The sequence below is a fragment of the Promicromonospora thailandica genome (assembly GCF_024171955.1).
Taxonomy (GTDB): Bacteria; Actinomycetota; Actinomycetes; order Actinomycetales; family Cellulomonadaceae; genus Promicromonospora; species Promicromonospora thailandica.
This window is the reverse complement of record NZ_JAMTCS010000002.1, coordinates 288643-346313: the sequence shown is the minus strand read 5'-3', so window position 1 is coordinate 346313 and position 57671 is coordinate 288643. Positions and strand designations below refer to the sequence as shown.

The following is a 57671-nucleotide window of genomic DNA, read 5'->3' as shown; positions in this document are numbered from 1 at the left end:
GCGACCTCGGCGGCGCCGGACATCCGCGCCCACAGGGTCGGGTACAGGTGCAGGGCCCAGCCCGCGTAGTGGTCGAAGCTGCGCTCGGGCCCGTCGGCGAACCAGCCGTCCGGGCGCCGGAACCGGTCGTGGGCCGCGAGGTCCCGGGCGACGTCGTCCGCGGAGAAGGGTCCGCCGACCGACCGCAGGAACGTCTCGACGACGATCCGGAACCAGACCCAGTTGTTGTCGGGGTAGTCGTCGTCGCCGACGACCGTGCCGAGGTAGTCGACCGTCTGCTGCTGCGCCGTGGGCGAGAGCCGGTCCCAGATCCAGGGCCGCGTGAGGTCGAGGATCAGGGCGAGCGAGGCGGCCTCGACCTTGGCCTGCCCGTGCTCGTCGGGCCGCGTCCAGCGCTCCGGGTGGGCGGGGTCGACGCCCGCGGCCAGTCCGGCGGCGTAGCGCTCGGCCAGGCCCGTCGGATCGGCGCCGCCCTCCCCGGCGAGCCGAAAGCCAGCCAGCAGGAGCGTGCGGGCGTACCCCTCCAGGCCGTCCACCGCGGTGCCGTACCCACCCGGGGTGCCGGGGAGCGTGACGAGCGAGCCGCTCGGCGAGGCGTAGGGCCGCACGGCGGACAGGAGCCGGTCGGCGTAGCCGGCGAGCCAAACGCGGTCGGCGGTCATGCGACGAACTCCATGTCCGCGCGGGTGACGAGGCTGCGGAGCGTCTCGCCCCGCGCGTACCGCTCGAGCTCGTCGAGCGCGGCCACCGTCATGCGGCGCGCCTCCGTGCCCAGCGAGCCCGCGACGTGCGGCGTGATCATGACGTTCGGCAGGTCGTACAGCACCGACGACGCCGGCAGCGGCTCGGGGTCGGTGACGTCGAGCATCGCGTAGAGGCGGCCCGCGGCGCACTCGCGCTCCAGCGCCGCGGTGTCCACGACGGCGCCGCGCGCGGTGTTGATCAGCGTGGCCCCGTCCGGCATGAGCGCCAGCTCGCGGGCGCCGATCAGCTTACGGGTCGAGGGCAGCTCCGGGGCGTGCAGCGTCACGATGCCCGACGCGGTCAGCAGCTCGTCGAGCGACACCAGCCGCGCGCCGGCCGCGGCGACGTCGGACGGGTCGGCGTAGGGGTCCGCGACGAGGATCTCGCGCGTCTCGGGGCCCGTGCCCGGCGTCGTGAGCCGGGCGACGACCTGCCGCCCGGTCCGCGAGAAGCCCACGACGCCGACCGTCCGGTCCCGGTTGGACAGCACGCCGTGCTCGTCGACGAAGGACCAGTCGGCACGCCGCGTGCGGGCGACGTTCGCGAGGAACGGGGCCTTCTTGCCCGCCATGAAGATGGCGGCCACCGTGAACTCGGCCACCGGCACCGCGTTCTCGGCCACCGCGTTCGTCACGACCAGCCCACGGTCCCAGACGGCGTCCGACACCAGGGGCCGGACCGTGCCCGCGCAGTGCAGCACCGCCCGCAGCCGAGGCGCCAGGTCCAGCACCTCGGAGGTGATCCGGGGCGCGCCCCAGGAGGTGACGAGCACCTCGACGTCCGCCAGGCGCTCCTTGGCCTCCGGCGTGTCGTAGGCCGTCACGCGCACGGGATCACCCAGGGTCGCGAGCGCGCGCAGCCGGGCGTCCTCGTCGGGACCGAACTGCATGCTCCGCGCCCGGTCGTCCATGACGAGCAGGGCCTCAGGTCGGCGCACCACCGCGCTCCTCTCCGTCGAGTCGTGTTCCGCCCGATCGTCCAGACGAACAATTCCGATCAACTACGATCCGCTGGTCGCCCATTGAAGCCCAGCGCCGCCGCCTTGGCAACCCCCTGGCAGTGTTCGAAGAGTTGCTCTACGATCATTTTCAAACATCGAGGCACTCACCATGGAGGTGCGCATGACGACGACGTCCCTGCCCGCCCCCGACGTCACCGACCGGGACTTCTGGACCTCCGGCGGTGTGACCGGGGCCCTGGCACCCGCGCTCGCCAGGGCGGACGCCGAGCGGGGCACGCCGTGGCCGCAGGCCCTCACCTCGCAGTACGCCCGGTTCTTCCGGGACGGCGACCGGACCGCCTACGAGTCGCAGGTCGCCGCCCGCCACGCCCGCCTGACCCGGGCCACCCTGGCGGCGCTGGCCGACCCCACCACCGACCACGTCGACGAGGTCGTCGACGGGGTGGTGCTCCTGTGCGAGCAGTCCACCTGGTGCTGGGCCGCGCACGACGACGCGCACGAACGGCGCGGTGACGTCACGCCCGTCGTCACCGAGCCGTACCTCGACCTCGGGGCCGGCGAGGTCGCGGCCCAGCTCGCGTGGGTCGACCACCTGCTCGGTCCGGTGCTCGACCAGCGGGCCCCGGGCGTCCGAAGGCGTGTGCGGCACGAGGCGCGGGTCCGGGTGCTGCGGCCGTTCACCGACCGCCGGGACTGGTGGTGGCTGGGCGTGGACCACCCGATCATGAACTGGAGCCCGTGGATCCAGGGCAACGTGCTCGCCGCGAACCTCGCGCTGGAGGATGACCCGGTGCGCCGGTGGGCGACCACGGCGCTCGTCGCCGAGGGCATCGCGGCGTACTGGGCCGCCCTGCCGGACGACGGCGGGGTCGACGAGGGCTACCACTACTGGTGGCAGGGCGCGGCCCGGGCGCTGGAGGCCCAGGACCTCCTCGCGTTCGCGGGCATCGCGCCGGCTGCCGAGGCACTGGACCGGATCCGGGCGACCGTCGCCTTCCCGCACTCCATGCACCTGGGCGGCGACTGGTACGTCAACGTCGCCGACGGGGCCGCGCGCCCGCTGTCGACCTGGCCCTGGAACGTGGTGCACGCGTGGGCGCTGCGGGTGGGTGACGACGCCGCGGCCCGGCACGCGGCGTCGTACCGCGGGCAGCCCGGCAGCCTGTTCGACGAACGCTCCTCGCTGCCCCGGGCCGTGGGCCTGCTCACCGCGCCCTGGGGCGACGAGCCCCCGGCCACGCCCCCGCTCGTGGACCAGGCGGCGTTCCCGGCGACGGGCGTGGCCGTCGCCCGCACGGCCGCCGGGTCCACCCGCGGGCCGGCCGTCGCGGTCAAGGGCGGGCACAACGACGAGAACCACAACCACGTGGACGTCGGTTCGGTGGTCGTGGCCCTCGACGGCGTGCCCGTGGTGGTCGACGCCGGCAAGCCGACCTACCGCGCAGGCACCTTCGGGCCGGACCGCTACGACCTGTGGGTGGTGCGGGGAGACTGGCACAACGTGCCCCGGGTGCGCGGCGTGGAGCAGGTCCCGGGCCGCGAGTTCGCCGCGAGGTCGTTCTCGGCGGGGAACGACGCGGACCCGGGTCGCTGGGCGGCGCGGATGGATCTGGGCGGCGCCTATGCCGTCGGAGGGCTGGAGCACTGGTGGCGGGAGGTGGTGCTCGACCGGGCCGCCGAGACGGTCACCGTCGAGGACACCTGGCAGTTCTCCCCCGCGACCGCACCGGGCCCGGCCGACGCACCGACCGCGGCCGGGCCGACGGCCTGGCACTGGCTGCTCGCCGGTGACGTCGTCCTCGAGCCCGGCCGGGCGCTCGTCCGGTTCGCACCCACCGACGACGGATCGCCCCGCACGCTCGCGATCACCTGGGACCCTGGGGTCGTCGACGCCGCGCTCGACGTGCGCGAGCTGGACGATCCCGAGCTGTCGGCCGTCTGGGGCGGGCACCTGACGCGGTTGCGGCTCACGGCGCGCACAGAGCCGCCGACAGGCACGTTCCGGGTGACCATGAGACCCACCGGGTCCGCACAGCAGGAGGTTGGATGACCCACGAAGCGCCGCTCCCGAGCGAACGTCGCGCGCGCCTGGTCGCACGGGTGCGCGAGACCGGCTCGGCACGGGTGACCGACCTGTCGCGCTGGCTCGGCGTGACGCCCGTGACGGTGCGGCGCGACCTGGCCCTGCTCGTCGCCGACGGCACGCTGGAGAAGGTGCACGGCGGCGCCCGCATCCCGGCGCGCGACGCAGGGACCTCTGCCGGGGGTCAGGGCACCGGGGCCGGCCGGGCCGCCGGCGCGGGCCTGGGCGCCCACACCGTGGTCCCGACCGCCGTCGCCCTCCCCGAGGGCTCCTTCGCGGACGACGCGCAGCCGACGATCGGCATGGTCGTGCCGTCGCTCGACTACTACTGGCCCGAGGTGATCCGCGGCGCGCGAGCGGCCGCGCACGGGTGGGCGCGCCTCATCCTGCGGGGCGGCTCGTACGACGTCGACCAGATCCGGCACCAGCTCGCGGCCCTCGTGGGCGACGAGGGCGGGGCCGGGGTCGACGGCCTGCTCGTGGCGCCTCCCGTCGAGGGACCCGAGGCGACCGAGCTGGCCGACTGGCTCGCCGGGCTGGGCCTCCCGGTGGTGCTGATGGAGCGCCGCCTGGCGGCCGGGCCGTACCGGGAGCCCCTGGAGTCCGTGGCCACCGACCATGCGCTGGGTTCGGGTACGGCCGCCCGGCACCTCGCCGACCGCGGGCACCGGCGCGTGGGCCTCGTGACGGCCCGGACCAGCCCCACCTCGGCCGCCGTGCGGCGCGGGTTCCTCGCGGTCGCCGAGGAGCGGGGGCTCGACGTGGTCCTCGACCGCGGGACGGTGCCGCTGTCCGACCCCGGCTGGTCCGGCGACGCCGCCGCGGTGCTGGACGCGTGCGCGGAGTCCGGCGCCACCGCACTCCTGGTCCACTCCGACCGGGAGGCGATCTCCCTGGTCGAGCAGGCCCAGGAGCGCGGCGTGCGCGTGCCCGCGGACCTGGCGGTGGTCGCCTACGACGACGAGGTGGCCGGCCTCGCCGACCCCCCGCTCACGGCCGTGCGACCGCCGAAGGCCACGATCGGTGCGGGCGCGGTCGACCTGCTCACGCGCCGGCTGCGCGGCGGCGACGACCGGCCCGTGCACCGCGTGGAGCTGAGCCCCCACCTGCTGGTCCGCTCGTCGACGTAGGCCGAGCCACGCGCCCGCCTCAGCGCACCGGCTCGAACCGCGTCTCGCCCGAACCCACCTCGTACACCGCGACGCCGTCCCGGACCCCGAGGTACCGCGCCTCGCCCCGGGAGCGGGGCGGTGCCGGGGCTCGCGGACGCCACGGCCGCGGGCCCGGCAGGCGCCGCGCCCACCGTGATGCCGACGGCGGTCGCCGCCGCGAGAAGTGCTCGGAGCCAGGGACGTCGGACGTCGTCGTTCGATGACATGGTCTTCCTTCCACTCGGAGGTGCACACTCGGCCCTGCAGAAAGAACCCTCGGTTCAGAACACGCGCAGCTCCGTGCTTGCGCGCACCACCTCGCGCAGCCCGGCGAGCGTGCGCGGTCCGGCGCCCGACGCGCGCGCCTGGACCAGCACGTTGCCGAGCGCCGTCGCCTCCGCGGGGCCCGCCACGACGGGCAGCCCGGTGGCCCGGGCCGTGAGCCGGTTCAGCAGGTCGTTCTGCGAACCGCCGCCCACCACGTGCACGGCCCGGACCTCGGTGCCGGCCAGCTCGCCCGCCTGCCGGACCACGCGCGCGTACGCCTCGGCCAGGCTGTCGAGGACCACCCGGGCCAGGGCGGCCCGCGTGCCCGGCACGTCCGCCCCGGACCGGTCGATGGCGGCCCGCACCCGGGCGGGCATGTCACCGGGGGCCAGGTACTCGTCGCCGTCCACGGTCAGGAGGCACCGGCCGCCCGGTTCGGCGGCGGCCGCGTCGAGCAGCTCGGTGAGGTCGACGGGCGGGCCGTCGCCGCGCGCGGCGTCCACGGTCCACTCCCGGACGCACTCGTCCAGAATCCACAGGCCCATGACGTTGCGCAGGTAGCGGACCGTGCCGTCGACGCCGAGCTCGTTGGTGAAGTTCGCCGCGCGGCCGGCCGCGGTCAGCACCGGGCCGGGCAGCTCCACGCCCACCAGGGACCAGGTGCCGGAGGAGATGTACGCGGCGCTGCCGTCGTCCGGCAGGGGCGTGCCGACCACCGCGGACGCGGTGTCGTGGGAGGCCACCGCGAAGACCGGGACGGGGCCGAGGCCCGTCGCCGCGCGGACGGCGTCGGTGAGGGGTCCGACGGCGGCTCCCGGCTCCACGAGGTCGGGAAGCAGACCGCGCAGCCGGGCCAGCGGCGGGTACCGCGTGCCGAGCAGGGTCAGCAGCTCGTCGGACCAGGCCCGCGTGCGCACGTCGAGGAGCCCCGTCGTGGACGCGTTCGTCACCTCGGCGACCTGCCGCCCGGTGAGGCGGTACGTGATCAGGTCGGGTACGAGCAGCAGCCGGTCGGCGTGCGCCCACTCGGCCGCGCCCGGCCCGCCGTCGGCCCCCGCCACGAGCTGGAACTCCGTGGTGAACGGCAGGTGCTGCAGGCCGTTGACGGCGTAGTGCCGGTCGAACGGCACGTGCTCGTACACCCGCTCGGCCACGCCCTCGGTCCGGGGGTCGCGGTAGCACCAGGGGTCCGCCACGAGCTCGCCGTCCCGGGCGAGCAGCCCGTGGTCGATCGCCCACGAGTCCACGCCGACACCCCGGACCTTCACCCCCGTCCGCGCCGCCAGCGTGCCCGCGGCGCGCAGGCCGTCCAGGACGCCCGCCCACAGCGCCTCGACGTCCCACCGCAGGCCGGCGCCGGAGTCCACCGGGCCGTTGGCGAAGCGGCCGCACTCGACCAGCTCGACCCGGCCGCCGTCGAGCACGCCGAGCATGACCCGGCCCGACGTCGCGCCGAGGTCGACCGCGACGAACCCCGCGCTCATCGCAGGAACGCCGCCGCCACGCCCGCGTCGACGGGCACGTGCAGCCCGGTCGTGTGCGAGAAGTCGGCGGTGCACAGCGCGTAGACCGCCGCCGCGACGTTCTCCGGCAGCACCTCCCGCTTGAGCAGGGTGCGCTGCGCGTAGAACTCGCCGAGCTGCTCCTCGGGCACCCCGTAGACGGCCGCGCGGTTCGCGCCCCAGCCGGAGGCGAAGATGCCCGACCCGCGCACGACGCCGTCGGGGTTCACGCCGTTCACCCGGATCCCGTACTGGCCGAGCTCCGCGGCCAGGAGCCGCACCTGGTGCGCCTGGTCCGCCTTGGTGGCCGAGTAGGCGATGTTGTTGGGGCCCGCGAACACCGAGTTCTTCGACGAGATGTAGACGATGTCGCCGCCCATCCCCTGGTCCACAAGCACCCGCCCCGCTTCGCGCGAGACCAGGAACGAGCCCTTGGCCATGACGTCGTGCTGCAGGTCCCAGTCGGCCTCGGTGGTCTCGAACAGCGACCGCGAGAGCGACAGCCCGGCGTTGTTGACCACCAGGTCCACGCCGCCGAACGCCAGCACCGCCTCCTGGACGCCGGCTCGCACGGCGGCCTCGGAGGACACGTCCATGGCGACGCCCACGGCGACGTCCGGGGAACCGAGCTCCGCCGCGACCTCCGCGGCCTTGTCCCGGTCCAGGTCCGCGACCACCACGCACGCGCCCTCGGCCGCGAGCCGGGTCGCGATCGCCCGCCCGATGCCCGACGCCGCCCCGGTCACCAGGGCGACCCGCGTCGCCAGGGGCTTGGCGGCGGGCATGCGCCGCAGCTTCGCCTCTTCCAGGGCCCAGTACTCGATGCGGAACTTCTCGTCCTCCGCGATGGGCCGGTACGTCGAGATCGCCTCGGCGCCCCGCATCACGTTGATCGCGTTGACGTAGAACTCGCCGGCCACGCGCGCGGTCTGCTTGGTGCGCCCGAACGAGAACATGCCGACGCCCGGTACGAGAACGATCGCCGGGTCCGCGCCGCGCATGGCGGGCGGCTCCTCGCCGCGCGCCCGGGCCGCGGCGGCGCCGCGCTCGTAGTAGGCGGCGTAGTCCGCGCGGTACGCCTCGTGCGCGGCACGGAGCGCAGTCACGGTCTCCTCGACCGTGGCCGACGCCGGGACGTCGACCACCAGGGGCTTCACCTTGGTGCGGAGGAAGTGGTCGGGGCAGCTCGTGCCCAGCTCGGCCAGCGGCACCAGCCGCTCGCGGGACAGGAGGTCGAGCACCGGCGCGGAGTCGGTGAAGTGCCCCACCTGCGGGGCGTCGGTGCTCGCCAGCCCGCGGATCACCGGGGCGAGGGCGGCCGCCCGGGCCCGCCGCTCGGCGTCGGGCAGCGGCTCGTGACCGGGCCGCACCGCCCCGAACGGGTGGCTGTCGCGGGCGGCGGTGCGCGCCTCGATGAACTCCTCGGCGCGCCGGATGATGCCGAGCGAGCGCACCTCGGCCTCGGCCGAGGTGTCGCCCCACGCGGTGATGCCGTGGCCGCCCAGGATGCAGCCGACCGCCTGCGGGTTGGCGGCCTTGATCGCGGCGATGTCGAGGCCGAGCTGGAAACCGGGGCGCCGCCACGGCACCCACACCACCTCGTCACCGAAGATCTCGCGGGTCAGCGCCTCGCCGTCGGTCGCCGTCGCGATCGCGATGCCGGCGTCGGGGTGCAGGTGGTCCACGTGCGCGGCGTCGACCAGGCCGTGCATCGCCGTGTCGATCGACGGCGCCGCGCCGCCCTTGCCGTGCAGGCAGTAGTCGAACGCGGCGACCATCTCGTCCTCGCGCTCGACGCCCGGGTAGACGTCCACCAGGGCGCGCATGCGGTCGAGCCGGAGCACCGCCAGCCCGGCGGGCGTCAGCGTGCCGAGGTCGCCGCCCGAGCCCTTGACCCAGAGCAGCTCCACGGGCTCGCCCGTCACGGGGTCGGTGGCCGTGCCCTTGGCGGACGTGTTGCCGCCCGCGTAGTTCGTCACCCGGGGGTCGGAACCCAGCCGGTTGGACCGGCCCACCAGGTCGTGCACGCTGTCGTTCATGCTCCCCATCCCGCCTGCGCGCCGCCGACGCGCTCGCTCACGATCTTCTCCGCGTAGCCCGACGCCGCGTAGGCGGCGACCGGGTTCGGCTCCAGCCCCATCTGCTCCCGCACCTGCGCGACCAGGGGCCGCACGTCGGTGTCGTAGGCGTCCATGAGCACGGCGTGGGCGCCGAGCACGTCGCCGCCGCGCTGGGCCGCCGCGAGGGCCTCGGCGTCGACCAGCAGCGCCTTGGCCGTGGCCTCCTGGACGTTCATGACCGACCGGATCTGCGCCGGGATCTTGGGCTCGATGTTGTGGCACTGGTCGAGCATGAAGTTGACCCCGCTGTCCGGGGCGTGGGCCCCGGCGGAGACGATCTCGTGCATGATCCGGAAGAGCTGGAACGGGTCGGCGGCACCGACCATGAGGTCGTCGTCGGCGTAGAAGCGGCTGTTGAAGTCGAAGGCGCCGAGGCGGCCCTGCCGCAGGAGCTGGGCGACGACGAACTCGATGTTGGTGCCGGGCGCGTGGTGGCCGGTGTCGAGCACCACCTTGGCACGGTCGCCCAGGGCCATGACGTGCAGCAGCGAGGTGCCCCAGTCGGGCACGTCGGTGACGTAGAAGGCGGGCTCGAAGAACTTGTACTCGAGCACGAGGTGCTGGTCGTCGTCGAGCGCGGCGTAGATCTCGGCGAGGGCCTCCGCGATGCGGTCCTGGCGCGCGCGGATCGAGTCCTGGCCGGGGTAGTTGAGGCCGTCCGACAACCAGATCTTGAGGTCCTTGGACCCGGTGGCCCGCATGACGTCGATGCACTGCTTGTGGTGGTCCACCGCCTTGGCCCGGACCCGCGGGTCGGGGTGGGCGAGCGAGCCGAGCATGAAGTCGTCGTCCTGGAAGACGTTCGAGTTGATCATCCCGATCCGCACGCCCTGGTCCTCCGCGTGCCGGGCGAGTGCGCCGAAGTCGTCCACGAGGTCCCAGGGGATGTGCAGGCTGACGCGCGGGGCGACGCCGGTGTACCGGTGCACCTGGGCGGCGTCGGCGATCTTCTCGAAGGGGTCCCGCGGCACGCCCGCCTGGGCGAAGACCTTGAACCTGGTACCGGAGTTGCCGAACGCCCACGACGGGAGCTCGATGGTCTGCTGCTGGAGCGCGGCCTGGGCCGCCGCGATCTGATCCGTGCCCACCACGGGTGATCCTTCCTCTTCGCGCCTCGTCACGCACCGGCGGCCCGCGCATCCTCGGACGGCCGCCGAACCGGTTCTACGACACTGGTTCTGAATCGATTCACTGGGAGCCTAGGCGGCCGTGTCTCGCTGGTCAACCCCGCCCCACCCCGACTCGCCCCGGGAGGGCGGGTCGCGCACCGGGCGGACGGCGGTAGCCTTGTCCGGCTCATCCGATAGGAAATATGCCCTTCACGGGCCCGACGGAGAACTCATGACCACGCTGTCCCGGACCTCCTCGCCCCGCCCCCGGCCCGACGCCCCGGCGGGTGCCGACGCCGGCGCCCCGCACGCGAGCGCGCGGTCGAGCTGGGTGCCGGAGCTGCACGGCCTGCGCGGCCTCGCCCTCGCCCTGGTGGTGCTGTTCCACCTCTTCGGGCACGGCCGGGTCTCCGGCGGCGTGGACGTCTTCCTCGTCGTGTCCGGCTACCTGGCCACCGCCACCCTGCTGCGGCGCGCCGAGCGGCGGGCCCTGGACCCCGTGGCGTACTGGGGCCGCACGTTCGTGCGCCTCGCCCCGCCCGCCCTGGTGGTCCTGGCCGCGACGGCCCTCCTCATGGTGCTGACGGCGCCCGAGAACACCTGGCTGCAGACGCTCCGCGAGATCTTCGCGACCGCCACCTACTGGGTCAACTGGGAGATGATCTCCGGCCAGCTCGCGTACGGCGCGGCCGGTCCGGGCACCAGCCCCGTGCAGCACTTCTGGTCGCTCTCGGTGCAGGCGCAGTTCTTCGTCGTCTGGCCGCTCCTGATCCTCCTCGTGGCCGCTGCCGTGCGCCGCACCCGGGTGCCGGTCCACACCGCCCTGACGGTGGTCACCGCCGGGGCGACCGTGTGGTCGTTCGTCTTCGCGGCCCAGCTCGCCGCGGCCGACCAGGCCGTCGCGTACTTCCACTCCGGTGCCCGGTTCTGGGAGCTCGGCGCGGGTGCGCTCGCCTTCCTGCTCGGCCGGTGGGTGCGGGTGCCCGGCCCGGTGCGCCCGGTCCTCGCGTGGGCCGGCCTGGCCCTCGTGGTGGCGTGCGGGTTCGTGCTCGACGGCGGTGCGCTCTTCCCGGGGCCGCTGGCGCTGTGGCCGGTGCTCGGCACGCTGTTCGTCATGTTCGGCTCGGGCGGCGGGGACGCGAGCGACTCGCCCACCCGCCTGATGCGCTTCCTCGGCTGGCGCCCGCTCACCTGGATCGCCGACCGCTCCTACAGCCTCTACATCTGGCACTGGCCGCTGCTGATCGCCTACCTGAACCTGCGTGACCGCACGCAGATCGGCATCCGCGGCGCCGTGCTGATCCTGACGGTCGCCGTGCTGCTCGCGTGGGTCACCGACCTCACGGTGGCGCGCGGGGCCCAGGCCTTCCGCGACCGCCGGGGCGACCGGCCCGCCCTGGTCGCCGCCGTGCTCGCCGTCACCCTGGTGGCGGTACCGACGGCCACCTGGGTGAACGCCGCCGAGCGCCAGCAGGCGGCCGACCTCGCCGCGCTCAGCGCCCCCGTCCCGTCGGAGCGGTACCCCGGCGCCCTGGCCCTCACGGAGGGCGCGACCCCCGCCGAGGCCGAGGTGCGCCCCGCGCCCGTCGTGGCCGCGGAGGACGTACCGGAGTCCCAGGTGGAACCGGGCTGCGTCCAGGGCCACGGGCGCGAGATGCCGAACGGCATCGAGGTGCTGACCTGCGACATCCACGCGCCGGCGGCACCCACGAGGACCGTGGTCATGGTCGGCGCCTCGCACGTCATGCAGTGGGTGCCCGCCTTCGAGCGGATCGCCCAGGAGAACGACTGGCACCTGGTCCTCGTGGCCAAGCAGGGCTGCCGCATGCAGGACCCGGCCACGGAGGTGCAGGGCTTCCCGTCCTGCCTGCCGTGGAACGAGGACCTGGTGGGCGTGCTCGACGGGATCGCGCCCGACGCCGTGGTCGTGGACGGCACCGAGACGGGCGTGGCGACCGGCGTCGCCGAACGCATCCTGCCCGGTCAGCTCGCCGCCTGGCAGAAGCTGGACGCGCAGGGCGTCCCCGTGCTCGCCCTGCGCGACAACATGCGGTTCCCGACCAACCCCGTGGACTGCGTGGCCGAGCACGGCGCCGACGGCGACTGCGGCCGCGCCCGCGACGAGATCCTCGGGGCCCCCGACCCGCTCACGACCACGCCGGGCGTCCCCGACTCCCTCGTGCCCGTGGACCTGAACGACGCCCTGTGCACGGCGGACGAGTGCCCCGCCGTCGTCGGCAACGTGCTGGTGTACCGGGACGACGACCACATCTCGGCGACCTACGTCCGCACGGTCACGGGCTACCTGGACGGCCTGCTCCACCGCGACGCGCCCTGGCTGTTCTGACGGGGCGGCACCCCCGCCTCCCTCCCCTTCGAGACCGAGGTTGCTCCGCTGTGAGCGACCGCACAGCGAAGCAACCTCGGTCTCGAAGGAGTGAGGCGGAGGGAGATCGGCGCGAGGACGACGGCGGCCGCCCTCCGTCAGAAGTCGAAGTCCGCGATGTTGCTCGCGTCGTAGACGAAGGGCTCGCCCAGCAGCACCTCGCCGTCGGCCCCCACCGTGTACTCGCCGAGCCGGCCGGCCTCGAACGTGTCGCCCTCGGCGCCCGTGATGTCGCCCGCCACGAGCGCGGCGGCCGCCTGCGTCGCGAGGTAGCCCAGGTCGGTCGGGTTCCACAGCGCGAACGCCTCGACGGTGCCGTCCTCGACGTACTCCCGCATCTGGTTCGGCGTGCCGAGACCCGTGACCGCGACCTTGCCCTTGTACTCCGACGTCGACACGTAGCGCGCGGCCGCCGCGATGCCCACGGTCGTGGGCGAGACGATGCCCTTGAGGTCCGGGTGGGACTGCAGCAGCGCCGCGGTCTTGTCGAACGAGGTCTGGTCGTCGTCGTCGCCGTAGACGGTCTCGACCAGCTCGATGTCGGGGTAGTCGGACGCGAGCTTCTCCTCCATGAGCGCGATCCACGCGTTCTGGTTGGTCGCGTTGGCCGACGCCGACAGGATCGCGATCTCCCCCGCGCCGCCGATCTGCTCGGCGATCAGCTCGAGCTGCTTGTCCGCGATGCCCTCCGCCGAGGCCTGGTTCACGAACAGGTCGCGGAACTGCGGCTCGGTGTCCGAGTCGAACGTGACGACCTTGGTTCCCGCCGAGCGCGCCTCCTCCAGCGCGTCGCCGATCGCGGTCGGGTCGTTGGCCGACACGACGAGCGCGCTCACACCCTGCTGGGCCGCGGTGTTGATGAACGGCACCTGGGCGTCGGGCGAGGCGGCGTCCGGGCCCACCTCGTCGACCGCCACGCCGAGCTCGCCCGCCGCTTCCTGGGCGCCCGCCGTCGACGCCTCGAAGTAGGGGTTGCCCAGGTTCTTCGGCAGCATCGTGATCGCGACGTCGTCGTCGCCCCCGCCGCCGCCCTCGCCCCCGCCGCCCGAGCAGGCGGCCAGCCCCAGCGCCAGCACCACGGCCGTACCGGCCGTGACCACAGATGTGAACTTCATCGTCCGTCTCCCTAGCTTCGTTGCGCGACGGCGGAACCGTCGCGGGGTGAGGTGGAGGCCCGCCGTCGGACCCTGACGCCGCCCGCGATGCGCGGCGCGACCACCGACACGACGAGCGCCGTGCCGATCACGATGTTGATGACGTTGACCGTGACGCCCTCGAGCCGCAGGGCGCTGCCGAGCACGCCGATGAGCAGCACGCCCGCGACGACGCCGTGCAGCGCGCCGCGCCCGCCGAAGATCGACACCCCGCCCAGCAGCACCGCCGCGACCACCTGGAGCTCCAGCCCGGTCGCGTTGTCGCCGCGGGCGCTGCCGTACCGCAGCGTGTAGTAGACGCCCGCGAGCGCCGAGACCGCGCCGGACAGCACGAACAGGATCAGCAGGGTGCGCCGCACGTCGACGCCGGAGAACCGGGCCGCCTCGCTGCTGCGGCCGATGTCCAGCACGTTGCGGCCGAACGGGGTGGCGTGCAGGAGCACCGCGAACACGGCGGCCAGCGCGAGCAGGCCGAGCGTGACCACCGGCCAGGGCGACTCGCTCAGGTTGGCCGTGGCGCCGTCGGTCCAGGAGTCGGGGAAGCCGGTGACCGCCGTCGTGCCGAGGAGGCCCACGGCGAGGCCGCGGTAGAGGGCGAGCGAGCCGATGGTGACCGCGAGCGAGGGCAGGCCGGCGTACGCGACGAGCGCCCCGTTGACCGCGCCGCACACGGCGCCGAGCAGCACCGACGCCGCCAGGGCGGCCCACAGGCCGAGCCCCGCCTGGTACAGCAGCCCGAAGGTGACGCTGGACAGGCCCACGACCGAGGCAACAGACAGGTCGATCTCCCCCGTGGCGACGATCAGCGTCATCGGGAGGGCGACGAGCAGCACAGGCGCGATGTCGAGCACCAGGTAGGTGATGGTCAGCGGGCCGTCGAAGCCGCGGACGGTCGCCGAGGCGACCACCCAGGCGACGACCAGGATCGCGACCGTGAGCATCTCGCGGGTGAGCAGCGCGCGCTGCCACCACGGGCGGGCGTGGGACCTCATGCGGTCGCCTCCTCGGTGCGCGTGCGGTCGTGGTCCGGTCCGGGCGCGGCCGGGCCGACGGCGGTGGTCCCGCCCGGCGGGTCGGCGTCCCGGGCCGCTGCCAGGCGCCGCGAGCGCCGGGTGGCGAGCACGCGGTCGAGTGCGATGGCGCCGATGATGAGCGCGCCCACGACCGCCCGCTGCCAGAAGTCGGGGATGCCCACCACGGGCAGGGCGCGGTTGATGGTGAGCAGCAGCATGGCGCCCAGCGCGGCGCCCGCCACGGTGCCGCTGCCGCCGAAGATGGCCACGCCGCCCACCACGACGGCGCCCACGACCTGGAGCTCCATCCCGGTGCCGGCCCCGGAGGAGACGGTGCCGTACCGCGCGGCGAACATGACGCCGGCCAGCCCGGCCAGGGCCCCGCCGAGGGCGAACGCCCCGAGCAGCCGCCGGCGCACGGGCAGGCCGGCCAGGGCCGCGGCGGCCGGGTCGGACCCGATCGCGTAGAGCTGCCGCCCGCCGCGCGACGTGTGCAGGTAGTGCGCCACGGCTGCGAGCACGACGGCGGCGACGATCGTGAGCACGGGCACGCCGAGCACCTGCTGCGTGCCGAGCCGCAGGAAGGCGCGCGGCATGTCGCCCGCGTCGATCCGGTCGCTGCCGGCCCAGGTCAACGTCACGCCGCGGTAGACGTACAGGGTGCCGAGGGTGATGACGAGCGCGGGCACGCGGGCGAACGCCACGATCGCGCCGTTGACGAGGCCGAGCAGGGTTCCGGCGGCGACGGCGGCGAGCGCCACGACGACCAGGGGCAGGTCCGGGGCGTCGATGAACAGGCGGCCGGTGAGGTACGCGGTCAGCCCCAGCACCGACCCGACGGACAGGTCCACGTTGCGCGTGATCACCACGACGGCCTGGCCCACGGCGAGCACGACGAGGATGGCCGGGGTGAGCAGCAGGTCGCGCCAGCCGCCCGCGCTGAACAGGAAGCCGGGCTGGACCACGGTGGTCACGCCGATGACCAGCAGGAGCGCGAGGGCGATGCCGGCCTCGCGGCGGCGCAGGAGGCTCATGCGGCACCGCCCTCGGCGACGGCGGAAGCGCCCGGCGTGGCCGCGCGCATCACGGCCTCGGGGGTCGCGGCGGCGCGGTCCAGCTCGGCGACGATGCGCCCCTCGCGCACTACCAGCACGCGGTCGGCCATGCCCAGCACCTCCGACAGCTCGGACGAGATCATGAGGACGGCGAGCCCCTGCGCGGCCAGGCCCGACAGCAGCCGGTGCACCTCGGCCTTGGTGCCGACGTCGATGCCGCGCGTGGGCTCGTCGACGATCAGCACCTTCGGGTGCGTGGCCAGCCACTTGGCGAGCACGACCTTCTGCTGGTTGCCGCCGCTCATCGTGGTGGCGTCGGCGTCGAGCGCCCCGGCCTTCACGGCGAGCCGGCCGGCCCAGTCGCGCGCGAGCTCGGCCTCGGCGCCGGGCAGCAGCACGGCGCGCCGGCGGCGCAGCGCGACCGAGGACACGTTGCGCGCCACCGACGACTCGACGACGAGGCCCTGCAGGCGCCGGTCCTCGGGCACGAGGGCCAGCCCGGCGGCGATGGCGGCGGCCGGGTCGCCGGGCGTCAGCACCCGCCCGCCGACGACGACGCGCCCGGCGTCGTACCGGTCGACGCCGAACACCGCGCGGGCGATCTCGCTGCGCCCGGCGCCGACCAGGCCCGCGAGGCCGACGATCTCGCCCGCGCGCACCTCGAAGGAGACGTCGTGGAACGTGCCCGTGGACTCGAGCCCCTCGACGCGCAGCGCCACCTCGCCGGGAGTGCTCGGCACCTTGGGGTAGAGCTCGGCGACGTCGCGGCCGACCATGCGCCGCACCAGCTCGTCGGGGGTCACGTCGGCGACGGCGTCGGTCGACACGTGCGCGCCGTCGCGCATCACGGTGACCGTGTCGCAGAGGTCCGCGACCTCGTCGAGGCGGTGCGAGATGAACACGACGGCGCGCCCGGCGTCGCGCAGCCCACGGGCCACGGTGAACAGCCGGCGCACCTCGACGGCGCTGAGGGCCGCCGTCGGCTCGTCCATGACCAGCACGCGGGCGTCCAGGGAGATCGCCTTGGCGATCTCGACGATCTGCTGGTCCGCGATGGACAGGCCCTCGGCGGGGCGGTCCGGGTCGAGGTCGACGCCGAGGCTGCGGAACAGCTCGCGCGCGCCGTCGCGCATCGCACGCCGGTCGATCCGGCGGAACCGGCGCAGCGGCTCGCGGCCGAGGTAGATGTTCTCGGTGACGGTCAGGTCGGGAAAGCTGGCGGGCTCCTGGTGGATGACGGCGACGCCCGCCGCCTTGGCCTCCGCGGGCCCGCCGAAGTCGACGGGCGTGCCGTCGAGCTCGACGACACCCGCGTCGCGGCGGTGCACCCCGCCCACGATCTTGACGAGCGTGGACTTGCCGGCGCCGTTCTCGCCGACGAGCGCGTGGATGCTCCCCGGCCGGACCACGAGGGTCCCGGAGCGGAGCGCGGCGACCGGCCCGAAGGACTTGGCGACGCCCTCCAGGCGCAGCATCGGTGCGGCGTTCGGCATGTCTCTCCGTCGAGCGTGCGGGCGGTCGGCGGTGACCGCAGGGCTGTCTTCCGACTGGCTGTTGAATCGTTCAAACGATACTGGGGAAGATAGACCCACCTGGTCAGAGCGTCAAGAACGTCCGGCGCGTCCGTTGCCGTGCTGTGGCAGTTACGGAACGCTTGGGCGATCAGGGGTGATCGACTGCCCGCAGCTCGTGACGGTGGCCCGGCGTCGTGCCACCTGGAGAACGGAGGCGACCGGAATGAGCCAGCCAACGGCCGAGGGACACGCAGCCCTCGGCGAGGAACCGACCGAGCTCAAGCGCGTCATGGGGCCCAAGCTGCTCCTGCTGTTCATCGTCGGGGACATCCTCGGCACGGGCGTGTACGCCCTCACCGGGCAGGTGGCGGCCGAGGTCGGCGGCGCGGCGTGGGCGCCGTTCATCGTCGCCTTCGTCATCGCGCTGATCACCGCGTTCTCCTACCTGGAGCTCGTGACCAAGTACCCCCGGGCAGCAGGCGCCGCGCTGTACACGCACAAGGCGTTCGGCATCCACTTCCTCACGTTCATCGTGTGCTTCACCGTGATGTGCTCGGGCATCACCTCGGCCTCCACCGCGGCCCGCGCCGTCGGGTCCAACCTGCTCGTCGGTCTCGGCATCGACGGCGCCGGCACGTGGACCGTCGTCGCCGTCGCCCTGGTGTTCATGGCGCTGGTCGCCCTGGTGAACCTGCGCGGCGTGGGCGAGTCGGTCAAGGCGAACATCGTGCTGACGCTCGTCGAGCTCTCCGGTCTGCTGTTCATCATCCTGGCCGGCATCTTCGCGGCGTTCGGCGGGCAGGCGGACTTCAGCCGCGTGACGGTCTTCGAGAGCCCGGGCGACAAGAGCGCGTTCCTCGCCGTGACCGCGGCGACCGCGCTGGCGTTCTTCGCGATGGTCGGCTTCGAGGACGCCGTCAACATGGCCGAGGAGACGCACGACCCGGTGAAGAACTTCCCGCGCATGATGATCGCGGGCATCAGCATCACCGGCGTCATCTACGTGCTGGTCGCCGTCTTCACCGTGGCGATCGTGCCCGTGGGCGAGCTCGGCGCGAGCGACACCCCGCTCACGCTGGTGGTCGAGCGGGCCCTGCCCGGGTTCCCGATCGGGGCGGTCTTCCCCTTCATCACCATCTTCGCCGTCGCGAACTCGGCGCTCATCAACATGCTCATGGCGTCCCGCCTGCTCTACGGCATGGCCAAGCAGCGGGTGCTGCCCCGCTTCCTCGGACGCGTCTCGCCGCGCCGGCAGACGCCCACCGCGGCCATCCTGTTCACCACCGTCATCGCGCTCGGCCTCATCGTGCTGGTCACGCTGCAGGAGGAGAACGGCGTCATCGCGGCGCTCGGCGGCACCACGTCGCTCCTGCTGCTGGCGGTGTTCACCATCGTCAACGTCGCGGTGCTCAAGCTGCGCAGCGACATCGTGGACCGCAAGCACTTCGTGGCACCGACCATCCTGCCGATCCTCGGGGCGCTGCTCTGCGCGTTCTTCGTCGGGCCGTGGACCGGGCGCGACCCGCTGCAGTACCAGATCGCGGGCTGGCTGCTGCTCATCGGCGTCCTGCTGTGGTTCGTGACCTGGGCCTTCAACCGCCCCGACCCGACCGAGATCACCGACATCGAGGCACTCAGCGAGCGCGAGGGCGGCGTCAACTGACCGGCGGAACGCGCCGCGCCCCGTTCCGCCCACCCAGTCATCGTGCCCAGGATCGACCCCGATCCTGGGCACGATGACTGGGTCGGCGGGCGCGGACGCTACCGCGGGCGGCCGTCAGGCCTCACCGAGTGCCGCGAGCTGACCCTCCAGGTGGAAGACCTCGTCCAGCACCACGAAGCCCTCGTCCGGGTTGCCGTCGTCGACGAAGAACCCCGACATCGCCTCCTGCCAGCGCGCGTTGACCTCGGTCGCGGCCATCCTCCGCTGCGCCGCGGCGTAGTCGTCGGTCTCCAGGACGCCGACCAGCAGGCCGTCGTCGCGCAGGAAGAGGTGGTAGTCGCGCCAGCCCGTGTCCCGCAGGGCCCGCAGCATCTCCGGCCAGACGGCGGCGTGCGCGGCGCGGTACTCCGCGAGCCGGTCGGCCCGCACCCGGGACGTGAAGCAGACGCGTGCGCCCGCGGTGTCGCTCGACATGTTCGGTCCTCCTCGACCTGCCCGCCCTGAAACGGTTCATAATGTAGCCCGAAGCAAGGAGGTGCTCCATGACTCGTCCGGCCGCTCCCCGCCGAGCATCCATCGCCGACGTCGCCCGCGCCGCCGGCGTCTCCGTCGGCACGGTGTCCAACGTGCTCAACCGGCCCGACCGGGTGCTGCCCGGCACCCGGGAGCGGGTCGAGGCGGCGATCGCCGAGCTGAGCTTCGTGCGCAACGGGTCGGCCCGGCAGCTGCGGGCGGGCACCATCACGACCATCGGCGCCATCGTGCTGGACATCGCCAACCCGTTCTTCACCGACGTGGCGCGCGGCATCGAGGAGCGCCTGGACCGCGACGACTTCACGCTCATGGTCGCCTCGTCGGACGACGACCCCGGGCGCGAGCAGCGCTACCTGCGCCTGTTCGAGGAGCACGGCGTGCAGGGCATCATCGTCGTGCCCGCCACCGACGACATCGAACACCTCCAGGCCGTCCGCCGGCGCGGCACGGGCGTCGTCCTGCTGGACCGGCCGTCGCCCGACCCGGGCATCTCCTCGGTCGCCGTCGACGACGTGCGCGGCGGCGAGCTCGCCGCCCAGCACCTGCTGGAGCAGGGGCACACCCGCATCGCGTTCCTCAACGGACCGCACACGATCCGCCAGTGCGCCGACCGCCACGAGGGCGTGGTCAAGGCGCTGGCCGCCGTGGGGCTCGACCCGGAGCAGGCCCTCACCGAGATCACGGTGACCAGCCTCAACGCGGAGGGCGGCGAGGCGGCGATCCGCGGCCTGCTGGAGTCGGGCGACCAGCCCACCGCCGTCTTCTGCGTCAACGACCTCGTCGCGCTGGGCGTGCTGCGCACGCTCCGCACGGAGAACATCGCGGTGCCCACCGACATGGCGGTGGTCGGGTACGACGACGTCGCCTTCGCCGCCGAGCTGTCCACGCCGCTGACCTCGGTGCGCCAGCCGACCCACGAGCTCGGCGTCCGCGCGGCCGACCTGCTCCTCACGGCTCCGGACACGGCGGAGCACGTGATGTTCCAGCCCACCCTGGTGGTCCGCACGTCGAGCGCCCGCCCCTGAGTTTCGGTCGGTTGTCTCGAGATCGGTCGCTTGAAGGACCGATCTCGAGGCAACCGACCGAACTCACTGTGTGGCCGGCCGCAGGTCAGCTGCGCGGGATCGGGACCTCGGCCCAGTTCGTGTCCGTCGCCAGGTAGAAGCTCGGGTACGAGGGCTGGTTGTAGGTGGTCTGCTGCCGTGCCACCTCCACGCGGTACTGCCGGTCCTGCATGAGCGTGTAGAGCGCGATGTCGCTCGGCTCGGTGGTGGTGTACAGCCGCAGCGCGCCGGAGTCGGCGGTGCGCACCAGCACCTCCTCGCGCCAGTCGCCGAGCACGTCGGCCACGAGCGACGGGTTGCCCTTGGTGCCGTTGTTGGTCAGCGTGCCGTCGAGGGTCCGCACCACGCCGCGCGACCAGTCCCGGATCACCGGCGTCGCCGGTTCGGCGCCGTCGACGATCTGCGTGCTGCCGTCCCCGGCCCAGCGCACCGACTGGTTGGTGCCCATGGTCGACGTCGACACCTGCTCGCCCGTGGCGCTCAGCGTGCCCGAGCCCAGCGTGCCGTCCGGCATCGACGCCCACACCTCGATGCCGGGCACGTCGGGGAGCACGTCGCCGATCATCGACCGGCCCGTGTCCCGCCCGGAGTACTGCCCGAACAGCACGGCGCCGTCCTCGGCCGACCGCATCGCCGAACCGTACGGTGCCCAGGTCGCGCCCTCGTGCGCGGTCCAGATCTCCAGACCCGGGCGCGCCGGGTCGATGTCCGTCACGTGCATGGCGTCGCCGTGGCCGAGACCCGCGAGCGCTCCCGGGTTCGCAGAACCCTCGGGCAGCGTGTCGAACGACGAGTACAGGAGCGACCCGTCGTGGTCCAGGGTCGCGGACCCGTAGACGATCTCCTGGCGCCCGTCGCCGTCGACGTCGGCCGCCGAGAGCGAGTGGAAGCCCTGGGTGGTCAGGCTTCCCCACTCGGGCGAGGTGCCGGGCACGCCGTGCGGGGAGTCGGAGAAGGGATTGCGCATGGGCGTCCAGCCGGAGTCGGCGAGCCAGCGCCGGCTCAGGTGCCGCCCGTCCCAGTCGTAGGCCGCCACCGTCGAGCGCGTGTAGTAGCCGCGCGCGAAGATCGCGCTCGGCCGGTCCTTCGACAGGTACGCGACGCCGGACAGGAAGCGGTCCACGCGGTTGCCCGGCTCGATGCGGCTCATGGCGTAGTCGCCCCAGAGCAGGCCGTCGTCGGTGCGCCCGGGCTCGTAGTCGACGGTCTCCAGCGGGCGGCCGCTGCGCCCGTCGAACACGGTGAGGTACTCGGGCCCGGTGAGCACGAAGCCCTCGAACGCGCGGAGCTGGTTTCGCGTGGAACGGGACGGGGCGTAGACGTCGACGAAGTGGTCGACGGCGGCGCGCGCGTCGGCGTCGGACAGCGGGTACGTCCATCGCGGGCCGATGCCCCACGCCTCCTCGAGCGTGGCGGGCCAGTCCCCCGCCACCACCTCCGGGCGGGTCGACCAGCCGCGGAACACGTCCACGAGGTGCTCGTAGTAGTCGCCCGCGGACATCCGGTAGTCGTCGGTGTGCCGCACCCCGGCCGCGCGGTCGTCCTTGGCGATCGGCACGTAGTGCTGCCCGGCGGGCCGCCCGGCGCGGTACGTGGTCACGCGCGTGCCGGGGGCGGTCTTCATCATGAGCTCGGCGCGGCCGTCGCCGTCGTAGTCGTAGACGGGGAACTGCGTGTAGTGCGCGCCCGCGCGGATGTTGACGCCCAGGTCGACGCGCCACAGCTGCGTGCCGTCGAGCTCGTACGCGTCGAGGTAGACGTTGCCGGTGTAGCCCACCTGGGAGACGTCCTTGGAGTTGGACGGGTCCCACTTCACGACGAGCTCGTACTCGTCGTCCCCGTCGAGGTCCGCCACGGAGGCGTCGTTGGCGCGGTAGGTGTAGGTCTCGCCCGCGGGCGTCACGCCGTCGGCGGGCTTGTCGAGGGGGATGTCCAGGTGGCCGTCGGCCCACACCTCGGCCGACGCCGCCCTGCCCTTGTTCGGGCCGCTCAGCGGCACCACGCGGTACCGCGAGCCGGGGCTGCCCGCCGGGTCGGAGAAGTTGGTCGCACCGGTCACCTTCGCGATGCGCCGCCCGTCGCGGTACACCGCGAAGCCCGGGCCCGTCAGGCCGTCGCCGGTGTGGCCGGTCACCTCGGGGGCGAGCAGCCGCCAGCTGAGGAACACGCCCTCGCTGGTCGCGGCGGCCACCAGGCCCCGGCCGAGCGGCTCGGTCCCCTGGGCGGCGGACGACGGGCGGCCCGGGGTGAGGTGCGTCTGACGGGCGGGCTCGGCGGACTGCGCGGACGTCGCGACGCCCACCCCGCTCAGCCCCAGGCAGAGCACTGCCGCCAGGGCGGCGCCCGCACGGGTCGATCTCGGGATCATGGCTGAATTCCTCTCTGAATTCTCGATCTCACGGACCTCTCGCGCCCACCCAGTCATCGTGCCCACGATCAGGTGCTGAGATGGGCACGATCGCTGGGTGGGCGAGCTGTTGCGGCGGCGCGTCAGGGCAGCGAGGGGCGCCCGGTCCGCCGCGTCTCGACGGCGGTCGCCGCCAGGCTGAGGAGGCCGCCCGTCACCAGCACGAGCGGCAGCAACATCCACACGAGCACCGCGCACATGCCCAGGGCAGCGAGCAGGAGCGCCGAGCCGACCAGGTCGTCGCCGGCGCGGGCCGCGCCACGGGCCAGCAGCGCGCGGGCGCTGCGAGGGACGTCCCGTTCCCCCACCGGACCGGGGACAGTCTGGGCAGGGCGGGCGGTCGCCCCTTCCCCGTCCGACCACGCCGCCGCCGCGCGGACCAGCACGACGGCGGCGCAGGCCGCGGCGGCCCACGTCACCCAGCGCACCACCGGCGCGCCGGGCAGCACGCCCGACGCCGTCAGCCCGGTGTTGACCAGCACCACCGCACCGGCCGCGAGCGCCAGGACGCCGAGGAGCCAGGTCTCGCGCACCGCCGTCCGCCAGTCGCGGGCGAAGGAGTGAGCCGACGTGTCGTACCCCGCGACGTACCGGCGCAGGTGCGCGACGCCGGCGGCGAGCGCGGCCGGGACCGTCACCACGAACAGGCTGCCGGCGAGCACGAGCAGGCCGGTCAGGAGCGTCTCGCCCAGCAGCGCGAACCGGCCCTCGCCGGGCACGCGCTCGCCGGGCCGCTCGCCAGCACGTCCGCCCGCCCGCTCGTCCGCACCGCCGGCCGGGCCGGCGTCCGGGACGCCGACCACACCGCCGACCGCCCGCTCGTCCGTACCGCCGGCCGGGCCGGCGTCCGGTCGGCGGGCGTCTCCCCGCTCCGCACCCACCGCGGTCACCCCTTGAGGCCCTGGGTCGCGACACCGTCCACCAGGTAGCGCTGGAACACCACGAAGAACAGCAGCACCGGCACCAGCGCGAGCACGGCCATGGCCATCTGGGCGCCGTAGTCGGACACCGACGTCTGGTCCACGTAGAGGCGCAGCGCGATGGGCAGCGGGTAGGTGTCGGGGCGCTTGAGGTAGAGCAGCGGCCCGAGGAAGTCGTTCCACGACCAGATGAAGGCGAAGATCGAGCTGGTGATCACCGCGGGGCGCATGAGCGGCAGCAGCACGCGCCGGAAGATGCCCCAGTGCCCGCACCCGTCGATGCGCGCGGCCTCGTCGAGCTCACGGGGCAGCCCGCGCAGGAACTGCACCATGAGGAACACGAAGAACGCCTCGGTGGCCAGGAACTTCGGGGCCAGCAGGGGCAGGAACGTGTTCACCATGCCCATGGAGTTGAACAGGATGTACTGCGGGATGATCACCACGTGGAACGGCAGCAGCATCGTGCCGATCATGATCGCGAAGAACACCCCGCGGCCCGGGAAGCTGATCCGCGCGAAGGCGTAGGCCGAGACGCTCGCGGAGAGCACCACGCCCACCACGGAGCCGACCGCGAGGATCAGCGAGTTGAGCACGAAGGTCCAGAACGAGACCCCACCGATGCCGCTGAGCGCGGACACGTAGTTGTCGAGCGTCCACGTCTCGGGCCAGAGGTTCACGTTGCCGACGATCTCGCCGCTCGGCTTGAACGAGCTCATCACCATCCACGCGCCGGGGTACAGGATCACCACGGCGACGACGACGGCCAGCACGTGGAACCCGACCGACCGGGTGCGCCGGCGCTGCCGAGCCTGGCGGGCGGGGGTGGAGGTCACGGTCGCTGTCGTCATCGCACGTCTCCCGTGTAGTGGACCCACGCGCGCGAGGTGCGGAACAAGACGGCGGTGATGACGCCGACCACGATCACGAGCACCCAGGCCATGGCCGAGGCGTACCCCATCCGGAACTCCGTGAAGCCCTTGATGTAGAGGTAGAAGGTGTAGAAGAGCGTCGAGTCGGCCGGGCCGCCCGTGCCCCCGGAGATGATGAACGCCGAGCTGAACACCTGGAACGCGCCGATGGTCTCGAGCAGCAGGTTGAAGAACAGCACGGGCGACAGCATCGGGATCGTCACGGAGACGAACCGTCGGACCGGGCCCGCGCCGTCGACGGCGGCCGCCTCGTGCAGCTCTGCCGGGATCTGCTTGAGGCCGGCCAGGAAGATGACCATCGGGGCGCCGAACTGCCAGACCGCGAGCAGGATCATCATCGGCATGGTCATGCCGGGGTCGCCCACCCAGCCGCCGGCGGGGAAGCCGAGGAGCTGCTGGATCCGGTCGGCGACGCCGTCGTCGATGAACATGGCGCGCCACACGATCGCCACCGAGACGCTGGCCCCGATGAGCGAGGGTGCGTAGAACATCGAGCGGTAGGCGCCCTGGCCCCGGTGGCGCGCGTTGAGCAGCACGGCGACGGCGAGCGCCGCCGCAAGCTTCACGGGTACGCCCACGACCACGTAGATCGCGGTGACCTGCGCGGACTTGAGGAACCGCGCGTCCGCGAACAGGGCGGCGAAGTTGTCGAGGCCCACGAACGTGGGCGCCCGGAACAGGTTGTAGTCCGTGAACGCCAGGTACAGCGACATCAGCATCGGGCCCGCGGTGAGCAGCCCGAAGCCGAGCAGCCACGGGGACAGGAACGCGTAGCCGGCCTTCGTGTCGGCCCGGTTGCGCCGTGGTCCGGCGCCGCCCCGGGCGGGGGACGACGACGTCGCCGTCCCCCGCACGCCGGCCGGACCGGAGCGCTCTGCGGTCGCCGCGGACACGGTCACGCCCCGCCGAGGTTGGCCTCGGCGCTCTGGAACCACTGGTCGGCGAACTCCTCCGGCGTGATGTTGCCGTAGGAGAGCTCCTCGCCCAGGCGCTTGAACTCGACCTCGACCACGCCGTAACCCTCGGCGGGGAGCGGGGTGTCGGCGGTGACGCGCTCGGCGACGGCGTCCTCGTAGCCGACGATCTTGCCGTCCACGGAACCCTCCTCGATCTCCATCGCGTCGCGCTGGCCGACCACGGCCGGGACGCCCTTCGAGGTGCCGAAGATCGCGCCCACCTCGGGGTCGTTGACGAGGAAGTCGATGAGCGCGGCGGCGGCGTCGGGCTCCTGCGTGCTCGCCGACGACGACAGCAGCATCGACGGCTTCCAGAACTGCTGCGAGCCGTCCGCGCCGGTCGGCACGGGCAGCAGGTCGACGTTCTCGGTGCCGGCGCTGGCCGAGTACCCGGCCATCATGTTGTCCCAGGTGAGCTCGGTCGCAGCCTCGTTGACCTGGAGGCCCGTGAGCGGCTCCACCTGCTTGGCGCGCTGCACGGGGTAGAACACGCCGTCGTCGCGCAGCGGCTGGGTGCGCTCGACCCAGGCCACCAGGTCGTCCTTGGTGAAGGCGGGCGTGCCGTCGTCGTCGAACGCCGTCTTGCCCTGCTGCAGCAGCCACTGGATGAACAGCCACAGGGTGCCCGTGTAGTCGGTGCCGCCGTAGACCTGCGGGTCGTGGTCGGCGCCGGCCTCGCTGACCTCGCGGATCCAGGCGTCGTACTCGTCCCAGGTGAGGCCCTCCGCGGGCGGGTCGATGCCCAGCTCGTCCAGGAGGTCGTCGTGACGGATCATGCCGAGTGTGTTGGTGCTGGTCGGGATACCGAACTGGCCGCCGTTGACCGCGCCGGACGCGAGCAGCGCCTCGTCGTACCCCGCGGTGTCCAGGTTGACGCCCACCTGGTTCGACAGGTCCAGGAGCTGGTTGTTCGACGCGTACTGGTGGATGTAGGCGAGGTCCATCTGGAAGACGTCGGGCAGCGTCTGGCCCGCGGCCTCGGTGCTGCGCGCGGTCCAGTAGTCGTCCCACGCCTGGAACTGGGTCTGGACGTCGATGTTCGGGTACTTCTCCTCGAACAGCGCGACGGCCTCCTCGTAGCGGGACGCGCGGTCGTCGTCACCCCACCAGACCAGGGACAGCTCGATGTCGCGGTCGGTGGCGACGGGCGCGGCGTCGGCCGAGGCGGTGGTTCCGCCACCGCACGCCGAGAGGGCGAGGGCTGATGCCGCCGCGAGGGCGGTGACCTGGACGGCGGCCGTCCTGGTCCTGGGAGTGGTGCGTGTGCGGACCACGTGAGCCTCCTTGCTCGTGCTGGCGCGCCGGCTACTCCGTCGGCGGCTGACTGAATCGATACAATACCGGTCCGGGAAGCGTTGTCCAGGCCTGAGCGCCACGAATTTCCGCTGTCACCGCTGTCGTCGCGGCCACCGCGTCGTCGAGCGTAGGAATCGTCGGCGTACGAGCCCTCCTGACGCCGACGATTCCTACGCTCGACCCCTGACAGGAGCTACCGGAGCGGCCAGACGGGGCCCGTGCCACGCATCGAGGTGTGGAAGGGGTCGCCCGCGGTGATCTCGCCCGCGCGGACCACGGCGCCCGTGAACGCCGAGCGGTAGATCGCCGCGACCAGCTCCAGCGTGCCGCGCGTGTCGGCGACGGTGACCGGCGGCGCCTCGCCCGCGGCGAACGCCCGGTAGGTGGGCACCAGCTGGGCCAGGTGCCCCGAGGGCAGCGCGTCGGGGTCCGGCTGCCACCGGGCCGCGACGTCGTCCCGGCCCGGTGCCGGCGTGAACGTCCAGTCGGCGTCGGTGTAGCCGTACAGGTGCGACAGCTCGATCGTGGCCGCCTCGGTGTCGAACCGCAGGTCGGAGGTCTCCCGCGGGGACAGCAGCGAGTTCGTGACCGTGGCCATCGCCCCGCTCTCGAAGCGGACGATCGCCATCGAGACGTCCTCGGTGTCCACGTCGCGCGCGAGGCGTCCGGCCATCGCCGTCACCTCGGCCCACGGCCCGAGCGCCGCCAGCAGCAGGTCGAACTGGTGGATGCCGTGGCCCATCGTGGGCCCACCACCCTCGGTGTCCCAGCGGCCGCGCCACGGCACCTCGAAGTACTCCGGGGCGCGGTACCAGAGCGTGTCGCAGGTGGCCACGAGGGCCCGCCCGAGCGCGCCCTCGTCGAGCAGCCGGCGCAGCTGCCGGATCCCGTGCCCGAACCGGTGCTGCACCACCTGCGTGAACGACGCCGTCGACGCCGCCTCCGCCGCCGCGATCCGGTCGACCTCCGCGAGGGAGAGCGCCGCGGGCTTCTCGACCACCACGTGCACGCCCGCCTCCAGCGCCGCCACCGCGGCCGCCACGTGCGCGCCGGGCGGGGTGCAGACGTGCAGCACGTCCGTGTCGGCCAGCACGCCGTCGAGCGAGGTCCCGTGCGCGGCGACGCCGTGCTGCCGGGCGAAGTCCTCGGCCCGCGCCGAGTCCAGGTCGACCACGTGGGCCAGGACGGCGTCCACACCGTGCTCCGGCAGCTGCGCGACGGCTCCCGCGTGGGCCCCGGCGATGGCTCCCGCCCCCAGGATCGTGGTTCTCATGGTGTGTGCGTCCTCCTCGGACAGTGACGATTGAAGCGATTCAAACAGTGGGGAGCGTGGCAGAGGCAGCCGGACACGGTCAACCGCTTGCCGGCGTCCCGTCGTGCGGGGCGGCCGAGCTCGGTCGCCTGCGCCCGCTGCTCGGGTGAGTTCGGTCGCATGCGCCGGGCACTTCGGTGAGTTCGGTCGCGTGTAGCGGGCACCTCGGTGAGTTCGGTCGCGTGCGCCAGGCGCTCCCATCGACTTCGGTCGGTTGCTCCCAGCCACTCCCCCGACTTCGGTCGCTTGCTCCTGCCACTCCACCAAGTTCGGTCGCCTGCACGAGCCACGCGACCGAGACCGGTCACATGCACCAGTCACTCCACCGAGATCGGTCGGTTGCCCTGAGATCGGTCCTCCGAAGGACCGATCTCAGGGCAACCGACCGAACTCAGTCCGCCCGTCGACCGACCGACCGAACTCAGTCCGCCCATCGACCAACCGACCGAACCCGCCAGTCGACCGACCGACCGAACTCAACCCCACCCCGACGACCGACGACCGACGACCGACCCAGCACCTCAGCCCAGCACCGACTCGATCTCCCCGGCCACCAGGTCCACGAAGCTCTCCGGAGTCCCCTCGGGCAGCAGCCCCGGCAGGCCGAGCAGGGCTCGGAGGTCCTCCTCGGCGCCGGCCAGCCCGGCGACGTCGCCCAGCCCGTCGGAGCCGCCCGGCACCTCCGCGTCGCTCACCAGCGCGGCCAGCTCTCCGGCCCGCGGGTCGTCGACACCCTCCCCGGTGAGCAGCCGGCGTCGCACGAACTCCGCCCACGCGGCCAGGCCGAACGCCACCCCCTGCGGCTCCCGGCCCGCGGCCAGCGCGTCGGCGACCACGCCGCCCCAGCGGAACGGGATCTTCTGCGTGCCGTCCATCGCCACCTGGGTGGTGGTGTGCCCGGTGTGCGGGTTGGCGAAGCGGGCGAGGATCTGCTCGCCGTACCGGTGCAGGTCCAGCCCGTCGGGTGCGGTGAGCGTGGGCAGCGCGTCCTCGAAGAGGTACTGCCGTGCCCGCTCGGCGATCTCCGGGTCGGTCACCGCCTCCGCGATGGTCGCGTACCCCGCGACCCAGCCGGCGTACGCGACGAGCGAGTGCGTGCCGTTGAGCAGCCGCAGCTTGGCCTGCTCGAAGGGCGCCACGTCCTTGGTCAGCGTGGCGCCCGCGGCTTCCCAGGCGGGGCGCGGCCCGGCGAACCGGTCCTCGATCACCCACTGCGCGAACGGTTCGCCCACCACGAGGCCCTCGTCCCGCACGCCGAGCAGGCGACCCACCTCGTCACGCTGCTCCGGCGTGGTGGCGGGCACGATGCGGTCCACCATCGAGCACGGGAACGTGACCCGCTCGTCGAGGAACCCGCGCAGCGCGTCCCCCTCCGCGCCGGGCAGCGCGGCGTCGACGGCCTCGCGCACCAGGCGCTCCAGCACGCGGCCGTTGTCGACCATGTTGTCGCAGGTCAGCACTGTGATGGGCGCGCCGGACGGCGCACGCGCGGCGAGCCCGCGCACCAGCAGGCCGATGGCCGACGCCGCCGGCACGGCGTCGCCCGCGCGCAGCGCCGCCAGGTCCGGGCCGACGACGGACGTGTCGAGCGACCCGTCCGGCCGCCGCGCGTACCCCTTCTCCGTGATGGTCAGGGTCACCACGTGGGTCGACGGCGCCGCGAGGGCCTCCAGCACCCGCCCGGTCTCCTGCGCGGGGTAGGCGACGTCGACCACCGACCCGACCAGCTCGAGCGAGGACTCCTGCTCCCCCGCCGTGAGCACCGCGTACACGCCGCCCTGGGGCCGGAGCTGGTCCCGCACGGTCGCCGACCGCTGGGTCACGCCGAGGATGCCCCACGACGTGTCGCCCGTGGCCAGCGCGGCGCGTTCGGTGTAGACGGCCTGGTGGGCCCGGTGGAACGCGCCGATGCCGAGGTGGACGATGCCCACCGCCGTCGGCGTCACGGGCGCGTCGACGCCGTCGGGGACGTGGTCCCTGTGCAGGCGGTCCTGCGGGTGGTCCTCAGTCGTCATCGCGTGCCTCCTTCACCTGTGCCACGAGCTGCGTCGGGTTCACGAACCGCAGCGCCACCACGAGCATGACGAGCATGGTCGCGGTGTAGATCACCGACATGGCCGAGATGAGCTGTCGTGCCTCGCCGCCGCCGGCCGCCGTCATGCCACGGTAGATCGCCACGACGAGCGTGTCCGATCCAGGACCCGACACGAGGAAGGTCAGCTCGAACAGCCCGACCGTCCGGACCAGCACCAGGATGCCCGCCGCGAGGATGCCCGGCACGAGCAGGGGCGCGAGGATGCGCGTGAACACCTGCCGGGTGCGAGCGCCGCACATGCGGGCGGCGGACTCGATGGCGGGGTTGATCTGCTCGATGAACGGCGTCATCGTCAGGATCACGAACGGCACGGACGGCACGAGGTTGACCAGCACGACGGCGGTCAGCGTGCGGCCGAGCCCGAACGAGTACATGACCGTGGCGAGCGGGATGCCGTACGTGATGGGCGGCATGAGCACGGGCAGCAGGAACAGCAGCATCACCACGCGCTTGCCCGGGAAGTCACGCCGGGCCAGCACGTACGCGGCGGGCACGCCCACCAGCACCGAGATGACGACGACGAGCACCGCCACCCCGACCGTGACGCCCACGACCTCGCCGAGCGAGAACCGGTCCCAGGCCTCGGTGTAGCGCTCGACGGTCAGGCCGTCGGGGAACCACGTGTCGAACCACTGGCGGCCGAACGAGTCGACCACCACCGCGACGAGGATCCCGAGGAGGAAGACCCCGAAGGCCGCCATCCCCGCCCAGACGAACCAGGTGGACGGCCGCGCGGCGACCGGCCGCTCCAGCGTTGTCGCCGCCATCAGCCCTTCCCTCCTGTGGTCCCGCGGTACAGCAGCGACCGCAGACCGAGCACGGCCACCACGACGAGCAGCTCGACGGCGCCCATCATGAGCGCGATGGTCGAGGCCATCGCGTAGTCGTTCTGCTCGCCGAACGCCCGGAACGCCATGAGCGACATGACGCGGGTGGAGCCCATGGCGTCACCCACCAGCCGCGCCGACGGGAACACGGAGAACGCGAGCACGAACGTGAGGATGAACGTCGTGGCCAGCCCCGGGGCGAGCAGCGGCAGGATGATGCGCCGGAACCGCTGCCACCAGCCGGCGCCGAGCGTCTTCGCGGCCCGCTCCAGCGACGGGTCGATGCCCGACAGGTAGGACGAGATGAGCAGGAAGGCGAACGGGAAGCCTGTGATCACCAGGGAGAACATGACGCCCAGGTAGTTGTTGACGAGCTGCAGCGGCTCGTCGATCAGGCCGAGCTCCAGCAGCGCCCGGTTGAGCCAGCCCTGCCGCCCCGCGAAGATCAGCAGGCCCTGGGCCGTGAGCACGGTGCCCAGCGTGATCGGCAGCACCAGCAGCGACGTCAGCAGCCGCTTCCCCCGGAACCGGTGCCGCAGCACCATGGCCACCGGCACGGAGGCCAGCACGTTGAACAGCGCGGCGGGCAGGGCGAGCCGCATGGTCAGGCCGATGGAGTCGAACACGAACGGGTCGCGGAAGAAGGCGACGTAGTTCGCGAGGATGCCGCCGCCCCACTGCTCCTGCATCGCGGCGGTGGGCTGCACGGTGAGCCCGATCCCGTAGGAGAACGGGTAGACGAAGAGCGCCACCGCGACCACGAGGCCGGGCACCAGCAGGAGGAGCGTGGGGTCGATGCCACGCTCGGCCAGCCGGTGCCGCAGGCTCGCGGTGGCGCGCCCGTCCGTCACGCCGCCACTTCCAGGGGCACGACGGCGTCGAGCGACTCCGGGAACACCAGCACCCGCTCGACCGGCGCCGTGAGGCGGACGGCGCCACCGACCTCCGGGGGCGTCGCCGAGCGGGCGTGCAGCATCACGTCGCCGGTCTGCACGCTCACGGCGTGCTCGCGGCCGTGGTACTCGACCACGGCGACGGTGCCGGGGATCGCGGCACCGGTCGCCGCGCCGTCGGCCGGCACGACCGAGAAGTCGTCCGGGCGCACGGCCACCCGCACCTGGTCACCCGCGCCCAGCGCACCGACCGCGCGGCCGGTGAGCCGCACGCCACCGTCCGCCGTCCCGGGCAGCTCGACCACGGCCTCCGCACCCGACCCGCCGCCCGAGACCGACACGACGGTCGCGGGCAGGATGTTGCGGTACCCCATGAAGTCGGCGACGTACCAGCTCGCCGGGCTCTCGTAGAGCTCGTCGGGCGTGCCGACCTGCTGCACCCGGCCCTCCCGCATGACCACCAGACGGTCGGCCAGGGAGAGCGCCTCCTCCTGGTCGTGCGTCACGTAGATGGTGGTCAGGCCGAGGGACTGGTGCAGCCGCCGGATCTCGGTGCGCATGTCGAGCCGCAGCTTGGCGTCGAGGTTCGACAGCGGCTCGTCCATGAGCACGAGCGACGGCTCGAGCACCACGGCCCGCGCGATGGCGACGCGCTGCTGCTGCCCGCCCGACAGCTGGCCGGGCAGCTTCTTGGCGTGCTGCTCGAGCTTGACCAGCGCGATCGCCTGCCGCACCCGCCGGTCGATCTCCGCGCGCGCCACGCCCTGCATCTGCAGGCCGAACGCCACGTTCTTCTCGACCGACAGGTGCGGGAACAGCGCGTACGACTGGAACACCATGCCGAACCCGCGCCGTTCCGGCGGCAGGGTGTCGATGCGGCGGCCGTCGATCAGGATCTCGCCGTGCGTGAGCGGGAGCAGGCCCGCCAGGCAGTTCAGCGCCGTCGACTTGCCGCAGCCCGACGGCCCGAGCAGGGCGACGAACTCGCCCGCCTTGATCGTCAGGTCCAGCCCGGCCAGCGCGTCCACGCCGCCGAAGCGCCGTCCGACGCCGCGCAGCTCGAGGGACTCGAAGTCGCTCACTACTCCTCCTCCACCTTGCCGCCGCCGATCTCGCGGTCCCAGATGTCGAACGCCTGCACCATGGAGTCCGCGTCGAGCGGCACGACGGCCTCCTGCGACTCGATGAGCTCGTCGAACAGCGGACGGCCGTACTCCTCGATGACCTGCTGCGACTCCTCGGGCGCGAGGTCGATCGTCGCGCCCTCGACCGCCGGGCCCGGGTAGAAGTAGCCCGAGTCGTACGCCTTGGCGTTCTGCTCGGGGGTGAGCATGTCCTGCAGCAGGAGCAGGATGGCGCTGATCTTGTCCGCGCTCTGGCCCTTGGGGATCGCCGCGTAGTGCGCGTCGGTGACCCACGTGAAGTCGTCGAACGCCGCCGCCTCGAGCGTGTCCGGCAGCTGACCCTCGGCACGCGGAGCGATCTCCCAGCCGGTCGTCGTCGGGACCATCGCCCACGTGCCGTCGGCCATGTTGGTCACCACCTGGCCGGTGCCCGTGGGGTAGGTGTCCACGTACTGCCCGAGGTCCTTGAGGTACGCCCAGGTCTTGTCCCAGCCGTTCTCGGGGTCGGTCGGGTCCTCGTCGCCGAGCAGGTACGGCAGGCCCATGAGGAACGTGCGGCCAGGGCCGGAGTTCGCGGGGCGTGCGTAGCCGAACTTCCCGGGGTTGGCCTCGGCCCACTCCAGCAGCTCGTCGGGGGTGGCGGGCGGCGTGCCGACCACCTCGGGGTCGTACTGCAGCAGCGGCCCGGACGGGTAGTACGTCGTCACGACGCCGTAGCCCTGGGCGAGGTCCTGCATGTTCGCGGCGGGCTCCAGGTAGTTCTCCTGGTTGGTCAGCCGGTCGCCGTAGTCGTCCACGACCGGCAGCCACAGGTCCTGGCTGATGCCGGCCGAGAGGCCGTCGTTGCCGGTGAACACCACGTCGATGGACAGGTTCCCGCTGTCCACCTGCGGCTTGACGATGCCCGTGACGTCGGGCGCGCCGCCGGTCTCCCAGGTCACCGACTCGATGACGTCGGGGTTGTTCTCGACGAACTCGTCGACCATGCCCTCCGTCAGCCGCTGGTTGCCCGCGACGTCGAGGATGTTCAGGGTGACGGGCTCCGACGGGGTCTCGGGCACGTCGGCCGGGTCGGTGACGGCCGCGCCACCACCCCCGCCCTGCGGTGCGGGCGGGGTGCACGCGGTGAGCAGGGTCAGCGCCGCGACGCCGACGAGCGCCGCGACCTTCTTCGAGGTGCGCATGGTGCCTTCCTCTCTCTCGGGCTTCGTCGCCCAGGGTTCGTCGCCGGGAGGGGCGTCAGCCGGCCTTCCCGGCAGGTGCGGGTCCGGAGGACCCGCGGATCGTGAGCTCCACGGGGAGCTGGGTGCTCGCCGGCGCGTCACCGCGCAGGCGGGCGAGCAGGAGGTCGACGGCGCGGCGGCCGAGCCGGGCCAGCGGCGCGCGCACCGTCGTGAGGGCGGGCGAGACGAGGGTGGCGAGCGAGACGTCGTCGAACCCCACCACCGTCATCTGCGCCGGCACGTCGACGCCGCGGTGCCGCAGCCGGTCCAGGATGCCGAGCGCCATCAGGTCGTTGAACGCGACGACGGCAGTGGCACCGCTCGCCACCGCGTGGTCGGCGGCCTGGACACCGCCCGCGAAGTACGGCTGGAACGTGCCGAGCTCGACGAGCTCCAGGTCCCAGCGCCCCGCGGCGGCGATCAGCCCGGCGACGCGGCGTCGGCCGGACCAGGACGACGCCGGGCCGGCCGCGATCGCGATGGTGCGGTGCCCGAGGGCGTGCAGGTGGCCCAGCACCTGGGCGGTGCCGTCGGCGTCGTCCACGCAGACGGACGGGACCTGCGGCACGTCGGAGCCCGGCTCGGCGGGCAGCTCCCGGTTGGCGAGCACGGCGGTCACACCCGACAGGGCAGCGCGCAGCTCGGCCTCCCCGGAGCGCGGCGAACCGACGACCAGCCCGTCGGTCCGGGACGCCAGCGCCGCGATGAGCTCGGCCTCGACGTCGGCGTCCTCGTCCGTGTCGGCGACGAAGACCTCGTAACCCTCCGCGCGGGCCCGCGCCTGGACGGCCTTGGTCACCGACGCGAAGTAGGGATTCTCCAGGTCGGGCACCAGCAGGCCGACGGCGTGCGTACGCCCGATCCGCAGGCCGCTCGCCGCCTGGTTGGGCCGGTAGCCCAGCTCGGCGGCCGCGCGGGTGACCCGCTCGCGCGTCTCGGCCGCCACCCGTTCGGGGGACGAGAGGGCGCGCGACACGGTGGAGATCGAGACTCCGGCGGCGCGGGCGACGTCATGCACCGTGACCATGGCACCTCCTCGTGACCTGTGTGCGATGCGAGTGCGACTCTGCAAACGTTTGCACCCTATCGTAGATTAGACTGCAAACGTTCGCATCCATCTTGTCCCTCTTTCAGCCACTCTGTCCGGCCGCATCCCGCACCGGTACGGCAAAGACGCCAGGAGCACACGCATGACCGACTGGACCCTGCACCCCGACCGCGCGCTGCCCGCCGACCCCGTCACGCGACCGATAGCCCGCGAGATCTACGCGTCGGTGCGGGACCTGCCGATCGTGTCGATGCACGGTCACGTCGACGTGACGGCGCTCGCCGACGACGAGCCGTTCCCCGACCCCGCCCAGCTCCTGGTGGTGCCCGACCACTACCTGACCCGGATGCTCGTGTCGCAGGGCGCCCGCCTGCCCGAGCTGGGCGTGGGACCCGCCGGCACCCCGGGCCTGGAGACCGACCCGCGCGAGATCTTCCGCCGGTTCTGCGCGGGCTGGAAGCACTTCCGCGGCACGCCGACGCGGTACTGGATGGAGCACGAGCTCGTCGAGATCTTCGGCGTCACGGTGCGCCCGTCCGCCGAGACGGCCGACGAGATCTACGACCAGGTGGCGGCCGCCATCGCCGACCCGGCGTTCCGCCCACGCGCCCTGCTGGACCGGTTCCGCATCGAGACCATCGCCACCACCGACCCGGCGTGGAGCACGCTGGACGACCACGCCCGGCTCGCCGCCGACCTGCCCGGCCGCGTGCTGCCGACGTTCCGCCCGGACCCGCTGCTGCACCCCGCCCGCACCACGTGGCGGGGCGACCTGGAGCGGCTCGCGGCGGCGTCGGGCGTCGCCACCGACACCTACCACGGCTACCTCACGGCGCTCCGCGAGCGCCGCGCCGCGTTCGTCGCGGCGGGCGGTCTGGCCACGGACCACGGCCACTTCTCCGCGGACACGACGCCGCTGCCCGACGACGCGGCGCAGGCCCTGTTCGACAAGGCGCTGGCCACCGGGCCGGACGAGCCGGGGATCAGTGCCGCGGAGGAGGCCGCGTTCTCGGCGCACATGCTGTTCCAGATGGCGGCGATGTCGGCCGAGGACGGCCTCGTCATGCAGCTGCACCCCGGCGTGCTGCGCGACCACGACGCGGCGGTCGCGGGCACGTTCGGGGCGGACAAGGGCTACGACATCCCGGTGGTCGCCGAGTTCACGCGGGGGCTGCGGCCCGTGCTGGAGGCGTTCGGCCACTCGGAGACGTTCCGGCTGATCGCGTTCACCATCGACGAGGACGTGTACTCGCGCGAGCTGGCGCCGCTGGCCGGGGTGTACCCGGCGCTCCGGCTCGGTGCGCCGTGGTGGTTCCTCGACGCCCCCGACGCCATGCGCCGGTTCCGGGAGGCGGCGACGGAGACGGCCGGCTTCTCGAACATGTCGGGGTTCGTCGACGACACGCGTGCGTTCTGCTCGATCCCCGCGCGGCACGACCTGGCCCGCCGGGTCGACGCCGGGTACCTGGCCCGGCTGGTCGCGGAGCACCGGCTGGAGCTGGACGAGGCGGTCGAGACAGCGGCGGACCTGGCGTACGAGCTCCCGAAGCAGAGCTACGCCCGCCGCTGACCGCCGCCGGCCCACCCGGGCCGACCCCGCGCCGACCCCGGCCCACCCCGCGCCGACCCTCTTCGAGACCGAGGTTTCTTCGCTTTGAGGCCGCTCAAAGCAAAGAAACCTCGGTCTCGAAGAGGAGGTTGCGCGCGCGGGTAGACCCGGCGGCGTCGCTGGGGCAGAGTGCCGAGTAGGCCCGCATTTCCGCACATCAGACGCACAACGGACGGGATGACTGACCCATGACCGCTGACGCCCCCGGCTTCGTCCCGACGCCGCACCCGGCATGGCTGCCCGACGACGCGTTCGCCGCGCTCGGCCGCCGCCGCGTGGTCGTCGCGGGCGACGGCGCCCTCGCGGGAACCGTGGCGGAGGAGGTCGCCGCGGCCACCGCGCGGTTCGGCGGCTCGTTCTCCCGCCTCGAGGTGGGCGACGGCGTGGCCGACGCCGACCTGGTGCTGACCCTGGCGACCGACACCGACGCCGGCTCCGCCTCCGGCACCGACCCGGACGCCGGTGAGGGCTTCCGCCTCACGCGCGAGGGCGGCGCCGTCGTCGTGCAGGCGGACGGCGACGCCGGGCTGCTGCACGGACTGTTCCACGTGGTGCGCCTGGGCGAGGCCGCGTTCGACGGGCCCGACGCCGACGAGACCCACGCCCCCGCGACCGGCCTGCGGATGCTCGACCACTGGGACAACGTGGACACCCACCCGGTCATGGGGCAGGTCGAACGGGGCTACTCCGGGGGCTCGCTGTTCTACGAGGACGGCGTGGTGCGGGCCGACCTCTCGCGCGTCGAGCGGTACGCCCGGCTGCTCGCGGCCGTGGGCATCAACCGCGTGGCGATCAACAACGTCAACGTGCACCGGCGCGAGGCGCGTCTGCTGACCGACGACCTGGGCGACGTGGTCCGGATCGCCGCCGTGTTCCGGCGGTGGGGCATCCGGGTGCACCTGTCGGTGTCGTTCGCGTCCCCGATCCTGCTCGGCGGCCTGTCCACGTCGGACCCGCTCGACACCGACGTCGCGCACTGGTGGGTGCGCGCCGCCGCGCGGGTGTGGTCCGCGATCCCCGACTTCGGCGGGTTCGTGGTCAAGGCGGACTCCGAGGGCCAGCCCGGCCCGTTCGCCTACGGCCGCACGCACGCCGACGGCGCGAACATGCTGGCCGCCGCCGTCGAGCCGTACGACGGGCTGATCCACTGGCGTGCGTTCGTCTACGACCACCGGCAGGACTGGCGCGACCGGTCGACCGACCGCGCCCGCGCGGCGTACGACCACTTCCACCCCCTGGACGGCGCCTTCGCCGACAACGTGGTCGTGCAGGTCAAGTACGGCCCGATGGACTTCCAGGTGCGGGAGCCCGTCTCCCCCGTGCTGGCCGCGATGCCGCGCACCCGGATCGCCCTGGAGCTCCAGGTCACGCAGGAGTACACCGGCCAGCAGCGGCACGCCGTGTACCTCGGGCCGCAGTGGAGCCAGATCCTCGGTTTCAGCTTCTGGTCGGCGGACGGCGGCGCCTCGCCCACCGTCGCCGACCTCGCCACGGGCCGGGCCAAGGCCGTCGAGGACCCGGGCACCGGCGCGTGGCACAAGCCGGCCGGCGGGTTCGCGGCGGTCTCCAACGCGGGCGACGACGAGTTCTGGACCGGCCACCCGTTCGCCCAGGCGAACCTGTACGCCTACGGCCGGCTGTGCTGGGACCCGACGCTCGACCCCGCCGACCTGCTCGACGAGTGGGCCGGCCTGACGTTCCCGGGTGCGCCGGACGCCGTCCGGCAGGCGCTGCACACCGTGCTGGACGGCTCGTGGGAGACGTACGAGCGGTACACGTCGCCACTGGGCGTGGGCTTCATGGTGCGCCCCGGTCACCACTACGGCCCGGACGTCGACGGGTACGAGTACACCCCCTGGGGCACCTACCACTTCGCGGACCGCGACGGCATCGGCGTCGACCGGTCGGTGCGCACCGGCACCGGGTACGCCGGGCAGTACCCCTCCCCCTGGCGGGAGACGTACGAGTCGACGCGGACCTGTCCCGACGAGCTGCTCCTGTTCTTCCACCACGTGCCCTACACGCACGTGCTGCACAGCGGCAGCACCGTGATCCAGCACATCTACGACACCCACTTCGCGGGCGTGGACGCCGTGGAGCGGATGATCGAGGCGTGGTCGGCCGTGTCGCCCCTGGTGGACCCGCGCCTCGCCGAGCGCGTGGCCGAGCGGTTCGCGGAGCAGCTCCGCAGCGCCACCGAGTGGCGGGACCAGATCAACACCTACTTCCTGCGGAAGTCGGGCATCCCCGACGAGCGGGGACGCACGATCTACTGAGCCGGCCGGGGCACGTGGCGGGTGTGCGTGAACGTGCCCTTGCCGAAGGCCAGCACCTTGACCGGGTCGACGGCGAAGACCAGCGCGACACCGCCGGCGTCGTTCCGGAACGCGCCGTCGCCCACCTCGTACTCCCACTGCCCCGCCCACTTGGTACGCCACGCCGCGGCCAGCCGCTCCAGCGTGCCCGGGTCGGTGACGCGCAGTGCCGGCCCCTCGACCATGACGTCGAGCCCCTCGTCCCAGGTGCTCGTGCCCGTGGTCACCACGACGTTCGGGTTCACCGCGAGGTTGACGGCCTTCTGCTCCTCGGGCCCGGTGGTGAAGTGCAGGGCGCCGTCGAACCAGACGGCCACGAGCGGCGTGACGTGCGGGCGCCCGTCGGCACGCACCGTGGCCAGCCAGCTGAGCTGGGCGTTCTCCAGCACCTCCTCGGCCGCCTGCCAGGTGGTCGGTGCGGCCCCTGGCTCGCTGAAGCGCGCATCGAGCGTGGTCACGGGGTCGTTCATGCGGTCTCCTCGTCGTTGCGCCGGTCGGTGCGCCGTCGTCGCCGAGCATGCCGAACGCGGGGCCCGCGCGCGACACGACGGTGTGCCGAGAGCGTAAGATGGTAGGAGAGTAGGAATCTCTCACCGGAGGACGACATGACCATCCTCACCCTTCGCCCCAAGAACCAGGTCACCGTGCCCAAGGAGATCGCCGAGGCAGCCGGGCTCCACGTGGGCGATGCCCTGGACTTCTCTGTGGTGGACGGCTCCGTGGTGATCTCGAAGGTCGAGCTGGGGCGCCCCGTGGACACCCCCCGCCCCAGCGCCGAGGACTGGCTGGCGGCAGCTGACTACGTCGGCGAACGCGACAGGGAGCTCCTGAACCGGCTCGCACAATGATCCACCTGGTGCCCCCGCACATCGCCCTGCGCATGTTCGAGGTCGCCGAGCGCATCAGGCCCGTCGTCCGCGATCTGGGGCTGCTCGAGGCATCCCTCTCACGCGCGAGCATGACCTCCTACGGCCAGGAGCTCTACCCCGGGATCCACCTCAAGATGGCGGCGACTCTCGACTCGGTGAACCGCAACCATCCGCTCGTCGACGGCAACAAGCGGCTTTCCTGGATCGTCGTCGCCGCCACGTACCGCGTGAACGGTCATCCGGATCCGGTCGGAACCGTGGACGAGCACGAGTCCCTGGTTCTCGAGGTGGCTTCCGACCATCCCGAGCTGGACCGGATCGCCGAGCAGCTCGAGTCCATGTTCGGCGCTGCCGAGGACACGTCAGACGCTCAGGCCGGCCGACCGACCTGAGCGTCCGCCGCCGGGCGGGCTCAGGGCGTCTCGGCGGCGAGCGTCGCGACCTCGCGCACGGACTCCGCGATCGCCCGGAAGTCCTTCTTGAGGATCGCGCCGTGGTTGCTGGCGACCTTCGCGCCGATCGTGATGTGCGGGTTCCGGGCGGTCACACCGCCGAGGCTGGTACGGATGACCTCCTGCTCGTCGCCCTTGCTGCCGAGAGACCTGCCCGAGGCGACCACGTACTGGGTCGGGACGGTGATGCGGTCGAGCACCGGGCCGAGCTCGCTCTCGCGCGAGATCCAGCCGAGCTCGATGTTGCTGTCGGCCTGCTGGTCGGCGCTCATCCGCGGGGTGATGCCCGTCAGCCGGAGCGGGACCGTCAACCACCTCATCCGGCGGAACATCGTGCGGATCCGGCGCTCCATAGCCTCGTCGATCCAGTCGTACGGGTACGCGCCGTCCACCAGGACCGCGCCGAGCGCACGGTCGGGGTTCCGGCTGGCCCAGTGCGACGCGACGAAGGCCCCGTAGGACCAGCCCACCACGATCGCCCGCTCCACACCCCGGGCCGCCAGGACGGCGTCGACGTCCCGGAGGGCGGCCGCGAAGGAGTAGTCCGCCGAGGTCCCGGACCTCCTGCCCCGGGCCCGCTCGTCGTAGGTGATGTGCCGGAAGCCGGTGCCGAGCTCGTCGACGACCCGCCGCCAGTAGCCCTGGGTGGCGAACTGGCCGTTGAGGTAGACCACCGGGATCCCGGTGCCGCCCGTGTCGGTCACGGCCAGGGCGGTGTCGTCGACCGGCACCGTGCCGGTCCACGTGGAGCTGGTCGCGGACGCGCTGTCGTTCGTCATGCTCTCTCCTTGTTATCTCCTGGGCAGGTGCGGATCGGGCCGGGGGCTCAGAGGCTGTGGGCGCTGATGTCGCCCTGCATGGTCGTCGCGCGGATGTCGAGCTCGGTGGTGCCGGTGTTCGTGAGGGAGTTGCTGACCCGGCCGAGGCTGGTGCCGGCGTCCAGGGCGGCGGAGACGCCGGCGGCGGCGCCGACCGAGATGTTCCCGGACTGCGTCTCGAGCACGACCGTGCCGCGGGTGGCCTCGCCGATCCGGATGTCGCCGCGAAGGGTGCTGATCTGCGCGGGACCGGTCAGGCGCCCGACCTCGACGTCGCCGTCCGTCGCGCCCAGGCGCCCGCCGGTGGCCTCGTCGATCTTGATCTGCCGGTAGGCGCCCTCGAAGACGACCTCACCGAGGCGGCCGACGCCGCGCAGCTCCGAGGCGGCCGAGGTGGCCTCGACGCGAGAGCCGGCGGGCAGCTGGATGGTGACCTCGACGGCCCCGGACGGGCCGAGGAGCTTGTGGGCGGGCTCGGGCGCGCTGACCCGCAGGACGCCGTCGCCGTAGGTGACGGTGGTCCGCTCGGCGGCCTTGACGTCACGACCCTTGGCCGGGTCGGCCGGCAGCACCTCGACGGTGGTCTCGGTGCGGTCGGCCGCGATGACCTGGACCCGGCCGGCCGGGGTGTCGACGACGGCGGTGACGGCGGAGGGGGTGGTGAACTGCTGCATCATGGTCTGCTCCTGGTCTCGGTGCTGCGCGTCTTTCTGATATCGGAAACGCTACGTTGCTTTCCGAATCTCTACAAGCAGTTCGTTGCACTCCGGAAATGTCCGCGCAGGTCAGAGCACCATATTCGTTGCAACGGCCCGCGACACAACGCAACGAGCGGACGAGGAATCATTGCAATGGTTCAGCACTGAACGCTATGGTGGAGCCGTCAGACCCGCCACGAGCACCCGAGGGGAACGGCATGCCGGGAGGCAGACTCACCAAGCAGGAACGCCAGCAGATCGCGACGGGACTGGCCGACAGCCGGCCGTACGCCGAGATCGCCCGCAGCATCGACCGCCCGACCTCGACGGTCACCCGTGAGGTGATGCGCAACGGAGGTCCCACCGCCTACCGCGCCGACCTGGCCCACCGCGCCACCGAACGCCGCGCGCAGCGGCGCAGGCCCACCTCCCCGCGCGGCCCGGAGTCGGCCCTGCCGGCCCACGGTCGCGACGCCGCGGCGGTGGCCGACTACGAGGAGACCCTCACCACCGTCCTCATGGGTTCCGGCCTGCCCCGGATGACTGCCCGGGTGCTGACCTGCCTGTTCATCAGCGACACGGGCAGCCACACCGCGTCCGAGCTCGCCCGCCACCTCCAGGTCAGCCCGGGGTCCATCTCCAAGGCGATCTCCTTCCTGGAGAGCCAGAGCCTCGTCCGTCGCGAACGGGACGACCGCCGTCGCGAGCGCTACGTCGTCGACAACGAGCTCTTCTACCAGGCGACCATCGCCGGAGCGCGAGCCAACACCGCGCTCGCCGAGACCGCACGGCAGGGCGCGCGGGTACTCGGCCCGCACACCCCCGCGGCGGCCCGCCTGGAGAACATCGCCCGGTTCATGGACTTCGTCGCCGAGAGCATCGCCCGCGCGGCGGAGCAGGCCCGCGAGATCCTGCACGCCCAGCCCGCGCCGACGTCGGACGATGCTGCCGCCCCGCCCGGCCGGGACCGCGGGTAGGCAGTGCTCCGACCCGGCTACAGCGGCAGGTCCCCCGGCACCGGCACGTCCTCGTCCCGGGCCCGCGCGGGCAGGCCGACGTCCCAGAACTGGATGGTCTGGAGCGTCCAGAACAGGGCGAAGACGAGCATCATCAGGGCCTCGACCACGAACAGCGTCTGCGGGAACACGCCGGGGAACCACCGGTCCAGCACCACCATGGCGGACAGGCCCACGACGAGGACCGCGGCCATCACCACGGCGATCCACCGGTACCAGACCCGGTACGCCGCCGCCGACATGCCGCGCAGCCGTTCCAGGGCCTGCGCGGTGACCACCCGGTCCGAGCCGTTGATCCAGGCGACCGCCACGAGGCAGGCGAACAGCAGCACGGCCGCCGCGTAGTGCGCCACGGTCAGGAAGCTCGCGGGCCACGCCAGCAGCCACGTACCGGTGCCCGCCCACGCCAGCCAGGTGAGCCACAGGTCCCAGCCCGCCGGCCCGCCGAGGTCGCGCCGCCGCGGCCAGGTGGCGAGCGCGAGCACCACGCCGCCGACCAGCAGCAGCGTGCCCACGTTGTTGGTCACCCGCTCCGGCACGTCGAGGCAGTACGGCTCGGCGGTGCACATCGTGGCGTCCAGCGGCGTCGGCACCAGGGCCACGAGGACGGCGAGCAGGCCCGCGAAGTTGAGCAGCACCTCCTCCGCGCCCCGCCGCCCCTTGATCGCCACGAGGCATACGCCGATACCGACCAGCGCGCTCACGAAGATGCTCTGCACGGGCGAGTAGAAGTACGCGCTGATCGACGCGTGCCACCACTCCTCACCCGACGCGAGCCGTCCGTGGTCGGCCAGGATCTGCCAGGTCAGCGACACGAACAGCACCAGCACGACGGCCACGATCGCCACCCGGAGGTAGCGGTAGGTGAGCCTGGCCGGGTCCCCCTGCTTGATCACCATCTGATCACCACTTGATCCCCATGGCCACACTGTGGCGCACATGCCACAGATCGGACAATGTTGCACGGCCTCAGCCCGCGGTCGTGAACCGCTCCTCGACGTCCGCCAGCAGCGGGCGTGCGTTCCGGAGCACGAACGCGAGCCAGACCACCACGACCAGGCCGAACACCACCTCCGACGTCAGCACGACCACCCCGCCCGCGAGCACCAGGAGGGAGAGCGTGCCGAGCGTGACCAGCGGGCGGGCAGCGAGGTAGTAGGCGGCGAGCCGCGCCGCGTCCCGCGTCCGGAAGCCGAAGAACGAGACGATGACCAGCGCGTTCACGGACCAGAGCAGCACCCCCGCGCCGATCACCAGGAGGGCCGGCGCGAACCACCGCGGCACGCCCGCCGCTTCCAGGTTCGCGAGCGATACGCCCAGCAACCCCAGCACGACGAGCGCGGGCGTCCACACCCGCAGCACGTCCGCCCAGTTCAGGCGATATCCGCGCCAGAACGACGCGGCGGGCCGGAGTGCGTCCGCCGTGGCTCGCTCGCGGAGCGCGAACAGGCCCGCCGAGGCGGCGGGACCCAGCGGCAGCAGGCACAGCACGACGAACGGGGCGTTGCCGACCGACCTGTCCAGCAGCGCGAGCACGACCAGTCCGGGCAGCGACGTGAGCACGAGCAGCAGCTCGACCACGAGGTACCAGTAGACGGCGTTCGCCCCCCGGCCCAGAGGCCCGTCGCCGTACTCCCTGCGCTCAGCCACGGCCCAGGATCCGCGCGTCATCGAGCCACGGCGGGGTCTCGTCCCGCACGCCGTCGACGGTCACCAGCGTCACGCCGTGCCGGCCGAGGGTCAGGTCGAGCTCGACGCGGCCGCCGTCCGCCGTCGGGACCACGGGCAGGGAGTACGCGCGGCGGGCGGGCTCGCTCGCCTCGTGCAGCGCGTCGAGCTGCCGGGCCGACGGCGACGCGGGCCGCCCCATCTCCCGCCAGGCCGCCCAGGCGTTGCCGGCGACCTCGTCGACATCGTGCCGCATGACGAACGCCCGCGACGTCTCAGACGTGGGGGTCGCCCGGGCGGCCTGGGGGTCCGACACCGGGGGACGGCTGAGGGGGAGGCTGAGGCGGAGCTCGTGGCGGGGCGGCTCCGGGCCGTCGTCCGTGCCACCCACCGGCTGCCACGCGAGCACCGTGACCTGCCCGGTCCCCGCGTGCCGCGTGACCAGGTGGTCCGTGCCGCGCGCGAGCACCTCCTGGCCCATCCGCGCCAGGAACGCGTACAGGTGGAACGTCGGCTTGCGCACCTGGCGGTGGGCCAGCATGCCGAACCCGCCGTGGAAGAACGACGCCGGGACGCCCTCCTCCTCGAACGTGTCGCTGAAGGTCCAGTACGCGAACGAGTCGGCGTGCTGCCCGCCGCCCGCGAGCACCGGCGCCAGGTAGGCCGCGTTGTACGCGGTGTCGTGCACCGGGTTGTCCGGCCGGTAGCTCGTGTTGAACTCCGTGACGTGCAGCGGCCGGTCCGCGAGCGCCGTCCCCGCGAGGATCTCGCGCGGCCGGGCGAACTGGTCCAGCAGGTCCTGGGGCCGGCGGAGCGTCTGGTAGACGCCGAACGGCACGTGCTGGGCGGGTCCGGAGGCGTAGGCGTGCACCGACAGGAAGTCGGCGGGCAGGTCGCGCGCGGTGACGAAGTCGGCGAAGGGCTTCCACCAGTCGTCGGCGCCGGGAGACAGGGCGGGGCCGCCCACCCGCAGCTCGGCGTCGACGTCCTTCACGGCGAGCACCGATGCCTCGTAGAGGCGGAAGTACGCCTCCTGGTCGGCGCCTGCCCAGAAGTGCGTGAGGTTGGGCTCGTTCCACACCTCGACGGGCCAGGTGCGCACCTCGTCGATGCCGTACCGGTCGACGAGGTGGCGCAGCAGGGCCTGCACGAGCCGTGCCCACTCGGCGTGGTCGCGCGGCGGGGTGACGTTGCCGTGCCACCAGAACACGGTCTGGTTGCCGGACGCGAGGCCGCGGGGCATGAAACCGAGCTCGAGGAACGGTTTGATGCCGAGGCCGAGGTAGGCGTCGATCACCTGGTCGACGTACGTGAAGACGTAGGCGGTACCCCGGTGGCCGGCGACGTCGTACGGCCTGTGGACGGCGACGTCGTCGTGCAGGATGCCGTGGCCCCGGATGTACCGGAACCCGATGTCGCGCTGCACGAGCGCCAGGGAGTCCTGGTAGTCGCGACGCAGAGCGAGGTTGAACCGTCCGGTGCCGAGGCAGGTGCGCCAGGCGTCGCTGAGGCTTCCGGCGGGCTCGGTCGGCACGATGGTGCGGGGCACAGGTCTCCTTGGTGGGTGGTTCAGGCATGGCCAGGTGTGCGGGCGCCACAGGCGGCCCGCACACCTGGCGCAGGGGTCACTCGCCGCCGGAGACGGCGCTGTTGGCCAGCTCGACGTAGTCGGCCATCCCGGCCGCCTCGAGCTCGGCGACGTAGTCGTCCCACTCGCTGAGGGGCCGGTCACCGACGATGAACTGCGCGGTGTTCTGGTAGACGATGTCCTGCAGGTTCGTCTGGTAGAGCGTCGCCTGCTCCTGCTCCATCTCGTCGTACGTGATGGCCGGCGGGAGGGGCAGCTCCTCCTTCGCGTTCATCCCGTCGAGGAACTCGACGACCTCGTCCCGCAGCATCGACTTGTCGAGTTCCTCCGTGGACCCGTGGGCGAGCATCCAGACCCCGTTGTGGTAGCCGAAGTCCTTGCGGAGCTCCTTGGGCGCGCCGGGGTTCAGGCCGTTGACGTCGATGTCCTCGTTGAGCACGCGCTTGTCGCCGTCCCACTCGAAGGTCTCGCCCTCGACACCCCACTTGGCGAACTCGAGGCCTTCGTCCGAGTAGTACAGCCAGTCGACGAACTGCAGCATCGCGAGGAAGTCCTCGTCCTTCGCCGCCTCGGCGCCGAACACGATGCCGGACTCGCGGCGCGAGCCCGCCGAGAGGTAGCTGCCGTACGGCCCGGCGGGCACGACGATCTGGTGCACCTCGGCGTCCTTGGTGCCCAGCTGGTCGAAGTTGTCCCGGTACTTCACGAGCTCCTGGTCGTTCGAGCTGATGGCGGCCACGCTGCCGGACGCGAACTTCTGCTCGCCCTGCTCCATCTCCTGGGTGACGGACTCGGGATCCATCAGCCCCTCCTCGACGAGCGAGGCGAAGTAGGTCACCAGGTCCCGGTAGCCGTCCGAGGCTCCGGCGTAGGTGAACTCACCGGCCTCCTCGTCCCACCACAGCCCGTTGATGAACCCGGTGCCCGCCGAGGTGCCGAAGTTGGGCGCGGCGGCGTTGAGCGTCTGCTCCATCGGGCTGTTGATCGACCACTTGTCGCTGAACGGGTAGTCGATGTCCGGGTTGGCCTCCTTGACGGCCTCGAGCTGCTCCTTGAACTCGTCCCAGGTCTCGGGGTCCTCCGTGATGCCCGCCTTCTCCCAGAGGTCGGCACGGACCGCGATGGAGTACTGCGGCTTCGCGATCTCGTGGATGCCGGGAAGGATGTAGTACTTCCCGTCCTCCTGCCGCAGCTGCTCGACCTCGGCCTCCAGGCCCCACTTCTCGATCTTGTCGAGGAAGTGGGGCATGTGCTCCACGTAGTCCGAGATGGGCAGCAGGGCGTTGCGGAACTGCGTCTCCTCGCCGGCGTAGATGGAGGGCATGATGTCGGGGCCGTCGCCCGAGCTGATCAGCACCGAGCGGCGCGTGGCCAGGTCGGCGAGCGGCACGTTGACGTACTCGAACTCGACGTTCTGGTCGTTCTTGAGGTGCTCGACGATGGGCCAGTCGGCCTTGAAGGGGTAGTCGGGGTGGTCGCGGTACAGGAGGCTGAAGCTGACCGGCTCGGTGGCCTTGAACGTGGTGCCGACCTCGAAGTCCTCCATGTAGCCGACCTGCGACTCCATGTCGATGCCGGCGGCCTCCTCCTCGCCGCCGCTGGTCGAGCACGCCGTGAGCGTGACGACCAGGGCGGTCGCGGCGAAGCTGGCCGCGGCCCTCCTCGGGGTGATCCTCATGGTTCTCCTTCAGGTTGTGAACGCCGTCGTTCGGGACGGTCAGGCTGGATCGAGATGGTCGTCGTGCCTGCCGGCGGAGGTCAGCCCTTGACGGAGCCGAGCATCACGCCGGACACGAAGTACTTCTGGATGAACGGGTACACGCAGACGATCGGCAGGACCGTGAGCAGCATCGCCACGGACTGGACGTTCGCCTGGATCTGCACCGTGTCGCTGCCGAGGTCGGTCGTGGACGTGGCCGCGGCGAGGAGGTTGCGCAGGTAGAGCGTGACCGGGTACATGTCCCGGTCGTTCAGGTACAGGTACGCCTGGAACCACGAGTTCCAGAACTGGACGGCGTAGAACAGCGTCATCGTGGCGATGACGGCCTTGGACAGCGGGAGCACGATGCGGAAGAAGACGCCGTACTGCGTCATGCCGTCGATCTCGGCGGCTTCCTCCAGCTCCTTGGGGAAGTTGTCGAAGAACGACTTCATGACGAGCAGGTTGAAGACGTTGATCGCTCCGGGCACGACGATCGCCCACATCGTGTTCTTGAACCCGATCGCGTCGATGAGCAGGTAGTTCGGGATCAGCCCGCCCGCGTAGAGCATGGTCACCATGGCCAGGCCGATCAGGACGCCCCGGCCCTTCAGGTACGGCTTCGACAGCGCGTAGGCGAAGGTCGTGGTCAGCGCCATCGCGATCGCCGTGGCGAGCAGGGTGTACACGATCGTGTTCCGGTAGTTGACCCAGAAGATCGAGTCCCCCATCACGCTCGCGAAGGTCGTCAGGTTGAACCCGCGCGGCCACAGGTTGACCTCGCCGGCGGCGATGTAGGCCTGCGAGCTGAACGCCTTCGCCACCATGTTGATGAAGGGGTAGAGCGTCAGGAACGTGATGACCACCAGGACCAGCCCGTTGACGACCCGGAACGCCCGGTAGCCCGGCGTGTCCCTGACCGTCGTGGTGGTCGCCCGGACCGCCGTGATGTCGGGAGTGTTCGTCGTCACCACAGGGAGGCTCCTACCGCTCGCTTCGAGATCTGGTTGGCCGTGACGACCAGCGCGACGCCGATGAGTGCCTCGAACAGGCCGATCGCCGCGGCGAACGAGTAGTTGCCGCCCTCACCGATCCCCACGCGGTACAGGTATGTGGACAGCACGTCGGCCGTGTCGTACGTCAGGGGGTTGTACAGGAGCAGCACCTTCTCGAACCCGACGGCCATGAAGGTGCCGATGTTCAGGATGAGCAGCACCATCATCGTCGGGCGGATGCCGGGGAGGGTGATGTGCCAGGTCTGCTGCCACCGGTTGGCCCCGTCGATCCGGGACGCCTCGTAGAGCTGGTCGTCGATGGTGGTCAGCGCGGCGAGGTAGAGGATCGTGCCCCAGCCGACCGTCTGCCACACCTCCGAGGTGAGGTAGATCGTGCGGAACCAGTCGGCGCGCTGCATGAACGGGATCGCCTCGCCACCGAACCCCTCGATGATCTGGTTGATCGTGCCGTTGATCGCGGTGAGCTGGAACACCATGCCCGCCACGATGACGATCGACATGAAGTGCGGCAGGTAGGTGATCGTCTGGACCACCCGCTTGAAGAGGCGTGACCGCAGCTCGTTCAGCAGGAGCGCCAGGATGATCGGCAGCGGGAAGCAGATCAGCAGGGTCAGCCCACCCAGGACGACCGTGTTCCAGAAGACGTCCCAGAACGGCTTGCTCTGGATGAACATCTGGAAGTAGTAGAGGCCGACCCACTCGTCGCCGAACATCGAGCCACCCGGGCGGTACCTCCGGAAGGCGATCACGTTCCCGATCATCGGGACGTAGCGGAACACCAGCAGGAAGATCACCGGGAGCACGACGAACGTGTACAGCCGCCAGTGCCTGCGCAGGGACACCCGCCACGTCTCACGGTCGCGAAGCTGCTGCGCCGGCGGCGGGGGCCCGGCGTCCACGGCTGCGCCCCCGATGCCCCCACCGGGCGGCCCACCACCCGTCCGCGGTACGGCCTCGACCGTGCCTGTCCCTCGTGCCATCAAGTCCTCCGGTCACCGCGCCGTGCCGGACCCCGTCAGAGGACGCCACGTCGTCGTGGAACGTTTTCGAAACTATCGGCACCAGTACCGACAGTCATTGGCTGGGACATTAGGGCGGCGACCGTCACACCGTCAAGACCACCCCAGGTCCCGCTCGGTCACGATGTGGTCACGCCAGGTTCGCTGCTGGAAGGCCCGTTGGTGGTGTAGCGTCAGCATCGAAACTTTCAAGATCTTGATCGAAAGGCCTGGCGGATGACGGACAGGCGGTCTGGTCCCACCATCGCGGCGATCGCCGGCGAGCTCGGCCTGTCGGTACCCACGGTCTCGAAGGTCCTCAACGGCCGCGCCGACGTGGCACCCGCCACCCGCGACCGGGTCGAGGCCGCGCTGGAGAAGCACCAGTACCGTCGGCGGCGTCCCGCCGCCGCGCCCGCCGGGACCGGCCTGATCGACCTCGTGTTCCACCGGCTCGGCTCGGCGTGGTCCATGGAGATCATCCGCGGCGTCGAGGCCGCGGCCGCCGAGTCGCAGACCAGCGTGATCCTGTCCGAGCTGGGCGGCGTGCACCGCCCCCCGGCCCGGTGGCTGGACACGACGATCGCGCGGCCGCCCCTGGGGGTGCTGCTGGTGGCGGCCAACCTGTCCGAGGGGCAGCACCAGCAGCTCGACCGGCGCGGCATCCCGTACGTCGTGATCGACACCGACGGCGAACCGCCGGCCGACGTCGCCTCGGTGGGCTCGGACAACTGGAACGGCGGACTCGCGGCCACCCGGCACCTGCTCGCCCTGGGCCATCGCCGCATCGCGATGATCACCGGCCCGTGGGACATGCTGTGCAGCCGCGCCCGCGTGGACGGGTTCCGCTCGGCGCACGAGGAGGCGGGCGCCGCCGTCGACCCCACGCTCGTGCGCTCGGGAAACTTCTACGTCGAGGCGGGGTTCCAGCACGGGCTGGAGCTGCTGTCGCTGCCCGACCGCCCCACCGCGGTGTTCGCGGGCTCCGACATGCAGGCGCTCGGGCTGCTGCGCGCGGCGCACCAGCTCGGGCTGCGCGTGCCGGAGGACCTGTCGGTGGTGGGCTACGACGACCTGCCGCTGGCCTCGTGGGTGGGCCCGCCCCTGACGACGGTGCGGCAGCCGCTCCGCGAGATGGGAGCGGCCGCCACCGAGATCCTGCTGGACATGGCCCGCGGGAGGTCGCCGAAGGTGCGCCGGCTCAACCTGTCGACGGAGCTCGTGGTGCGCGAGTCGACGGCGGCGCCGGCCTGACCGCCGTCAGACCGCGCGCGCGTGGGCCGCGAGGCGGTCGAACGCCGCATCGAGCTCCGGGTCGACCACCTGGGCCTCCGGGTGCGCGTCGAACCACGAGAGCTGCTCCTGGGCCCCGACGTCGTAGGTGATGGTGGTACCGAACTCGGGTACGAGGCGCCGCACCTTGGAGATGTCGAAGACCATGGAGTGCGCCTTGTCGCCCACCAGGCCGGGACCCAGGTCGGGCAGCACGCGCGCGATCGTCTCGGACGCCACGTGCACCAGGTCCGGGCTGCTCACCCCCGCGGCCTGTGCCAGCCAGGTGTAGATCTGGTCCCACGTGGGGGCGTGGGTGCCGGTGATGTGGAACGACTCCCCCACGGCCAGCGGGTTGCCGAGCAGGCCCACGAAGCCGACCGCGAAGTCCTCGGTGTGGGTGATCGTCCACAGGGACGTGCCGTCGCCGTGGACGATCACGGGCTTGCCCGCGCGCATGCGCGCCACGTCCGTCCAGCCGCCCGACGTCGGCAGCAGGGTGCGGTCGTAGGTGTGCGACGGGCGCACGATCGTCATCGGGAAGCCGTTGTCCCGGTACTCGCGGACCAGCAGGTCCTCGCACGCGATCTTGTCGCGCGAGTACTGCCAGAACGGGTTGCGCAGCGGCGTCGACTCCCGCACCGGCAGGGCCGACGGCGGCGTCTGGTACGCCGACGCCGACGAGATGAACACGTACTGCCCCGTGCGCCCCGAGAACTGCGCCACGTCGCGCGCCACGTGCTCCGGGCCGAACGCCCGGAACTGCGCGACGACGTCGAACTCGCGACCGCCCAGCGCGGCCGCGACCGCCTGCGCGTCGTTCGCGTCGGCGACCAGCGTCTCGACCTCGGCGGGCAGCGGCCGCGTCGCGGATCTGCCCCGGTTGAGCACGGTCACCCGGTGCCCGAGCCGCGCGGCCCGGGCCACCGAGGCATGGCTGATGATTCCGCTTCCACCGATGAACAAGATGCGCTGGGACATGCGGCCAATCCTTGCACCGAAAGCCCCGTCTGCGCTGGTCGGCGGGGTGATCAGCGCTGCACGCGCGCGCTGCCCCCGCCGGCCAGCTTCGCGACCTCCGCGAGCGTCACCATGGTGGTGTCGCCGGGGGTCGTCATGGCGAGCGCACCGTGCGCGGCGCCGTACTCGACCGCATCCTGGAGCGTGTCCAGCTCCAGGAGCCCGTAGGCGAGCCCGGACGCGAACGAGTCGCCGCCGCCCACGCGGTCGAAGATCTCCAGGTCGGCCCGGTGGGTCGCCTCGGCGAAGCCCTCGGCACGCGACCAGGCGATCGCGCCCCAGTCGTTGCGGGACGCCGAGCGCACGCCGCGCAGCGTCGTCGCGATCACCTGGAAGTTCGGGTAGGCCTCCGACGCGGTCTTGATCATCGCGCGGAACGCGCCCGTGTCCAGGTCGGTCAGGTTCTCGTCGACGCCCTCGACCTCGAAGCCGAGCGAGGCCGTGAAGTCCTCCTCGTTGCCGATCATGACGTCCACGTGCTGCGCCAGACGACGGTTGACCTCGCGCGCCCGCTCCTCGCCCCCGATGCCCTTCCACAGCGAGGGCCGGTAGTTGAGGTCGTACGAGACGATCGTGCCGTGCCGGCGGGCCGCGGCCATCGCGGCCTCGGCGACGTCGGCCGTCGACTCCGAGAGCGCCGCGAAGATGCCGCCGGTGTGCAGCCAGCGCACACCGCGGGCGAAGAGCGCGTCCCAGTCGACGTCGTCGGGCCGCATCTGGGAGATCGCGGTGTTCCCGCGGTCGCTGACGCCCACCGCGCCGCGCACGCCGAACCCGCGCTCGGTGAAGTTCAGGCCGTTGCGCACCGTGCGGCCGATGCCGTCGTACGGCACCCACTGCACGTACTGCGTGTCGAGGCCGCCGGTGAGCATGAAGTCCTCGACCAGGCGGCCGATCTCGTTGTCGGCGAGCGCGGTGACGACCGCACCACGCAGGCCGAAGCAGCGCCGCAGGCCGCGGGCGACGTTGTACTCGCCGCCACCCTCCCAGACGTCGAAGCGGCGGGCGGTGCGCACACGGCGGTCGCCCGGGTCGAGGCGCAGCATGACCTCGCCCAAGGCGACGACGTCGTAGGCGCTCTCGGCGGCGGGCCGGACGGTCAGGGACGTGCTCATCGGGCGTTCTCCTCGTCGATCGTGCGGGCGAGGGCGACCGCCTCGCTGGTGCGGCGGGTGATCTCGGCCCAGTCGCCGGCCGTGACGAGCGAGCGCTCGACCATCCACGAGCCGCCGACCGCGAGCACCGGCTGCAGCCCGAGGTAGTCGCCCAGGTTGGCGCCGCTGACGCCGCCGGTCGGCACGAACCGCACGCCCGGGAACGGGGCGGAGAACGCCTTGATCGCGGCAGGCCCGCCGACGACGGCCGCGGGGAACAGCTTCACCACGTCGATCCCCAGGTCGAGCGCGGCCATGATCTCCGACGGCGTCGCGACGCCCGGCAGCACGGGCACGCCGTGCTCCTGCGCGCGGCGCACGACGGCGGCGGACAGCCCGGGCGACACGATGTAGCGCGCGCCCGCGGCCACGACGTCGTCCACCTGCTCGGCGGTGGTCACAGTGCCCGCCCCGACCACGACGTCGGGGTGGTTCTTCGCCACCGCGCGGATGGCGTCGACGCCGCCGGCCAGGCGCAGCGTGATCTCGGCGACGGGCAGGCCGCCCGCGACGAGCGCGTCGGCCAGGCGGGCGCCCTCGTCGGCGCCGTCGACCACGACGACCGGCACGAGCCGGTGCGCCGCCAGCGCGTCGAGGACCGGGGAGTCGGGGGATGACATGCGTGCTCCGTTTCGCTATGGTGAACGCCTGTTGTTCACTGCGGAACGCATGCTACGTGAGGAGCCCCATGGAAGCCAGCCCGCTCGGCAGCGTCGACAAGGCGCTGCTCGCCCTCGACACCCTCGCGGGCCTGGGCCCCGAGGGTGCGCCGCTGGCCGCGCTCGCCCAGGCCGTGGGCGTCAGCAAGCCGACCCTGCACCGCACGCTCGCCGCCCTGCGGCACCGCGGCTACGCCGAGCAGACGGCCGACGGCGCCTACCGGCTGGGCCCCTCGGCGCTGGCCCTGGGCAGCGCCTACCTGGCGGAGGAGAACCTGCCCGCCCTGCTGCACCCCGCCCTGGCGGCGCTCAGCGCCGAGGTCGACGAGCTGGTGCACCTGGGCGTGCTCGCCGGGCGCGAGGTGGTCTACCTCGACAAGGTGGAACCGCAGCGCGCGGTCCGCGTGTGGTCGGCGGTCGGACGGCGGCGGCCCGCCGCGACGACGGCACTCGGCCGGGCGCTGCTGTCGACGCAGGACCTGGATGACGCGGCGCTGGAGCGGTACGCGGGCGCGGCCGACGCGGACGCTCGTGGTGCGGGCGCTGGTGGTGCGGGCGCGGGCGGTGCGGGCGCGGGCGGCCCCGGCGCGGCAGGCCCGGGCGACGGCGCCCGGCGGCTGCGCGAGGTGCTCGCGGAGGCTCGGCGTGCCGGCGTCGCCGGGGAGACCGAGGAGAACGAGCCGGGCATCGCGTGCGTCGCGGTCCCGGTGCTGCGCGCCGGCCGGGCCGTGGCGGCGGTGAGCATCACGGCGCCGGTCGAGCGGCTGCGGGGCGCGGCCCGGGCGGAGCGCGTCCGCGCGTTGCGCGAGCTGCTGCCGCCCCTCCTCCCGGCGGGCCTGGTGGTCCCGCCGTCGGCCCCCTGACGGCGACATCGATCACCTGACGTGCCGCCCTGACCACGCCGAGTCAGCGCGAAAGGTGCGCCGCCACCCAGCGATCGTGCCCAGAACCAGGTGTGGTTCTGGGCACGATCGCTGGGTGGCGGCGCGCCTTCGCCCGGGCCCGGGCACGACAGAGGCCCGGCCACCCCTCTCGGGGTGACCGGGCCTCTGTCAGGGGACTACCTGGGGATCACGCCCCGCCGGCAGCCATCTGGCCCGACGGCGGCAGGTCCCGCGGCACCAGGCCGGCGCCCGCGGGCACCGACTGGGGCTCCGCGCTGGTCGGGCGGCGACGCTCGTCGCGCTCCACCCCGCGGAAGGAGAACTCGCCGAGGATGCCCTCGCCCTCGCCGTCCACGATCACCAGCTGGCCCGCCGTGAGCTCGCCGAACAGGATCTTCTCGGACAGCGTGTCCTCGATCTCCCGCTGGATCGCCCTCTTGAGCGGACGGGCGCCGAGCACCGGGTCGTAACCCTTCTCCGCCAGCAGGTGCTTCGCGGCGGGGGTGAGCTCGATGCCCATGTCCCGGTCGCGCAGGCGACGGTCGAGCTTCGCGATCTCGAGGTCGACGATCTGGATGATCTCGTCCTGCGAGAGCTGCGGGAACACGACCGTGTCGTCCACACGGTTGAGGAACTCCGGCCGGAAGTGCTGCTTGAGCTCCTCGTTGACCTTCGCCTTCATGCGCTCGTAGGAGGTCACCAGGTCGCCGCCGGAGTTGAAGCCGGTCTGGACGCCCTTGGCGATGTCCCGCGTGCCGAGGTTGGTGGTCATGATGATCACGGTGTTCTTGAAGTCGACGACGCGACCCTGGGAGTCCGTGAGGCGACCGTCCTCGAGCACCTGCAGCAGCGAGTTGAAGATGTCGGCGTGCGCCTTCTCCACCTCGTCGAACAGGACCACGGAGAACGGCTTGCGGCGCACCTTCTCGGTGAGCTGGCCACCCTCGTCGTAGCCGACGTATCCGGGCGGGGAGCCGAACAGTCGCGAGACCGTGTGCTTCTCCGAGAACTCGGACATGTCGAGCTGGATGAGCGCGTCCTCGTCACCGAACAGGAACTCGGCGAGCGCCTTGGCGAGCTCAGTCTTACCGACACCCGTGGGGCCGGCGAAGATGAACGAACCACCCGGACGCTTCGGGTCCTTGAGGCCGGCACGCGTACGGCGGATCGCCTGCGACAGAGCCTTGATCGCGGCCTCCTGGCCGACGACCCGCTTGTGCAGCTCGTCCTCCATGTGGAGCAGCCGGCTGGACTCCTCCTCGGTGAGCTTGACGACCGGGATGCCCGTGGACATCGCCAGCACCTCGGCGATCAGCTCGTCGTCGACCTCCGCGACCGTGTCGAGGTCGCCCGACTTCCAGGCCTTCTCCTTGTCGGCACGGACCTGCGTGAGCTGCTTCTCCTTGTCACGCAGACCGGCGGCCTTCTCGAAGTCCTGCTCGTCGATCGCCGACTCCTTCTCGCGGCGTGCCTCGGCGATGGACTCGTCGAGCTCCTTGAGCTCCGGCGGCGCCGTCATGCGACGGATGCGCAGGCGGGCCCCGGCCTCGTCGATCAGGTCGATCGCCTTGTCCGGGAGGAACCGGTCGTTGATGTACCGGTCCGCGAGCGTGGCCGCGGAGACGAGCGCGGAGTCCGTGATGGACACGCGGTGGTGCGCCTCGTAGCGGTCGCGCAGGCCCTTGAGGATCTCGATGGCGTGCTCGAGCGACGGCTCGGACACCTGGATGGGCTGGAAGCGCCGCTCCAGGGCCGGGTCCTTCTCGACGTACTTGCGGTACTCGTCGAGCGTCGTGGCACCGATCGTCTGCAGCTCGCCGCGAGCCAGCATGGGCTTGAGGATCGAGGCCGCGTCGATGGCACCCTCGGCGGCACCCGCACCCACGAGGGTGTGGATCTCGTCGATGAACAGGATGATGTCGCCGCGCGTGCGGATCTCCTTGAGCACCTTCTTGAGGCGCTCCTCGAAGTCACCGCGGTAGCGCGAGCCGGCCACCAGGGCGCCCAGGTCCAGCGTGTAGAGCTGCTTGTCCTTGAGCGTCTCGGGGACGTCGCCCTTGACGATGTCCTGGGCGAGGCCCTCGACGACCGCCGTCTTGCCGACGCCGGGCTCGCCGATCAGCACCGGGTTGTTCTTGGTGCGGCGGGACAGCACCTGCATGACCCGCTCGATCTCCTGCGTGCGCCCGATGACCGGGTCGAGCTTGCCCTCGCGCGCGGCCTGGGTGAGGTTGCGGCCGAACTGGTCGAGCACTGCCGAACCAGCGGGCTGGCCCTCCTGGGGGCCGCCGGCCGAGACCGGCTCCTTGCCCTGGTAGCCGCTCAGCAGCTGGATGACCTGCTGACGGACCTTGTTGAGGTCGGCACCCATCTTGGTGAGCACCTGGGCGGCGACGCCCTCACCCTCGCGGATGAGGCCGAGCAGGATGTGCTCGGTACCGATGTAGTTGTGACCCAGCTGCAGCGCCTCGCGGAGCGACAGCTCCAGCACCTTCTTGGCGCGCGGGGTGAAGGGGATGTGCCCGCTCGGCGCCTGCTGCCCCTCACCGATGATCTCGGTGACCTGGGTGCGGACGCCGTCGAGCG

General features: G+C 72.4%; 47 protein-coding genes (2 of these 47 only partly in view). 12 read left to right on the top strand and 35 right to left on the bottom strand.

The window, feature by feature from the left end; genetic code table 11:
* Together APR03_RS04685 and APR03_RS04680 are read right to left on the bottom strand one after the other, a co-directional pair.
* Positions 1-662, bottom strand: the 5' portion of a protein-coding gene (locus APR03_RS04685) for a DUF2264 domain-containing protein (RefSeq protein ID WP_253833234.1). 1192 nt of this gene lie to the left of the window's left edge; 662 of the gene's 1854 nt are visible here — the first part of the coding sequence; it begins with the start codon at positions 660-662; its stop codon lies beyond the left edge, outside the window.
* Complete coding sequence (locus APR03_RS04680; protein ID WP_253833232.1) at positions 659-1681, bottom strand: hydroxyacid dehydrogenase; 1023 nt, start codon at positions 1679-1681, stop codon at positions 659-661. Before APR03_RS04680 ends, APR03_RS04685 begins: the two co-directional genes overlap by 4 nt.
* Before the next feature lie 184 nt (positions 1682-1865).
* Between APR03_RS04680 and APR03_RS04675 the strand changes: the two genes are divergently transcribed.
* The gene (locus APR03_RS04675; RefSeq protein ID WP_253833230.1) at positions 1866-3755 is read left to right on the top strand and encodes a heparinase II/III family protein; all 1890 of its coding nucleotides are present in this window, start codon (positions 1866-1868) and stop codon (positions 3753-3755) included.
* Positions 3752-4918 carry a LacI family DNA-binding transcriptional regulator gene (locus APR03_RS04670; RefSeq protein ID WP_253833228.1) on the top strand — a complete coding sequence of 389 codons (1167 nt, stop codon included), beginning with the start codon at positions 3752-3754 and terminating at the stop codon, positions 4916-4918. The genes APR03_RS04675 and APR03_RS04670 overlap by 4 nt, the downstream gene beginning before the upstream one ends.
* A gap of 302 nt (positions 4919-5220) precedes the next feature.
* Here APR03_RS04670 and APR03_RS04665 read toward each other — a convergent pair whose 3' ends face one another.
* Genes APR03_RS04665 through rhaI form a run of 3 tightly spaced genes read right to left on the bottom strand, consistent with a single transcriptional unit; the run spans position 5221 to position 9916 of the window.
* Positions 5221-6690: a rhamnulokinase gene (locus APR03_RS04665; protein ID WP_253833226.1), complete on the bottom strand. Its 1470-nt coding sequence runs from the start codon at positions 6688-6690 to the stop codon at positions 5221-5223.
* On the bottom strand, positions 6687-8747 hold the full coding sequence (locus tag APR03_RS04660) for a bifunctional aldolase/short-chain dehydrogenase (protein ID WP_253833224.1): 2061 nt from the start codon (positions 8745-8747) through the stop codon (positions 6687-6689). The genes APR03_RS04665 and APR03_RS04660 overlap by 4 nt, the downstream gene beginning before the upstream one ends.
* The gene (rhaI, locus tag APR03_RS04655; protein WP_372494766.1) at positions 8744-9916 is read right to left on the bottom strand and encodes an L-rhamnose isomerase; all 1173 of its coding nucleotides are present in this window, start codon (positions 9914-9916) and stop codon (positions 8744-8746) included. The genes APR03_RS04660 and rhaI overlap by 4 nt, the downstream gene beginning before the upstream one ends.
* Before the next feature lie 253 nt (positions 9917-10169).
* On the opposite strand from rhaI, the gene APR03_RS04650 reads away from it, so the two are divergent.
* Positions 10170-12284: an acyltransferase family protein gene (locus APR03_RS04650; RefSeq protein ID WP_253833219.1), complete on the top strand. Its 2115-nt coding sequence runs from the start codon at positions 10170-10172 to the stop codon at positions 12282-12284.
* 137 nt (positions 12285-12421) lie between these two features.
* On the opposite strand, the gene rhaS is transcribed toward APR03_RS04650, so the two are convergent.
* From rhaS to APR03_RS04630, 4 genes are read right to left on the bottom strand one after another with little or no spacing between them, the layout of a single operon-like run.
* Positions 12422-13438 (bottom strand): rhamnose ABC transporter substrate-binding protein, encoded by a 1017-nt coding sequence (rhaS, locus tag APR03_RS04645; protein ID WP_253833217.1) that lies wholly within the window; start codon positions 13436-13438, stop codon positions 12422-12424.
* Between the two features lie 11 nt (positions 13439-13449).
* Positions 13450-14469 carry an ABC transporter permease gene (locus APR03_RS04640; RefSeq protein ID WP_253833215.1) on the bottom strand — a complete coding sequence of 340 codons (1020 nt, stop codon included), beginning with the start codon at positions 14467-14469 and terminating at the stop codon, positions 13450-13452.
* Positions 14466-15524, bottom strand: coding sequence for an ABC transporter permease (locus tag APR03_RS04635; protein ID WP_253833213.1), 1059 nt, complete (start codon positions 15522-15524; stop codon positions 14466-14468). Before APR03_RS04635 ends, APR03_RS04640 begins: the two co-directional genes overlap by 4 nt.
* Positions 15521-17038: a sugar ABC transporter ATP-binding protein gene (locus tag APR03_RS04630; RefSeq protein ID WP_253833211.1), complete on the bottom strand. Its 1518-nt coding sequence runs from the start codon at positions 17036-17038 to the stop codon at positions 15521-15523. The genes APR03_RS04635 and APR03_RS04630 overlap by 4 nt, the downstream gene beginning before the upstream one ends.
* Before the next feature lie 244 nt (positions 17039-17282).
* On the opposite strand from APR03_RS04630, the gene APR03_RS04625 reads away from it, so the two are divergent.
* The gene (locus APR03_RS04625; RefSeq protein WP_253833209.1) at positions 17283-18722 is read left to right on the top strand and encodes an APC family permease; all 1440 of its coding nucleotides are present in this window, start codon (positions 17283-17285) and stop codon (positions 18720-18722) included.
* Between the two features lie 114 nt (positions 18723-18836).
* Here APR03_RS04625 and APR03_RS04620 read toward each other — a convergent pair whose 3' ends face one another.
* A complete protein-coding gene (locus APR03_RS04620; protein ID WP_253833207.1) occupies positions 18837-19196 on the bottom strand; it encodes an L-rhamnose mutarotase in 360 nt (119 codons plus the stop codon).
* A gap of 68 nt (positions 19197-19264) precedes the next feature.
* Here APR03_RS04620 and APR03_RS04615 point away from each other — a divergent pair, with 68 nt between their 5' ends.
* Positions 19265-20281, top strand: coding sequence for a LacI family DNA-binding transcriptional regulator (locus APR03_RS04615; protein WP_253833206.1), 1017 nt, complete (start codon positions 19265-19267; stop codon positions 20279-20281).
* An 85-nt stretch (positions 20282-20366) separates the two neighbouring features.
* Here the strand turns inward: APR03_RS04615 and APR03_RS04610 are convergent, their stop codons facing one another.
* The 12 genes from APR03_RS04610 to APR03_RS04555 all read right to left on the bottom strand — a co-directional run bounded on the left by APR03_RS04610 (position 20367) and on the right by APR03_RS04555 (position 35329).
* Positions 20367-22688, bottom strand: a complete 2322-nt coding sequence (locus tag APR03_RS04610; protein ID WP_253833204.1) for a rhamnogalacturonan lyase — start codon at positions 22686-22688, stop codon at positions 20367-20369.
* A 122-nt stretch (positions 22689-22810) separates the two neighbouring features.
* Positions 22811-23617: a hypothetical protein gene (locus tag APR03_RS04605; protein ID WP_253833202.1), complete on the bottom strand. Its 807-nt coding sequence runs from the start codon at positions 23615-23617 to the stop codon at positions 22811-22813.
* Positions 23614-24495: a carbohydrate ABC transporter permease gene (locus APR03_RS04600; protein ID WP_253833200.1), complete on the bottom strand. Its 882-nt coding sequence runs from the start codon at positions 24493-24495 to the stop codon at positions 23614-23616. The genes APR03_RS04605 and APR03_RS04600 overlap by 4 nt, the downstream gene beginning before the upstream one ends.
* Entirely contained in the window at positions 24492-25430 is a 939-nt protein-coding gene (locus tag APR03_RS04595; RefSeq protein WP_253833464.1) for a carbohydrate ABC transporter permease, read from the bottom strand. Before APR03_RS04595 ends, APR03_RS04600 begins: the two co-directional genes overlap by 4 nt.
* 41 nt (positions 25431-25471) lie before the next feature.
* Complete coding sequence (locus tag APR03_RS04590) at positions 25472-26806, bottom strand: ABC transporter substrate-binding protein (RefSeq protein WP_253833198.1); 1335 nt, start codon at positions 26804-26806, stop codon at positions 25472-25474.
* A gap of 215 nt (positions 26807-27021) precedes the next feature.
* Complete coding sequence (locus tag APR03_RS04585) at positions 27022-28101, bottom strand: Gfo/Idh/MocA family protein (protein WP_253833196.1); 1080 nt, start codon at positions 28099-28101, stop codon at positions 27022-27024.
* Positions 28102-28661: 560 nt separating this feature from the next.
* Positions 28662-30155 (bottom strand): mannitol dehydrogenase family protein, encoded by a 1494-nt coding sequence (locus tag APR03_RS04580; protein ID WP_253833194.1) that lies wholly within the window; start codon positions 30153-30155, stop codon positions 28662-28664.
* Positions 30145-31002, bottom strand: a complete 858-nt coding sequence (locus APR03_RS04575; RefSeq protein WP_253833192.1) for an ABC transporter permease — start codon at positions 31000-31002, stop codon at positions 30145-30147. Before APR03_RS04575 ends, APR03_RS04580 begins: the two co-directional genes overlap by 11 nt.
* On the bottom strand, positions 31002-31913 hold the full coding sequence (locus APR03_RS04570; RefSeq protein WP_253833190.1) for an ABC transporter permease: 912 nt from the start codon (positions 31911-31913) through the stop codon (positions 31002-31004). Before APR03_RS04570 ends, APR03_RS04575 begins: the two co-directional genes overlap by 1 nt.
* On the bottom strand, positions 31910-33037 hold the full coding sequence (locus APR03_RS04565) for an ABC transporter ATP-binding protein (protein ID WP_253833188.1): 1128 nt from the start codon (positions 33035-33037) through the stop codon (positions 31910-31912). The genes APR03_RS04570 and APR03_RS04565 overlap by 4 nt, the downstream gene beginning before the upstream one ends.
* A complete protein-coding gene (locus APR03_RS04560) occupies positions 33037-34263 on the bottom strand; it encodes an extracellular solute-binding protein (RefSeq protein ID WP_253833187.1) in 1227 nt (408 codons plus the stop codon). The genes APR03_RS04565 and APR03_RS04560 overlap by 1 nt, the downstream gene beginning before the upstream one ends.
* A gap of 55 nt (positions 34264-34318) precedes the next feature.
* The gene (locus APR03_RS04555; protein ID WP_253833185.1) at positions 34319-35329 is read right to left on the bottom strand and encodes a LacI family DNA-binding transcriptional regulator; all 1011 of its coding nucleotides are present in this window, start codon (positions 35327-35329) and stop codon (positions 34319-34321) included.
* Between the two features lie 163 nt (positions 35330-35492).
* On the opposite strand from APR03_RS04555, the gene uxaC reads away from it, so the two are divergent.
* Together uxaC and APR03_RS04545 are read left to right on the top strand one after the other, a co-directional pair.
* Complete coding sequence (uxaC, locus tag APR03_RS04550; RefSeq protein ID WP_253833184.1) at positions 35493-36920, top strand: glucuronate isomerase; 1428 nt, start codon at positions 35493-35495, stop codon at positions 36918-36920.
* Positions 36921-37147: 227 nt separating this feature from the next.
* Positions 37148-39235, top strand: a complete 2088-nt coding sequence (locus APR03_RS04545; protein WP_253833183.1) for an alpha-glucuronidase — start codon at positions 37148-37150, stop codon at positions 39233-39235.
* Here APR03_RS04545 and APR03_RS04540 read toward each other — a convergent pair.
* On the bottom strand, positions 39229-39744 hold the full coding sequence (locus APR03_RS04540; protein ID WP_253833182.1) for a pyridoxamine 5'-phosphate oxidase family protein: 516 nt from the start codon (positions 39742-39744) through the stop codon (positions 39229-39231). The genes APR03_RS04545 and APR03_RS04540 overlap by 7 nt on opposite strands.
* A 135-nt stretch (positions 39745-39879) precedes the next feature.
* Here APR03_RS04540 and APR03_RS04535 point away from each other — a divergent pair, with 135 nt between their 5' ends.
* Complete coding sequence (locus APR03_RS04535; protein WP_253833181.1) at positions 39880-40122, top strand: AbrB/MazE/SpoVT family DNA-binding domain-containing protein; 243 nt, start codon at positions 39880-39882, stop codon at positions 40120-40122.
* Positions 40119-40535 carry a type II toxin-antitoxin system death-on-curing family toxin gene (locus APR03_RS04530; protein ID WP_253833180.1) on the top strand — a complete coding sequence of 139 codons (417 nt, stop codon included), beginning with the start codon at positions 40119-40121 and terminating at the stop codon, positions 40533-40535. The genes APR03_RS04535 and APR03_RS04530 overlap by 4 nt, the downstream gene beginning before the upstream one ends.
* A 20-nt stretch (positions 40536-40555) precedes the next feature.
* Here APR03_RS04530 and APR03_RS04525 read toward each other — a convergent pair whose 3' ends face one another.
* On the bottom strand, positions 40556-41374 hold the full coding sequence (locus APR03_RS04525) for an alpha/beta fold hydrolase (RefSeq protein WP_253833179.1): 819 nt from the start codon (positions 41372-41374) through the stop codon (positions 40556-40558).
* Between the two features lie 47 nt (positions 41375-41421).
* A complete protein-coding gene (locus tag APR03_RS04520) occupies positions 41422-42090 on the bottom strand; it encodes a DUF4097 family beta strand repeat-containing protein (RefSeq protein ID WP_253833178.1) in 669 nt (222 codons plus the stop codon).
* A gap of 239 nt (positions 42091-42329) precedes the next feature.
* Here APR03_RS04520 and APR03_RS04515 point away from each other — a divergent pair, with 239 nt between their 5' ends.
* Positions 42330-43088: a helix-turn-helix domain-containing protein gene (locus tag APR03_RS04515; protein ID WP_253833177.1), complete on the top strand. Its 759-nt coding sequence runs from the start codon at positions 42330-42332 to the stop codon at positions 43086-43088.
* 17 nt (positions 43089-43105) lie between these two features.
* Here the strand turns inward: APR03_RS04515 and APR03_RS04510 are convergent, their stop codons facing one another.
* The 6 genes from APR03_RS04510 to APR03_RS04485 form a co-directional block, all read right to left on the bottom strand.
* Positions 43106-44026, bottom strand: coding sequence for a hypothetical protein (locus APR03_RS04510; protein ID WP_253833175.1), 921 nt, complete (start codon positions 44024-44026; stop codon positions 43106-43108).
* 70 nt (positions 44027-44096) lie between these two features.
* On the bottom strand, positions 44097-44777 hold the full coding sequence (locus APR03_RS04505; RefSeq protein WP_253833173.1) for a DUF624 domain-containing protein: 681 nt from the start codon (positions 44775-44777) through the stop codon (positions 44097-44099).
* The gene (locus APR03_RS04500; protein ID WP_253833171.1) at positions 44770-46344 is read right to left on the bottom strand and encodes a GH39 family glycosyl hydrolase; all 1575 of its coding nucleotides are present in this window, start codon (positions 46342-46344) and stop codon (positions 44770-44772) included. The genes APR03_RS04505 and APR03_RS04500 overlap by 8 nt, the downstream gene beginning before the upstream one ends.
* Before the next feature lie 76 nt (positions 46345-46420).
* Positions 46421-48061 carry an ABC transporter substrate-binding protein gene (locus APR03_RS04495; protein ID WP_253833169.1) on the bottom strand — a complete coding sequence of 547 codons (1641 nt, stop codon included), beginning with the start codon at positions 48059-48061 and terminating at the stop codon, positions 46421-46423.
* Positions 48062-48141: 80 nt separating this feature from the next.
* On the bottom strand, positions 48142-49053 hold the full coding sequence (locus tag APR03_RS04490; RefSeq protein WP_372494755.1) for a carbohydrate ABC transporter permease: 912 nt from the start codon (positions 49051-49053) through the stop codon (positions 48142-48144).
* A complete protein-coding gene (locus APR03_RS04485) occupies positions 49050-50078 on the bottom strand; it encodes an ABC transporter permease (protein ID WP_253833166.1) in 1029 nt (342 codons plus the stop codon). Before APR03_RS04485 ends, APR03_RS04490 begins: the two co-directional genes overlap by 4 nt.
* Positions 50079-50333: 255 nt before the next feature.
* On the opposite strand from APR03_RS04485, the gene APR03_RS04480 reads away from it, so the two are divergent.
* On the top strand, positions 50334-51350 hold the full coding sequence (locus tag APR03_RS04480; protein WP_253833165.1) for a LacI family DNA-binding transcriptional regulator: 1017 nt from the start codon (positions 50334-50336) through the stop codon (positions 51348-51350).
* Positions 51351-51356: 6 nt separating this feature from the next.
* On the opposite strand, the gene APR03_RS04475 is transcribed toward APR03_RS04480, so the two are convergent.
* Genes APR03_RS04475 through eda form a run of 3 tightly spaced genes read right to left on the bottom strand, consistent with a single transcriptional unit; the run spans position 51357 to position 54162 of the window.
* The gene (locus tag APR03_RS04475; RefSeq protein ID WP_253833164.1) at positions 51357-52349 is read right to left on the bottom strand and encodes an NAD-dependent epimerase/dehydratase family protein; all 993 of its coding nucleotides are present in this window, start codon (positions 52347-52349) and stop codon (positions 51357-51359) included.
* Positions 52350-52399: 50 nt separating this feature from the next.
* The gene (locus APR03_RS04470; protein WP_253833163.1) at positions 52400-53503 is read right to left on the bottom strand and encodes a sugar kinase; all 1104 of its coding nucleotides are present in this window, start codon (positions 53501-53503) and stop codon (positions 52400-52402) included.
* Positions 53500-54162 (bottom strand): bifunctional 4-hydroxy-2-oxoglutarate aldolase/2-dehydro-3-deoxy-phosphogluconate aldolase, encoded by a 663-nt coding sequence (gene eda, locus APR03_RS04465; RefSeq protein WP_253833162.1) that lies wholly within the window; start codon positions 54160-54162, stop codon positions 53500-53502. The genes APR03_RS04470 and eda overlap by 4 nt, the downstream gene beginning before the upstream one ends.
* A 68-nt stretch (positions 54163-54230) precedes the next feature.
* Here eda and APR03_RS04460 point away from each other — a divergent pair, with 68 nt between their 5' ends.
* A complete protein-coding gene (locus tag APR03_RS04460; RefSeq protein ID WP_253833161.1) occupies positions 54231-55064 on the top strand; it encodes an IclR family transcriptional regulator in 834 nt (277 codons plus the stop codon).
* Between the two features lie 208 nt (positions 55065-55272).
* On the opposite strand, the gene APR03_RS04455 is transcribed toward APR03_RS04460, so the two are convergent.
* A protein-coding gene (locus APR03_RS04455) for an ATP-dependent Clp protease ATP-binding subunit (protein WP_253833463.1) crosses the window boundary here: on the bottom strand, positions 55273-57671 show its 3' portion. 163 nt of this gene lie beyond the right edge of the window; the window shows 2399 of its 2562 coding nt (coding positions 164-2562); the start codon falls outside the window, past its right edge; it ends in the stop codon at positions 55273-55275.

Coding starts and splice junctions, on each gene's coding strand:
- APR03_RS04585 (WP_253833196.1), bottom strand. CDS start 28,101: ATGAGAACCACGATCCTGGGGGCGGGAGCCATCGCCGGGGCCCACGCG.
- APR03_RS04625 (WP_253833209.1), top strand. CDS start 17,283: ATGAGCCAGCCAACGGCCGAGGGACACGCAGCCCTCGGCGAGGAACCG.
- APR03_RS04620 (WP_253833207.1), bottom strand. CDS start 19,196: ATGTCGAGCGACACCGCGGGCGCACGCGTCTGCTTCACGTCCCGGGTG.
- APR03_RS04545 (WP_253833183.1), top strand. CDS start 37,148: ATGACCGCTGACGCCCCCGGCTTCGTCCCGACGCCGCACCCGGCATGG.
- APR03_RS04675 (WP_253833230.1), top strand. CDS start 1,866: ATGACGACGACGTCCCTGCCCGCCCCCGACGTCACCGACCGGGACTTC.
- APR03_RS04640 (WP_253833215.1), bottom strand. CDS start 14,469: ATGAGGTCCCACGCCCGCCCGTGGTGGCAGCGCGCGCTGCTCACCCGC.
- APR03_RS04480 (WP_253833165.1), top strand. CDS start 50,334: ATGACGGACAGGCGGTCTGGTCCCACCATCGCGGCGATCGCCGGCGAG.
- APR03_RS04510 (WP_253833175.1), bottom strand. CDS start 44,026: ATGGTGATCAAGCAGGGGGACCCGGCCAGGCTCACCTACCGCTACCTC.
- APR03_RS04520 (WP_253833178.1), bottom strand. CDS start 42,090: ATGATGCAGCAGTTCACCACCCCCTCCGCCGTCACCGCCGTCGTCGAC.
- APR03_RS04600 (WP_253833200.1), bottom strand. CDS start 24,495: ATGACGACAGCGACCGTGACCTCCACCCCCGCCCGCCAGGCTCGGCAG.
- APR03_RS04475 (WP_253833164.1), bottom strand. CDS start 52,349: ATGTCCCAGCGCATCTTGTTCATCGGTGGAAGCGGAATCATCAGCCAT.
- APR03_RS04635 (WP_253833213.1), bottom strand. CDS start 15,524: ATGAGCCTCCTGCGCCGCCGCGAGGCCGGCATCGCCCTCGCGCTCCTG.
- APR03_RS04470 (WP_253833163.1), bottom strand. CDS start 53,503: ATGAGCACGTCCCTGACCGTCCGGCCCGCCGCCGAGAGCGCCTACGAC.
- APR03_RS04560 (WP_253833187.1), bottom strand. CDS start 34,263: ATGCGCACCTCGAAGAAGGTCGCGGCGCTCGTCGGCGTCGCGGCGCTG.
- APR03_RS04460 (WP_253833161.1), top strand. CDS start 54,231: ATGGAAGCCAGCCCGCTCGGCAGCGTCGACAAGGCGCTGCTCGCCCTC.
- APR03_RS04525 (WP_253833179.1), bottom strand. CDS start 41,374: ATGACGAACGACAGCGCGTCCGCGACCAGCTCCACGTGGACCGGCACG.
- APR03_RS04485 (WP_253833166.1), bottom strand. CDS start 50,078: ATGGCACGAGGGACAGGCACGGTCGAGGCCGTACCGCGGACGGGTGGT.
- APR03_RS04610 (WP_253833204.1), bottom strand. CDS start 22,688: ATGATCCCGAGATCGACCCGTGCGGGCGCCGCCCTGGCGGCAGTGCTC.
- APR03_RS04660 (WP_253833224.1), bottom strand. CDS start 8,747: ATGAACGACAGCGTGCACGACCTGGTGGGCCGGTCCAACCGGCTGGGT.
- APR03_RS04515 (WP_253833177.1), top strand. CDS start 42,330: ATGCCGGGAGGCAGACTCACCAAGCAGGAACGCCAGCAGATCGCGACG.
- APR03_RS04555 (WP_253833185.1), bottom strand. CDS start 35,329: ATGGTCACGGTGCATGACGTCGCCCGCGCCGCCGGAGTCTCGATCTCC.
- eda (WP_253833162.1), bottom strand. CDS start 54,162: ATGTCATCCCCCGACTCCCCGGTCCTCGACGCGCTGGCGGCGCACCGG.
- APR03_RS04535 (WP_253833181.1), top strand. CDS start 39,880: ATGACCATCCTCACCCTTCGCCCCAAGAACCAGGTCACCGTGCCCAAG.
- APR03_RS04615 (WP_253833206.1), top strand. CDS start 19,265: ATGACTCGTCCGGCCGCTCCCCGCCGAGCATCCATCGCCGACGTCGCC.
- rhaS (WP_253833217.1), bottom strand. CDS start 13,438: ATGAAGTTCACATCTGTGGTCACGGCCGGTACGGCCGTGGTGCTGGCG.
- APR03_RS04665 (WP_253833226.1), bottom strand. CDS start 6,690: ATGAGCGCGGGGTTCGTCGCGGTCGACCTCGGCGCGACGTCGGGCCGG.
- APR03_RS04575 (WP_253833192.1), bottom strand. CDS start 31,002: ATGGCGGCGACAACGCTGGAGCGGCCGGTCGCCGCGCGGCCGTCCACC.
- APR03_RS04650 (WP_253833219.1), top strand. CDS start 10,170: ATGACCACGCTGTCCCGGACCTCCTCGCCCCGCCCCCGGCCCGACGCC.
- APR03_RS04540 (WP_253833182.1), bottom strand. CDS start 39,744: ATGAACGACCCCGTGACCACGCTCGATGCGCGCTTCAGCGAGCCAGGG.
- APR03_RS04530 (WP_253833180.1), top strand. CDS start 40,119: ATGATCCACCTGGTGCCCCCGCACATCGCCCTGCGCATGTTCGAGGTC.
- uxaC (WP_253833184.1), top strand. CDS start 35,493: ATGACCGACTGGACCCTGCACCCCGACCGCGCGCTGCCCGCCGACCCC.
- APR03_RS04495 (WP_253833169.1), bottom strand. CDS start 48,061: ATGAGGATCACCCCGAGGAGGGCCGCGGCCAGCTTCGCCGCGACCGCC.
- APR03_RS04580 (WP_253833194.1), bottom strand. CDS start 30,155: ATGACGACTGAGGACCACCCGCAGGACCGCCTGCACAGGGACCACGTC.
- APR03_RS04670 (WP_253833228.1), top strand. CDS start 3,752: ATGACCCACGAAGCGCCGCTCCCGAGCGAACGTCGCGCGCGCCTGGTC.
- APR03_RS04630 (WP_253833211.1), bottom strand. CDS start 17,038: ATGCCGAACGCCGCACCGATGCTGCGCCTGGAGGGCGTCGCCAAGTCC.